Annotated in this window: 49 protein-coding genes and 1 pseudogene (2 of these 50 cut by a window edge); 20 read left to right on the top strand and 30 right to left on the bottom strand. The window is 40.6% G+C overall.

Features of this window, described 5'->3' with window-relative positions; genetic code table 11:
- The 3 genes in view from RM552_RS15165 to RM552_RS15155 are tightly spaced (each overlapping or abutting the next) and all read right to left on the bottom strand, a layout consistent with a single transcriptional unit that may run on beyond the window.
- Positions 1–297 carry the start of an N-acetylmuramoyl-L-alanine amidase gene (locus RM552_RS15165; RefSeq protein WP_311369714.1) on the bottom strand. It extends 1,029 nt beyond the left edge of the window, so 297 of the gene's 1,326 nt are visible here — the first part of the coding sequence; it begins with the start codon at positions 295–297; its stop codon lies beyond the left edge, outside the window.
- On the bottom strand, positions 297–773 hold the full coding sequence (gene tsaE, locus RM552_RS15160) for a tRNA (adenosine(37)-N6)-threonylcarbamoyltransferase complex ATPase subunit type 1 TsaE (protein WP_311369713.1): 477 nt from the start codon (positions 771–773) through the stop codon (positions 297–299). Before tsaE ends, RM552_RS15165 begins: the two co-directional genes overlap by 1 nt.
- Positions 773–2,272 (bottom strand): NAD(P)H-hydrate dehydratase, encoded by a 1,500-nt coding sequence (locus RM552_RS15155; RefSeq protein WP_311369712.1) that lies wholly within the window; start codon positions 2,270–2,272, stop codon positions 773–775. Before RM552_RS15155 ends, tsaE begins: the two co-directional genes overlap by 1 nt.
- 6 nt (positions 2,273–2,278) lie before the next feature.
- Between RM552_RS15155 and queG the strand changes: the two genes are divergently transcribed.
- The gene (gene queG / locus RM552_RS15150) at positions 2,279–3,460 is read left to right on the top strand and encodes a tRNA epoxyqueuosine(34) reductase QueG (RefSeq protein ID WP_311369711.1); all 1,182 of its coding nucleotides are present in this window, start codon (positions 2,279–2,281) and stop codon (positions 3,458–3,460) included.
- Between the two features lie 32 nt (positions 3,461–3,492).
- Here queG and hemE read toward each other — a convergent pair whose 3' ends face one another.
- Entirely contained in the window at positions 3,493–4,557 is a 1,065-nt protein-coding gene (hemE, locus tag RM552_RS15145) for a uroporphyrinogen decarboxylase (protein ID WP_311369710.1), read from the bottom strand.
- A gap of 83 nt (positions 4,558–4,640) precedes the next feature.
- On the bottom strand, positions 4,641–5,498 hold the full coding sequence (gene nudC / locus RM552_RS15140; protein WP_311369709.1) for an NAD(+) diphosphatase: 858 nt from the start codon (positions 5,496–5,498) through the stop codon (positions 4,641–4,643).
- 242 nt (positions 5,499–5,740) lie between these two features.
- Here nudC and RM552_RS15135 point away from each other — a divergent pair, with 242 nt between their 5' ends.
- The 3 genes from RM552_RS15135 to RM552_RS15125 all read left to right on the top strand — a co-directional run bounded on the left by RM552_RS15135 (position 5,741) and on the right by RM552_RS15125 (position 8,044).
- Entirely contained in the window at positions 5,741–6,193 is a 453-nt protein-coding gene (locus tag RM552_RS15135; protein ID WP_311369708.1) for a transcriptional repressor, read from the top strand.
- Between the two features lie 15 nt (positions 6,194–6,208).
- On the top strand, positions 6,209–6,673 hold the full coding sequence (locus RM552_RS15130; RefSeq protein ID WP_311369707.1) for a chemotaxis protein CheX: 465 nt from the start codon (positions 6,209–6,211) through the stop codon (positions 6,671–6,673).
- An 81-nt stretch (positions 6,674–6,754) separates the two neighbouring features.
- Entirely contained in the window at positions 6,755–8,044 is a 1,290-nt protein-coding gene (locus RM552_RS15125; RefSeq protein WP_311369706.1) for an OmpA family protein, read from the top strand.
- A gap of 187 nt (positions 8,045–8,231) precedes the next feature.
- On the opposite strand, the gene RM552_RS15120 is transcribed toward RM552_RS15125, so the two are convergent.
- The 8 genes from RM552_RS15120 to xdhA form a co-directional block, all read right to left on the bottom strand.
- Positions 8,232–9,353, bottom strand: coding sequence for a hypothetical protein (locus tag RM552_RS15120; RefSeq protein ID WP_311369705.1), 1,122 nt, complete (start codon positions 9,351–9,353; stop codon positions 8,232–8,234).
- Between the two features lie 16 nt (positions 9,354–9,369).
- Positions 9,370–10,587, bottom strand: a complete 1,218-nt coding sequence (locus tag RM552_RS15115; protein ID WP_311369704.1) for a urate hydroxylase PuuD — start codon at positions 10,585–10,587, stop codon at positions 9,370–9,372.
- Positions 10,574–11,941, bottom strand: a complete 1,368-nt coding sequence (gene guaD / locus RM552_RS15110; RefSeq protein ID WP_311369703.1) for a guanine deaminase — start codon at positions 11,939–11,941, stop codon at positions 10,574–10,576. Before guaD ends, RM552_RS15115 begins: the two co-directional genes overlap by 14 nt.
- Positions 11,941–12,264, bottom strand: coding sequence for a hydroxyisourate hydrolase (gene uraH, locus RM552_RS15105; protein ID WP_311369702.1), 324 nt, complete (start codon positions 12,262–12,264; stop codon positions 11,941–11,943). The genes guaD and uraH overlap by 1 nt, the downstream gene beginning before the upstream one ends.
- 63 nt (positions 12,265–12,327) lie before the next feature.
- Positions 12,328–12,846 (bottom strand): 2-oxo-4-hydroxy-4-carboxy-5-ureidoimidazoline decarboxylase, encoded by a 519-nt coding sequence (uraD, locus tag RM552_RS15100; protein ID WP_311369701.1) that lies wholly within the window; start codon positions 12,844–12,846, stop codon positions 12,328–12,330.
- On the bottom strand, positions 12,843–13,685 hold the full coding sequence (gene xdhC / locus RM552_RS15095; RefSeq protein WP_311369700.1) for a xanthine dehydrogenase accessory protein XdhC: 843 nt from the start codon (positions 13,683–13,685) through the stop codon (positions 12,843–12,845). Before xdhC ends, uraD begins: the two co-directional genes overlap by 4 nt.
- Entirely contained in the window at positions 13,676–16,039 is a 2,364-nt protein-coding gene (gene xdhB / locus RM552_RS15090; RefSeq protein WP_311369699.1) for a xanthine dehydrogenase molybdopterin binding subunit, read from the bottom strand. The genes xdhC and xdhB overlap by 10 nt, the downstream gene beginning before the upstream one ends.
- Positions 16,032–17,519 (bottom strand): xanthine dehydrogenase small subunit, encoded by a 1,488-nt coding sequence (gene xdhA, locus RM552_RS15085; RefSeq protein ID WP_311369698.1) that lies wholly within the window; start codon positions 17,517–17,519, stop codon positions 16,032–16,034. Before xdhA ends, xdhB begins: the two co-directional genes overlap by 8 nt.
- 236 nt (positions 17,520–17,755) lie before the next feature.
- On the opposite strand from xdhA, the gene RM552_RS15080 reads away from it, so the two are divergent.
- Entirely contained in the window at positions 17,756–18,412 is a 657-nt protein-coding gene (locus RM552_RS15080) for a TetR family transcriptional regulator C-terminal domain-containing protein (RefSeq protein WP_311369697.1), read from the top strand.
- Positions 18,409–19,317, top strand: coding sequence for an allantoinase PuuE (gene puuE, locus RM552_RS15075; RefSeq protein WP_311369696.1), 909 nt, complete (start codon positions 18,409–18,411; stop codon positions 19,315–19,317). Before RM552_RS15080 ends, puuE begins: the two co-directional genes overlap by 4 nt.
- A gap of 20 nt (positions 19,318–19,337) precedes the next feature.
- On the opposite strand, the gene RM552_RS15070 is transcribed toward puuE, so the two are convergent.
- The 6 genes from RM552_RS15070 to RM552_RS15045 all read right to left on the bottom strand — a co-directional run bounded on the left by RM552_RS15070 (position 19,338) and on the right by RM552_RS15045 (position 25,974).
- Positions 19,338–19,697 (bottom strand): AraC family ligand binding domain-containing protein, encoded by a 360-nt coding sequence (locus tag RM552_RS15070; RefSeq protein ID WP_311369695.1) that lies wholly within the window; start codon positions 19,695–19,697, stop codon positions 19,338–19,340.
- The gene (locus RM552_RS15065) at positions 19,694–20,968 is read right to left on the bottom strand and encodes an allantoate amidohydrolase (RefSeq protein WP_311369694.1); all 1,275 of its coding nucleotides are present in this window, start codon (positions 20,966–20,968) and stop codon (positions 19,694–19,696) included. The genes RM552_RS15070 and RM552_RS15065 overlap by 4 nt, the downstream gene beginning before the upstream one ends.
- A gap of 3 nt (positions 20,969–20,971) precedes the next feature.
- Positions 20,972–22,153, bottom strand: a complete 1,182-nt coding sequence (locus RM552_RS15060; protein WP_311369779.1) for a pyridoxal-phosphate-dependent aminotransferase family protein — start codon at positions 22,151–22,153, stop codon at positions 20,972–20,974.
- A gap of 96 nt (positions 22,154–22,249) precedes the next feature.
- Positions 22,250–23,068, bottom strand: a complete 819-nt coding sequence (locus RM552_RS15055) for a sulfite exporter TauE/SafE family protein (RefSeq protein WP_311369693.1) — start codon at positions 23,066–23,068, stop codon at positions 22,250–22,252.
- Positions 23,069–23,095: 27 nt separating this feature from the next.
- A complete protein-coding gene (locus RM552_RS15050; RefSeq protein ID WP_311369692.1) occupies positions 23,096–24,727 on the bottom strand; it encodes a gamma-glutamyltransferase family protein in 1,632 nt (543 codons plus the stop codon).
- The gene (locus RM552_RS15045; RefSeq protein ID WP_311369691.1) at positions 24,724–25,974 is read right to left on the bottom strand and encodes an amidase; all 1,251 of its coding nucleotides are present in this window, start codon (positions 25,972–25,974) and stop codon (positions 24,724–24,726) included. The genes RM552_RS15050 and RM552_RS15045 overlap by 4 nt, the downstream gene beginning before the upstream one ends.
- A gap of 247 nt (positions 25,975–26,221) precedes the next feature.
- Here RM552_RS15045 and RM552_RS15040 point away from each other — a divergent pair, with 247 nt between their 5' ends.
- The 3 genes from RM552_RS15040 (at position 26,222) to RM552_RS15030 (ending at position 30,516) form a co-directional block, all read left to right on the top strand.
- On the top strand, positions 26,222–27,592 hold the full coding sequence (locus RM552_RS15040) for a uracil-xanthine permease family protein (protein WP_311369690.1): 1,371 nt from the start codon (positions 26,222–26,224) through the stop codon (positions 27,590–27,592).
- 214 nt (positions 27,593–27,806) lie between these two features.
- The gene (locus RM552_RS15035) at positions 27,807–29,168 is read left to right on the top strand and encodes an 8-oxoguanine deaminase (RefSeq protein ID WP_311369689.1); all 1,362 of its coding nucleotides are present in this window, start codon (positions 27,807–27,809) and stop codon (positions 29,166–29,168) included.
- Positions 29,169–29,187: 19 nt separating this feature from the next.
- On the top strand, positions 29,188–30,516 hold the full coding sequence (locus RM552_RS15030) for an NCS2 family permease (protein ID WP_432277233.1): 1,329 nt from the start codon (positions 29,188–29,190) through the stop codon (positions 30,514–30,516).
- Positions 30,517–30,541: 25 nt separating this feature from the next.
- On the opposite strand, the gene RM552_RS15025 is transcribed toward RM552_RS15030, so the two are convergent.
- Positions 30,542–31,372 (bottom strand): MurR/RpiR family transcriptional regulator, encoded by an 831-nt coding sequence (locus tag RM552_RS15025; protein WP_311369688.1) that lies wholly within the window; start codon positions 31,370–31,372, stop codon positions 30,542–30,544.
- A 183-nt stretch (positions 31,373–31,555) separates the two neighbouring features.
- Here RM552_RS15025 and RM552_RS15020 point away from each other — a divergent pair, with 183 nt between their 5' ends.
- The 3 genes and pseudogenes from RM552_RS15020 to RM552_RS15010 form a co-directional block, all read left to right on the top strand.
- Entirely contained in the window at positions 31,556–32,578 is a 1,023-nt protein-coding gene (locus RM552_RS15020; RefSeq protein ID WP_311369687.1) for a 5'-methylthioadenosine/S-adenosylhomocysteine nucleosidase family protein, read from the top strand.
- A 301-nt stretch (positions 32,579–32,879) separates the two neighbouring features.
- Complete coding sequence (locus RM552_RS15015) at positions 32,880–35,315, top strand: TonB-dependent siderophore receptor (protein ID WP_311369686.1); 2,436 nt, start codon at positions 32,880–32,882, stop codon at positions 35,313–35,315.
- A 130-nt stretch (positions 35,316–35,445) separates the two neighbouring features.
- A pseudogene (locus tag RM552_RS15010) lies at positions 35,446–36,531 on the top strand (purine nucleoside permease); the annotation flags it as partial.
- 19 nt (positions 36,532–36,550) lie between these two features.
- Here RM552_RS15010 and RM552_RS15005 read toward each other — a convergent pair.
- Positions 36,551–37,627 carry a 3',5'-cyclic-nucleotide phosphodiesterase gene (locus RM552_RS15005; RefSeq protein ID WP_311369684.1) on the bottom strand — a complete coding sequence of 359 codons (1,077 nt, stop codon included), beginning with the start codon at positions 37,625–37,627 and terminating at the stop codon, positions 36,551–36,553.
- Positions 37,628–37,891: 264 nt separating this feature from the next.
- Between RM552_RS15005 and RM552_RS15000 the strand changes: the two genes are divergently transcribed.
- Positions 37,892–38,971, top strand: a complete 1,080-nt coding sequence (locus tag RM552_RS15000; protein WP_311369683.1) for an SAM hydroxide adenosyltransferase — start codon at positions 37,892–37,894, stop codon at positions 38,969–38,971.
- A gap of 7 nt (positions 38,972–38,978) precedes the next feature.
- On the opposite strand, the gene tsgA is transcribed toward RM552_RS15000, so the two are convergent.
- From tsgA to dnaB, 4 genes are all read right to left on the bottom strand, one after another.
- On the bottom strand, positions 38,979–40,169 hold the full coding sequence (tsgA, locus tag RM552_RS14995; RefSeq protein ID WP_311369682.1) for an MFS transporter TsgA: 1,191 nt from the start codon (positions 40,167–40,169) through the stop codon (positions 38,979–38,981).
- Positions 40,166–41,209, bottom strand: coding sequence for a purine-nucleoside phosphorylase (locus RM552_RS14990; RefSeq protein ID WP_311369681.1), 1,044 nt, complete (start codon positions 41,207–41,209; stop codon positions 40,166–40,168). Before RM552_RS14990 ends, tsgA begins: the two co-directional genes overlap by 4 nt.
- A gap of 2 nt (positions 41,210–41,211) precedes the next feature.
- Positions 41,212–42,228 (bottom strand): adenosine deaminase, encoded by a 1,017-nt coding sequence (gene add, locus RM552_RS14985; protein ID WP_311369680.1) that lies wholly within the window; start codon positions 42,226–42,228, stop codon positions 41,212–41,214.
- Positions 42,229–42,435: 207 nt separating this feature from the next.
- Entirely contained in the window at positions 42,436–43,839 is a 1,404-nt protein-coding gene (gene dnaB / locus RM552_RS14980) for a replicative DNA helicase (protein WP_432277232.1), read from the bottom strand.
- Positions 43,840–44,176: 337 nt separating this feature from the next.
- Here dnaB and RM552_RS14975 point away from each other — a divergent pair, with 337 nt between their 5' ends.
- The gene (locus RM552_RS14975; protein ID WP_311369679.1) at positions 44,177–45,193 is read left to right on the top strand and encodes a LacI family DNA-binding transcriptional regulator; all 1,017 of its coding nucleotides are present in this window, start codon (positions 44,177–44,179) and stop codon (positions 45,191–45,193) included.
- 30 nt (positions 45,194–45,223) lie between these two features.
- On the opposite strand, the gene RM552_RS14970 is transcribed toward RM552_RS14975, so the two are convergent.
- The gene (locus RM552_RS14970; RefSeq protein WP_311369678.1) at positions 45,224–46,234 is read right to left on the bottom strand and encodes a glycosyl hydrolase family 17 protein; all 1,011 of its coding nucleotides are present in this window, start codon (positions 46,232–46,234) and stop codon (positions 45,224–45,226) included.
- A gap of 271 nt (positions 46,235–46,505) precedes the next feature.
- Between RM552_RS14970 and RM552_RS14965 the strand changes: the two genes are divergently transcribed.
- The 3 genes from RM552_RS14965 (at position 46,506) to RM552_RS14955 (ending at position 50,364) form a co-directional block, all read left to right on the top strand.
- Positions 46,506–47,018, top strand: coding sequence for a DUF4920 domain-containing protein (locus tag RM552_RS14965; protein WP_311369677.1), 513 nt, complete (start codon positions 46,506–46,508; stop codon positions 47,016–47,018).
- Between the two features lie 105 nt (positions 47,019–47,123).
- The gene (locus RM552_RS14960; protein ID WP_311369676.1) at positions 47,124–48,056 is read left to right on the top strand and encodes a formate dehydrogenase accessory sulfurtransferase FdhD; all 933 of its coding nucleotides are present in this window, start codon (positions 47,124–47,126) and stop codon (positions 48,054–48,056) included.
- The gene (locus tag RM552_RS14955; RefSeq protein WP_311369675.1) at positions 48,043–50,364 is read left to right on the top strand and encodes an FdhF/YdeP family oxidoreductase; all 2,322 of its coding nucleotides are present in this window, start codon (positions 48,043–48,045) and stop codon (positions 50,362–50,364) included. Before RM552_RS14960 ends, RM552_RS14955 begins: the two co-directional genes overlap by 14 nt.
- 86 nt (positions 50,365–50,450) lie before the next feature.
- Here RM552_RS14955 and RM552_RS14950 read toward each other — a convergent pair whose 3' ends face one another.
- From RM552_RS14950 to RM552_RS14940, 3 genes are read right to left on the bottom strand one after another with little or no spacing between them, the layout of a single operon-like run.
- The gene (locus RM552_RS14950; RefSeq protein ID WP_311369674.1) at positions 50,451–51,443 is read right to left on the bottom strand and encodes a DUF4097 family beta strand repeat-containing protein; all 993 of its coding nucleotides are present in this window, start codon (positions 51,441–51,443) and stop codon (positions 50,451–50,453) included.
- Between the two features lie 12 nt (positions 51,444–51,455).
- Positions 51,456–51,974 (bottom strand): hypothetical protein, encoded by a 519-nt coding sequence (locus tag RM552_RS14945; protein WP_311369673.1) that lies wholly within the window; start codon positions 51,972–51,974, stop codon positions 51,456–51,458.
- Positions 51,967–52,527 carry an RNA polymerase sigma factor gene (locus RM552_RS14940; RefSeq protein WP_432277231.1) on the bottom strand — a complete coding sequence of 187 codons (561 nt, stop codon included), beginning with the start codon at positions 52,525–52,527 and terminating at the stop codon, positions 51,967–51,969. The genes RM552_RS14945 and RM552_RS14940 overlap by 8 nt, the downstream gene beginning before the upstream one ends.
- 167 nt (positions 52,528–52,694) lie before the next feature.
- On the opposite strand from RM552_RS14940, the gene RM552_RS14935 reads away from it, so the two are divergent.
- Both RM552_RS14935 and RM552_RS14930 read left to right on the top strand, forming a co-directional pair.
- A complete protein-coding gene (locus RM552_RS14935) occupies positions 52,695–53,369 on the top strand; it encodes an MOSC domain-containing protein (RefSeq protein WP_311369672.1) in 675 nt (224 codons plus the stop codon).
- A gap of 237 nt (positions 53,370–53,606) precedes the next feature.
- A complete protein-coding gene (locus tag RM552_RS14930; RefSeq protein ID WP_311369671.1) occupies positions 53,607–55,052 on the top strand; it encodes a S41 family peptidase in 1,446 nt (481 codons plus the stop codon).
- On the opposite strand, the gene RM552_RS14925 is transcribed toward RM552_RS14930, so the two are convergent.
- The gene (locus tag RM552_RS14925; RefSeq protein ID WP_311369670.1) at positions 55,045–56,172 is read right to left on the bottom strand and encodes a helix-turn-helix domain-containing protein; all 1,128 of its coding nucleotides are present in this window, start codon (positions 56,170–56,172) and stop codon (positions 55,045–55,047) included. The two genes, RM552_RS14930 and RM552_RS14925, sit on opposite strands and share 8 nt — an antisense overlap.
- A 571-nt stretch (positions 56,173–56,743) precedes the next feature.
- On the opposite strand from RM552_RS14925, the gene RM552_RS14920 reads away from it, so the two are divergent.
- Positions 56,744–57,671 carry the 5' portion of a glycoside hydrolase family 9 protein gene (locus RM552_RS14920; RefSeq protein ID WP_311369669.1) on the top strand. It continues 842 nt past the right edge of the window, so the window shows 928 of its 1,770 coding nt (coding positions 1–928); its start codon is at positions 56,744–56,746; the stop codon falls past the right edge of the window.

The following is a 57,671-nucleotide window of genomic DNA, read 5'->3' as shown; positions in this document are numbered from 1 at the left end:
GTCGTTGCTGGACTTTGGGGTACTGTGGCGTAAGCGTTTAATTTTATTGCCACTTATCGTTACGGTGCTAAAATCAAATTTACGCTCCACACCCTGCAAATCAAGTACCATTCTGTGTGGGTTTTGCAAACTAAAGTATGAATATTTGGGTTCAGACTTAAACTCCAAAACGATACGTGCGGTATCACTTGTATCTGAAAACCTAACTTGTTCAATACTATTGTCTGCATTGGCTGACGATACAAACACACTTAACAAAATGAATAAAAAATAGGGTATTCTTAAAAAAGTACCCATTAGTCATGCCTCTGAAAGTCATTTAGGTAAGACTTCGCAGTGTCGGTAAAAGCTTCGATAGTATATTCTCGACCTTCATCTTTGTATTTTATATCTATTACAAAATCAGCTTGTGGTAACAAATCTCCGCCTCGTTCTGGCCATTCTATTAAACTCGCACTTTTTGTATTAAAGTAGTCTCTTATGCCCATAAATTCTAACTCTTCAGGGTCTGCTAAGCGATATAGGTCAAAATGATATACATTCAATCCTAACAAATCGTATGGTTCTACTAGCGTATAGGTCGGGCTTTTAACATTTCCAACATGTCCCAAACTTTTCAATAGATAACGTGTAAAGGTTGTTTTGCCGGCACCTAAATCTCCTTTTAAAAATATACAAATGCCAGCTAAACCATTTTTTTTAAACAGCAAGCCTAAGTTAGCGGCAAGTCTGCAGGTCGCTTTTTCATCTACGCAATATTCGATAACTTTCATTATTCGTTAATTAAAACTCTCACTGCTTTGAATAAATCACTTGCCAACAAACCTCGTTGACCATATTTCTGGGCTACTATATCACCTGCTTTAGCATGAATCGAGACACCATATTGACACGCCATATCTTTACTTAAACCCTGCGACATTAAGGATCCAAGAATACCCGCCAGAACGTCTCCCATTCCAGCCGTTGCCATGCCTGGATTGCCGTGGCGACAGACCCACGAGTGATGTTGGTTGTCGACTATACTGCCTGCACCTTTTAACACACATGTCGCATCATAACGCTGTGCACTTTGGCGCGCATAATTAAAACGGTCTGATTCAATTTCTTCAACTGACACGTTCAATAAACGAGCCGCTTCGCCTGTATGAGGTGTCATGACACACTCGGGTAAACCCACATATTTATTATAGACCGACTTCAAATTGAGGGCGTCTGCATCAAAAACGATTGGCTTAGGATTTTTTTGTAAATATGCCATCACCGAATCAAAGGTTTGTTGACTCCACTCATTCTGTCCTAAACCGGGCCCAATCACTATGCAAGTTGCCCAAGCTAGTGACTCTTCTAACCCTGTAGCACTGACCATCAATTCTGGGCGCCCAGCATTGATTTGCAAAATAGAGTCTTCATGAGCAAACACTTTGACTAAGCCAGTACCGGTTCTTAATGCAGCTTCCGCACTCAGACGAATAGCACCCGACATGCCTTTATTGCCGCCAATACAAAGTAAACGCCCATAGCTACCTTTATGACTATGCACTGGTCTAGGTGCTAAGCCTTTAAAATGCTTAAAATCAAGCGCACTCGCGTCACTTCTGGCTAATTCAGCAAAAGCCTTGCCCACACCTAAATCTTCGAACACTAATTGACCACAAGACTGTTTACCAGCGCCAGTGGTTAGGCCCGTTTTTATGCCAATAAACGTGATAGTAGCAGTAGCTTGAATGCATTCACCCAGTGAATTACCCGTTGTCGCATCAAGACCGCTAGGCACATCTACGCTGATAACGGGTATAGAAGATTGATTAACTGCGTCGATGACCGCCGCAAATTCTGTACGAATAACACCATTAATACCAGTACCAAGCAAAGCGTCTATTACAATATCGATATTCTTTAATCGCTCTGTAGTAAAAGGCATAACTTTGCCACCAGCATTAATCCAATCCTCTTTAGCTCTGGCAACGTCGCCATGCACTTCTCGCTCAGGCTCAACCGCGCACACGGTAACATTTTTGCCAGCGTTAGCCGCTGTAAGTGCAGCAATATAGCCATCTCCAGCATTATGTCCTATCCCAACCAAAACTAAATAATTGTCGATATTTGGAAACATCGACACACAATTCTGAAAAACACAGCCGCCAGCACGTTGCATGAGACTATACATATCTACACCCATCTGACTTGCTGCTTTTTCCTCATGCAAACGAACTTGATCTGCACGATATAGTTTCTGTGTTAAGCTATTAGCAAGTTTCTTTTGCAGCATAGATGCATGTCCTCAAGTGAATCAAATTTTGCCAATTCTAAAGTATTAACAGACTCTGAACTGGCGTCTTTAGCTAACCATATCAAGGCTTGGGGCATGGCGCTAGGGTTTCAGCAAGTTGGTATTTGCGATATTGATGTTCGACACCATGACAGTGCCCTCCGTCACTATATTGAAATGGCGTATCAAGGGCAAATGGATTATTTGGCGCGTAACACTGATAAACGCCTAGCGCCTGATTCCTTGCACGAGAATACCTGTCGTATTGTGAGTGTTCGAATGAACTACTTACCGCCTGATGCTGGCTTTGCCAAAAGCCTTGCAAATGACAAAATAGCGTATGTCAGCCGATATGCTTTGGGTCGAGATTATCATAAGGTCATGCGACAACGTTTAAAGAAACTCGGCGAAAAAATAAAAGACTTCTGTGAGCATTTAGATTATCGACCTTTTGTTGATTCAGCCCCTGTTTTAGAGCACGCTGTAGCAGAAAAAGCAGGTATCGGCTGGACCGGTAAACACACACTAACCTTAAACGAAGAGGCTGGCTCTTGGTTTTTTCTTGGTGAGTTATTTATTAATATTCCTGTTCCCATTGATGAAAAAGTCAAAGAACAATGTGGTTCGTGTAATGCTTGTATCAGTATTTGCCCCACACAAGCGATCGTTGCGCCATACAAACTAGACGCTAGAAAATGTATTTCTTATCTCACTATTGAGCATAAGGGTGAGATACCCCTTGAATTCAGACAAGCGATTGGAAACAGAATATACGGCTGTGATGATTGCCAATTAGTATGTCCTTGGAATCGTTACGCGGATATCACTGAAGAAAAAGACTTTTTTGCCCGAGAAAAACTCAATCAACAAGATTTATTAAGTTTATTTGCTTGGACCGAAGAGGAATTTTTAACCAATACTCAAGGCTCACCTATTCGTCGTATTGGTTTTCAGAGTTGGCAACGAAACTTATCTATTGGTATGGGCAATGCTAGTTTTGACAGCACGATATTAAATGCCCTAGAAAAAGCGCTGATTGATACTAATGACCCCGTGCTAAGGAGTCATTTTGAGTGGGCAATTCAAGCACAATTGGATAAAAAAGACGCTCAAGAAAAAAGTATTAGTAGTCGGCAACATCAACGTTTAATTAGAGTCATTAAAAAAGGCTTACCACGAGACGCATAAGCCTTTTTTTGTTTTGGCTATCACTCCTAATTTTAAGCGTGATATTGGCGGCTATATTTATGCACCGCATCAACAAAATAGCCGGCATGATCAGGCGGTACATCTAAATGAATACCGTGACCAAGATTAAACACATGACCTGTTCCTTTGCCAAAGCCCGCTAGAATATCTGTTACTTCTTGCTCTATGCGCTCTTTTGGCGCATACAAAATAGAAGGATCCATATTCCCTTGCAGGGCTACTTTGTCGCCAACTCTGGCTTTTGCATTCGCAATATCAATTGTCCAGTCTAGGCCAACTGCATCACAACCTGTTGCCGCAATTGATTCAAGCCACATACCGCCATTTTTGGTAAATAAGGTGACAGGGACTTTATTGCCTTCATATTCACGCGTAAGACCCGACACAATTTTTTCCATATATTGTAAGGAAAACAACTTGTAATCACGAGGGCTTAATACTCCCCCCCATGTATCAAAAATCATCACTGATTGAGCACCAGCTGCGATTTGTGCATTTAAATACAAAATGACCGAATCGGCCAATTTATCTAGCAAAGCATGCAATACTTGCGGTTCAGCAAATGCCATTTTTTTTATTTTAGTAAACGCTTTACTTGAGCCACCTTCAACCATGTATGTAGCTAATGTCCAAGGACTCCCAGAAAAACCAATCAAAGGTACTTGGCCTTGCAGGTTTTTTCGAATAGTTCTTACCGCGTCCATTACATATTTTAAACTTAACTCAGGGTCAGGAACCGGCAACTTTTGGACATCTTGTGCAGTTTGGATCGTTTTTTCGAATTTTGGCCCTTCTCCTGTTTCAAAATACAAGCCCAATCCCATCGCATCCGGAATCGTTAAAATATCAGAAAACAAAATAGCAGCATCGAGTTTAAAACGTCGCAAAGGTTGCAATGTTACTTCACAAGCTAATTCAGGATTGGTACACAAAGCCATAAAATCTCCCGCTTCAGCACGTATCGCTTTATATTCTGGTAAATAACGTCCGGCTTGACGCATCATCCACACAGGGGTGTGATCGACAGGTTGTTTTAAAAGTGCACGCAGGTATCTATCGTTTTTTAGCTTTGTCATAGTTTTTTATCTAATATTTGTCGCTGGTTAATATTATGGTGCGCGTAGGATAAAATATTCTCAGCGCTTGCCCAAGGAAATGTTTATTTTATTCGAGAAATAGTTTCATGAATTAGCCTTCCTGCTATTGAAATTTTAGGTGGAATACTTGGTAAATCGTCAATCTCAAACCATTGTGCATCCAGTATCTCCTTGTTATCAATAACAATGTCGCCAGCGTCATATTCCGCTATGTAACCTACCATCAAAGAATGAGGGAAAGGCCAAGGTTGACTGCCAAAATATTCAAGAGATTTTAGTTTTACACCCACCTCTTCAAACACTTCTCTATGTACTGCTTGCTCTAAAGACTCTGCACTTTCCACAAACCCGGCTAATGTTGAATAAAATCCACGGGTTTGTTGTTGGGCACCTTGGGCTAATAATATTCGTTTATTGTCATGAATAGCCACAATAATACAGGGAGACACACGCGGGTAAACACGATGGTTGCATTTATCGCAATGCATGGCCATTTCCCAACTCACTTTGCGCAAGGTATTGGCGCAGCGGCCACAAAATCGGTGAGTTCTCAAAAACAAAGCATATTGCCAAGCTTGAGCGGCATATTGAAAATCGTTGGTACCCATGGCACCTGCATTGTTTTGATAATGATGTAACAATAGAGAGCGTAAGCTAACCAATTGAAAATTATCTTCTGCAAATTCTAAATGATGAATGTCGATTAAATAATGTTTGCCGTATTCGCTAGTAAAAGCTAAAGACTGTTTTTCGTCTATGTGTTGGTCTAAACAGCTTGGCAACTCATCTATGCTTGGTAACAAGTCTGGTAAGGCTGCAAACGGAATAGCTTTTTTCTGGTCTGTAGCAGTTTGTGGCTCTGACGCTGTTTTGATGAGTAAGCGACTGTCAATAAATACAAAAAAAAGCGACGTGTTCATAATGGAAGTTATAAGCCTTTAAAAAACGCGGTAATTTTAGATATAGATAATAAAAAAGTGAATGCGACTTGTTCGACGTGAAGGCGATGATATACTACTTTGCGGTGTATTGACATTCGTTATGTTCTGTTTGCACACACAGCAAAACGAACAAATAAATAATTAACAATAAAAATGCAACTATATGCAGAGCACGAAAGGGCAAAATTTGCGCAAAAATTGCATTAAGGCGATAAAGTCACATGACAAACATAACACTATCTAAAAGTAAGCAGGTTTTGTTTAATAAAGCACGTAGCTTTTGTGAGCAAAAAGGAGCGAGATTTACTCCCTTAAGAGCGCAAGTATATCAGATTCTTCTGCAAGAAGACGCTTCCATTGGCGCATACGACGTGCTCGATAAGTTGAAGGAAAGTGAAGATTCTGCCAAACCTCCCACAGTGTACCGGGCACTCGATTTTTTTTTAGACCTCGGTTTGGTGCATAAAGTTGAGTCTACCAACACATTTAAAGCATGCCATCACTTTGGTTGCAATCATCCTGTGCAATTTTTAATATGTGATAATTGTGGGGACGTTCAAGAGATAAGCTCAGACGGTGTCGAGTCAACTTTAACTGCGCAAGCAACCGAGAATTCGTTTCAAATTATTAGTCAGACCATTGAGGCGCATGGTATTTGTCATCGTTGCCAATAATTAGGAAGTAGAGTTTTGAATGTAGAATTTATTAACCCTTTTATTTTGTCATTGCAAAACGTTGTTCAAACCATGGCACAAATTGAACTGCGAGCTGAAAAGCCTGAAAAGAAAGTTGATGAAACGGCAAAAGGAGAGGTATCGGGCATTATAGGGATGATTGGGCCACAGATTAAAGGTTCTCTCGCTATTACATTTGATAAAAAATTAGCTCAAAATATGATGTTAAACATGCTTGGAGAATCAAGCGATACTATTGACGATGATATGCGAGATTTGGTGGGTGAGATGACCAATATGCTATGCGGCGGCGCAAAATCATTATTGGCTGAGCAAAATTATCAATTTAATATGGCGACACCAGTTATTGTATCTGGCGAAAGGCATATTATTCAGCATAAAGTTGATGGCCCCAAGATACTATTACAATTTACCAGTGACAAAGGTAACGCTTATTTAGAAATTTGTTTCGATTCCTAAGCATTTGCTAGTATAATAGAACTATAATAAGAAAGTTAAGATTGAATAAAAATATAATTCCGAAAAAAGGACACTCTTACAATGAAAAAATTAACACTGCTAACAGCAGCACTACTTAGTGCTTCTGTTTTTGTCACAAACGCACAGGAAGCCCCCCCTTATGAAAACTGGGTAGGTGGTTTTGTACAATATTACAGCGCTGACGCTAGCAAAATTGAGCCTATTGGCGGCTTAGACGATGGTGAAGGCTTTGGTGCAGAGCTAGGCTTCAGGTTTGATCCATCCTGGGCAGTACGATTTGAGATTGGTCGAGTACTGATTGATTCTGACCCAGACAACCGAGGCGCTCTAGCAGACGACGGTACTCAACTGGGTGCCGACGTAATGTACTTTTTAGAAAATGACGCGGCCTATTTATTTGGAGGTTTGCGAGAGCAGTCTATTTCTGAAAGCTATCGTATGGCGAGTTTAGGTATAGGTAAACACTGGGAAATTGACGAAAATTTCAGATTGATTTCTGAAGTGGCGACTTACTACGATTTTGGACAAGCTCACAACGAATTTAGCGTAAAACTTGGTCTTGCATATATTTTTGGTAAAAACGACCAACCTGCACCGCGTCCTGACACCGATGGTGATGGCGTATATGATGCTGTTGATCGCTGTCCGACTACTCCTGCAGGGACTACGGTAGATGCTACGGGCTGTAACGTAGACCTCGATGGTGATGGCGTATTAAACGCTCAAGATATGTGTCCAACCACCCCATCAGGTGTTGAAGTTGACGTAAATGGGTGTGAAATAAAAGACTCTGACAATGACGGTGTGTTAGATGAAGATGATAGCTGCCCGAATACTGCTGCTGGTGTGCAAGTAAACGCCAAAGGATGCGCAGTTGATTTAGACACCGATAACGACGGTGTGTTAGACAGTAAAGATAGCTGTTTAGGCACGCCAATGACTGACAAAGTTGACGCTAGTGGCTGCAGTATTTTCGAACAAAAAGAGGTATCCGTTGCGTTAGATATCTTGTTCGACAATAACAGTAGTGTTGTAAATAACCCTGACTCGGCGCAAATTAATGAGTTTGTAGCGTTTATGCAGCGTTACCCTAATACCTCAGCCGTTATCGAAGGACATACATCGTCTCTTGGTCAAGCTGAATACAACCAGTTCCTGTCTGAGAAACGTGCTAAATCAGTTCGTGCAGTATTAATTGATACTTATGGTATCGACGCTGACAGACTAACTGCTGTGGGTTATGGCGAAACACGTCTTAAAGATACTTCAAATACGCGCGAAGCACACCGCATCAACCGCAGAATAGAAGTAAGTGTTACCGCAACTGTGGAAACCAAAGCGACTCGCTAATTACGCAACAATAAAATGATTAAAAAGCTCAGCAAATGCTGGGCTTTTTTTACTTAACGCACCCATCTTGTGAGTTATTATTATGAAAACAAAAGCGAATTTAGATAATCATATAAATTCACGCAGGCGTTTTGTTAAATTAGTCGGGACAGGTTTAGGTGTTGGTTTAGGATTTGTTACTTTGTAATCAAAGGCTTTGCTCAGCAATAAAATGCATCTCTCTTAATGAAGGTAAAGGGATGTCAGGGTTATAAAAGAGTCTATTAAGGCGGCCAAGTAAATTAATATTGCGGTTAGCATCATGGCTTTTTGTTCGCGCTATACTTTGCGTCTCTAAAAACTCCCAAGGCTTTAAATTTAACTCTTTTATGTAGTCTGTTGTCACACCTGCTCGACGCATGGTACTCAAAATCCGCTCTGTTTTACTTTCTTCTGTCGCTACAATAAAGGGCTGAAAAGCCCTGTTTATGGGTTCATAAACGGCCTGAAGCGCAGCACTAATTGCTGACCATATTTCATCATGTGAAGCCTGATAACCTTTTGGCGCATAATAACCGATCACTTCCCATTCAATTTCTGCACCTCCCCTTGCAATTGAACTGTTAAGACTCGTTGAAAGAGATAAATCGGGTTTTGCCCCTATATTATATGCATCTAAAGACAAGGATAAGCAAATGGCGATATCACTAAATTTATTTTGCTGATGATAAATACCTTCAAAAGCACAACGTTTAACCCCCATCCATCCATGCACTATGGGCGTTTCGGATGCAAATTTTCTAACCGCTTGTGGTAAATCTTCGGCATATTTATCGATAAATAATGGTGCAGGATCAATTTTTAAATCTTGCTCGGGTATCCACACTTCATATTCTTCTCGATTATCTGCTTTCCCGCGACTTTTGATCCCATAGGATAAGTTTATTGGTCGGCAAATATCTCTTTTCTCATCAACCCGATGAAAGTACTCGGATCGAAATCGCTTAATATAGGGCGCTTCTAAACCTGCCAGTGCTGCAGTAGGATATCGAAAGCCAATATCACTATTAGTGACTATATCAAAACCCACTAATTGTTCAGTTAATACTGTTTTTAAACCGATTGCCTGACGATAATTATTTAATACTACGCTGCGCTCAGGCTCAATGCTTAAACGACTGCCATTTTCACTAATAAACTTAGGTGTTTTATTGAACTGTTGAAACTTTGGATTAAGCTGCTCAGCAAATTCATTCCGAATATTCGCTAAAGACGAAAACAAAGCGCTATGGTTTCGAATATGCTTAAACAAAGGGCGGTTGGCGTGCATGTTGATCGTCCTATTGCTATTGATTCATTTGCGCAAACCACAGCGCAATTTGCTCGCGTTCTTGCTCGGTCATATTAGTTTTATTCAACAAAGGCATATCTTTGGTAACGGCTGTGCGCTGGGCAATTTGAGGTGCGTAACGTTTGATATCGTCCCAATCATCTAAAATTACGCCCAAAGGCGCTACCTTAAAAATTTCGTCGGTGGGCATGCTCGAATGACAGGAAACACAATGGGTTTGAATTAATGCGAACGCACTCTTGTCTAAAGGGTTTAATTGACTGACTGCCGCGATTTGTTCAGAGGAATCTACACTTTCAGCACTTTTTGGCGCTTGAGGCCAAGATACCCAAAGGGTCAGAGCTGCAAACAACACGGTAGAAATGACTAGAATAGACGGCTTATTTACACCTATGTGCTTTAAGTTAAAATAGTGCCTGAGGTAAGCTGATATACCAATAAAAGCAACTAGCACTAGCCAGCTTTGAGGATGTTGATAAGTCATGGGATAATGGTTGCTGATCATGATAAACAGTAAAGGCAAGGTAAAGTAGTTATTATGAACTGACCTCAATTTGGCACCCATTCCCCAAGCTGGGTCTACTTCTTTTTTAGCGGCCACCGCAGCAACCATTTTTCGTTGTGCCGGCATGATATTAAGCAAAACATTACCTGCCATAATAGTACCAATAAGGGCTCCAACATGAATGAAGGCACCTCGCCCACTGAATAAGCTAGTAGCTAACCAGCAAGCAAACACAACAAAGAAAATTAAAAATCCAGCAAATACTTTTGGTCGTTTAGCTAAAACGCTTCTACAGGCTAGCTCGTATATTGCTTGGCCACCAAAAATAAACCCTAAGCCATATAAAATAGCAATAGTCGGACTAAGCGCCATCACGCGCGGATCAATTAAAAACGCGGATGCCCCAAAATAATAGACCAATATTAATAAGGCAAAACCGCTTATCCAGGTTGTATAAGCTTCCCACTTAAACCAGTGCAGTGTTGTTGGCATGGTTTCAGGTCCGTAACTATATTTAGCGACCTCATAAAACCCACCACCATGAATAGCCCACAAATCTCCTTTGATACCTTTTTGTTGCTTCCATTCAGGTGGAGTGCGCAGGTTGTTATCTAACCAAATAAAATAAAACGAGGCGCCAATCCAGGCAACACCCGCAATTACGTGAAACCATCTTATAAATAGCGACATCCAATCAAGCCAAGGCATTCAAATTCTCCATAGGTGTTTTTTGTTGTTTGCCAGCAATATATGTTGCTTCAACTGCACGGTCATCTCCAATCATGCTAAGGGCAAATATCATGTCAGATGCATTTTCTACAGTAGTCTGATCTGCATTATTAGAAGTGGCAGTGCTTGTGGTGTTTGCGCCCAAATGGCGTAATTTAGACAATTCGTTTGCAAGCGGTGTCAGTACCACAAAATCAGCATAAGAGCCCGGGTTTAAATTTCCGATATTATCACTTAAGTCATACGCAATGGCTGGGCCTTGAGTCATATAATATAAACCTTCATAAGGGTTTATTGGCGATTGCTGTAGCTGACTAATTTTGTAAGCATCACCATAGTTTCTTAACATATTAAAGCTAGTGCCTGCCCCAACATCACTGGCTAATGCAATACTGACTTTGTGCTCTTTTGCACTTTGAATATCAAATAATCCACTCCCCAAAAACAAATTGGAGCTAGGGCAAAATGCGCTTACTGCACCACTTTCTGAGAGTTGCGCCCATTCGTCATTATTTAAATGTAAACAATGACCAAAGACAGAACGTTTGCGCACCATATTAAAATGTTCATATACATCTAGGTAGTTAGTATGAGTGGGATAAAGCTCTTTTACCCAAGCCACCTCATGCGCATTTTCTGACAAATGCGTTTGAATAAATACATCAGGGTATTGTTGCGCTAACTCACCAAGAGAGGCAAGTTGTTCGGGACTGCTGGTAGGCGCAAATCTGGGCGTTAGTGCATATAAATTTCGGCCTTTTCCATGCCAACGTTGAATTAAGTCATCGCTCTGTCGTTGTGCACTGCTAGCGGTGTCTTGTAGATAAGTTGGACAATGTCTATCCATACACACTTTACCTGTAATAAATGCCATATTAAGTTGTGAAGCTGCTTCAAACATGGCATCAACAGACTGCGAATGTACGCTCGCAAATGTCAACGCTGTGGTGGTGCCATTATCGATAAGTTGACGCAAAAATATCTGCGCAATGTATCGACAATAATTCATATCTTTAAATTTATCTTCGGTAGGAAATGTATAGTTTTCGAGCCACTCTAATAATTGCTCACCATATTTTGCAATCATTTCGGTTTGCGGAAAATGCAAATGACTGTCGAGAAATCCCGGCACAATTAAACGCCCCCGATAATCAACAACCTCTGCAGTTGGATGCTTAGGAAAAATTACCGCATATTCATCTAACGCTAAAATTTTGCCATTTACTACTACAAGACCGCCATCTACAAAGTGCACATAATCTCTACTAGGTACATCAGTAGCCTCGGGGAAATGCAAAATACTTGCTCGATATAAAACAACTTTAGTGTTCACTAACTTCCTCGATAACTGCTATAACCATGAGGCGAAATCAGCAAAGGAATATGGTAATGACCACCTTGCTCTTCGATTTCAAAGTGAATATCAATAAATGGATAAAAACTTTGCCCATGTTTGCTGAGTAAATATGACTTGCAGAAAAACCTTAAACAGTATTCGCCGGCTGGAAAATCATCAATGTTCCATTGATTAAAACGCCCATCGCTATTAGTCTCACCAGAACATGTCGAGCCGTCGGGCAAGGTGAGTAATAACTGCATTTTTTGCGCTGGTTTGCCGCTAGTTGTATCAAGAACATGGCTTGATAAAGTATTCATATAAACTAATCCTGTACCTGTTTATTTATCAGTGTCAAACTGTCGATATCACTGTGACACCTTTTAATCTGCTTTGAGTGCTTTTTCAATTCGATTGACCGTGATTTTAATTTGTTCCTGAGCTGCATTCTGTAGTTCAGTTGCCGTATTGTTGGGTAACCTAGCAAGTAAGGCCTTAAGCATAGATTTTGCACTAAGACCACTTGCAAATATGATGAAAATAAAGCCATGTTTTTCTAAATATGCTTTATTTTTAGCATGTAGTTCAGCCAATACGGCTTCGCTCGCCGTTTGCACGCCGCTTTGTTCATGACTCGCAAGTGCACTTGTGTTTGCATATTTTGCTCTTAAGGTGCTCATATCACCAATCATGGGGTGCCCACTGAATGCTTCCATCAAATCAGTTGTTTGCATGGTTTGCCACATATCATTTGCGCACTTTTTAATATCGTCCAAGTTGTCAAAAGGGCGTTTATTAAGCATGTTATAACACCACTTTTCACTACTGCATGTTTGTAAAAACCAATCATATGCTTGCTCTGGCGAGGCCAAATTTAGCTGTTCAATACTAGTGATAGTCATTGTGTGCTCTGCGCCATTACTCGGTCATTTGATATAATTTCTTGGCCGTTAATTTTCTTATCATTTAGCAGCTGAATAATCTGCGCACTTATTGATACGGCAACTTCTATTGGTCTTTTGCCTGGTACAAGAGCTTCGCCAATTGGGCTAATAAGACTAGCAACTTGTGATTCAGAAAATCCTCTATGTTTTAATCGAGTGACAAAACGTTTAGCCTTTGTTGTCGAACCAATCATGCCCAAATAATGAACTAGATTCAGTTTTAAACAGTTTTCGACAATTGCATAGTCAAGTTGATGGTTATGGGTCAGCACGATGACCCAGCTATTAGGATCTAAAAAGGCTATTTCACCGCAAGGGTCATCGCTAACTATACGCTCTACATTTGCGTTTAAAACGCTAGTATCAACACTATCAAATTCGGCCTGGCGGCTGTCAATCCACTTTATTTGCAAGGGAAGCTGAGCCAATATTGGGACTAGAGCTTTAGCGACATGCCCTGCACCAAAAATAACCAGATGTTGAGTATGATTTACATGCACTTCAAATAGTAGTTTAACCGCCCCGCCGCAACATTGTCCTAACTTACTTGACAACGGATAGGATTCAATATGCTGAGTGTGAGTTTGTTCAAGCAAAAACGCCCTCGACTTTGCAATCGCTTCAAACTCTAAATGTCCACCGCCGATAGTGTCAAACTGAAGGTCGCCACAAACTACCATTTTGGCGCCAATCTCTCTAGGAGCCGAACCTGCTGCATTAATAACAGTGACCAGCACATAACTTTTGCCTTCATGCTCACATCTTTGCACTGCATCAAACCATTTAGTTATTTGCATTTTACTCCTCCATCAAGCTCGTTTTGCATCTCAATGACACAACGCAATACTTTTTCGGGCGTAGCTGGACACGAAAGTGGCGGGTCAATCTTTCCTTCTGACAAACTCGATATTGCATCTTTGATGGCACACCACACTGAAATTGCCAACATAAATGGAGGTTCCCCCACCGCTTTAGAATGATAAATACTGTTTTCAATGTTTGCTTGTTCAAACAAATCGACATTAAAGATCTTCGGCGTGTCGCCTATTGCCGGTATTTTATAAGTAGCCAAATTATTACTGATAAGTCTACCTTGGTCCTGCCAAAGTAGTTCTTCGGTTGTTAACCAGCCCATCCCTTGAATAAAGCCACCTTCAATTTGACCTTTGTCAATGGCCGGATTAATACTGGCTCCTACATCATGCAATATATCTACCCTATCAAGCTTATACTCGCCAGTGAGGGTATCAATACTGACTTCACTCACCGACGCCCCATAAGCAAAATAAAAGAATGGCCGGCCCTGACCAGTTTCGCGGTCATAATGGATTTTCGGCGTTTTGTAGAAACCATTAGCTGACAAGGAAATACGGTCAAAATAGGCTTGTTGTACCACTTCAAACCAACTTATTGCATGCTCACCTAATTGTAATTTGTTATTCATGAATACGACGTCTTCAGCTTGTCCATGTACTTTTTTGGCAAAAAACTCGGCTAAGCGTTTTTTAATACTAATGCAGGCATTTTGCACCGCTTTACCATTTAAATCTGTGCCGCTAGATGCCGCCGTTGGTGAAGTATTCGGAACCTTATCGGTGCGCGTTGATGTAATATCAACCTCGTCTATTGAGACACCAAACTCAGTCGCCACTATTTGACTAATTTTAGTATGTAAGCCTTGACCCATCTCAGTGCCACCATGGTTGGCTTGTATACTGCCATCGGTATACACATGCACCAAAGCACCAGCCTGATTGAGATGTTTGGCAGTAAACGAAATTCCAAATTTCACGGGTGTTAGTGCTAGCCCTTTTTTAATTACCGGACTGCCCTCGTTAAACTGCTTAATTTTTTCTCGCCTTAACCAATAATCACTAGATTCCTCAAGTTTGGCGATGATTTCAGGTAAAATGTTGTCATGCACCTGCATATGATATGGGGTCATGTCACCGGTAAAATCAGAATATAAATTTTGTTTGCGGACAGTTAAAGGATCTAAACCCACTTTCCGGGCAACGGCGTCCAATATAGCTTCTGCGACGATCATGCCTTGTGGACCGCCAAATCCTCTATATGCTGTATGAGACACTTGATTGGTTTGCATACGATGACCGCTAATTTCACAATGTGGATAATAGTAAGCGTTGTCGGCATGAAACATTGCTCTGTCGACAATGGCGTCAGACAAATCAGGCGAATGCCCGCAATTACCTTGCAAATTAATATCGGTCGCGCTAATTTTTCCCTGCGCGTTAAAACCAACCGTAAATTCATTTTCAAAAGGGTGTCGCTTGCCCGTAATGATCATATCTTGTTGTCTTGGTAAGCGCAGTTTAACAGCGCAGCGGTTGCGTGCGGCAAGCAAAGCCGCTATGCAGCTCCATTGAGCAGCTTGAGTTTCTTTTCCGCCAAACCCCCCACCCATACGTCGCATATCAACTACTACTTTATGCAATTTTATGCCGAGTACTTCGGCCACCAACTTTTGTACTTCACTTGGATGTTGGCTTGAGGAAAAAACTAACATACGGTCTTCTTCCTCAGGCATGACCATAGAAACTTGGCCTTCTAAATATAGATGTTCTTGGCCGCCCACCGTAAGGCTTCCAGTAAGTATATGCTCACTATCTTGCAGCGCCGTTTTAGTATCACCGCGTTTCATAAAATGCGGAGGACGTACATAAGCATTTTGTTTTTTTGCACTTTTTATTGTCAGTATCGATGGCGTTTGTTGTATTTCAATTTTTGCTTTTGTTGCAGCAACACGCGCTTGCTGCACAGTTTTTGCGAGCACCGCAAACACTGCTTGGCCATAGAATTTAATTTCACCGTCAGCGAGTAAAGGATCACCCTTAAATACAGGTCCTATATCGATATGCCCAGGCACATCTTTGGCCAATATAACATCACAAACACCTTCACTTTGCCAAACTGCAGACAAATCGATATTAACAAGCTTGCCACTTGCAACCTCACTCATACCAACGGCTGCATGCTGCAGGTTTGCGGGTTCGGGAATATCGTCAACATAACGGGCAGTGCCACTAACCTGCCGTACAGCACTTTCGTGTGGCGTATTTTTTACTTTAGTACTGACTATATGGTCACTGGGAAGTTGCTTGCTGTCTCTCGCTTCAATTAGTTTACGCATGTTGTTCTACTCGCGTTGCTATCTTATGCGCATGACTGTTTGTTTCAAGCCAAAATCGGTGGAGCAGGTTTTGTAAAATTTGAGTACGGTATTGGCTACTCGCTCTCACGTCAGTGATGGGGACAAATGAATTTTTGACTATTTGTTGAGCAAGAGAGAGAGCTTCTGTACTCGACCAAGCTTTGTTTACTAACTCATCATTTAAGGCTTGGCAAGCACTAGGGATAGCGGCGACACCACCAAAACCAGCGTTAAAATTCTTAATCAAGCCTTCTTCAAGCTGCAGATTTAAAGCAAGACAGACTGCTGAAATATCATCTTCATTTCGTTTAGATACTTTGTAAACACGGATTAATTGATCAGGATTAGGCAGGGGTATATGGATACTATCTAGCCATTCATTGGCCGCTAACTCAGTTTTTTTATAGTCAATGAAGAAGTCTTCGATATTAAGAAACCGAGTAGTTTGTCCATTATCTAACTTTATTTTCGCGCCTAAGGCAATTAACACAGGTGGCATATCGCCAATTGGAGAAGCATTGGCAACATTACCTCCTATAGTTGCCTGATTACGAATTGGGCGAGAAGCAAATCGTGTGATCACTTCAAATAAGTCTGGAAAGTATTGCAATAAGACGCTTTCTGTTTCTGAAAATGTGCAAGCTGCACCAATAACTAGCATATTTTGACTGGTTTCAACGCGCTTTAAAGATGACATAGCGCTTAAACTTATCATTATTTTCAAATCTTGCAGCATTTGTGTAGAACTTAGTGCGAGATCTGTACTTCCGGCTAAAAGCGGTGCATTTGGGTAAGCCGCTATTGCATCAGCCAATTCATCTCTTGACCTAGGCATCAACAAATTAGCTGTGCCAACAGCTGCCTCCGCATGCTTAATTGCTAGCAACTTTTTAACAGTATGTGGCCACTCTTGTGTAAATTTATCTGCCTTCGCGTCATCACATGCTTGCAAGGTAGCTTCAATTATTGGGCGATAGCCCGTGCAACGACATAGATTACCTGATAGTGCATCAATCACCTCGTGTCTTTTTATTGGGGCTGATTGTTCTGCACTATCACTGGATTTGTTGAGAAGACCTTGCTCGGCTTGTTTATACAAAGCAAACATAGACATGACGAAGCCTGGCGTGCAAAAACCACATTGTGAACCATTGTACTTTACCATCGCATTTTGCACTGGATGCAAGTTTTGCTCATTTTGCAAATGCTCAACAGTGAGAACTTGCTTGCCATGCAATGCTGACAAAAACGTAATGCAACTATTTATGGATGTATAATGTGCGAGTCCATTTTCATCGACATCTGCAGTAACAATAGTACAAGCCCCACAATCACCCGATGCACATCCTTCTTTAGTGCCGGTCATGGATCGCTTTTCGCGCAGAAATTGCAAGACTGTTAAGTCTGCTTTCTCATGCTGAATATTGACCACTTCATTGTTGAGTAAAAACTGGATCATGGATTACCACTTTTATCGTGTAATTGTTTACGTCAATGGTTACATGTACATTATTGTCTCAATGCGCAAAACCTTATAAACACATTACCAGAAATCAAAGCAAAAACTAGACCAATTGGTTAGTTTTTTGATATTTTGATGTATTTAAGCAAAGTTAGTGTAAACTAAAAACGTGAAAACTAAACAAACGCTTTATAAATCTATTATTTAACAGTTACCTACCAGGTTGTAAGTAAGTGAACACAAAAGAAAAAAATGCCACAAACTCAATTGGTGATAAACGCAGAAAAAGCATTCTGAAAGCTGCAGAAAAAGTATTTGCACAAAATGGGTTCAAAGGTGGCTCTATACAGATGATTGCCAAGCAAGCAAATTTACCTAAAACCAATGTTTTGTATTACTTCAAATCAAAGTTGGCACTTTATCAAGCCTTGGTCAATGAAATTTTACATACGTGGAATTCGAGCTTTGATCAAGTCACTGAAAACGATGATCCCGCGCATTCTTTGGCACAATATATCGCTGAAAAAATGGAAATGTCGAGAAAAAACCCAAACGCTTCAAAGATTTTTGGTTTAGAAATTTTAAATGGCGCACAAAGCTTTGATGCCACCTTTAAACAAAACCATAAGATTTGGTTTGATGGCCGTGTAAAGGTGATAAACGCTTGGATAGCAAATGGCAAACTCGCTCCCATTAATGCGGAATACTTATTGTTTCACATTTGGGCTAGCACACAACATTACGCAGACTTTGCAACTCAAATTAAAGACTTACGCAATAAAGCTATGAGTAAATCAGATTATCAAGAAGCAACCCAGCACGTCATCAAATTAATACTACAAGGGTGTGGACTTAAAGTGCCCACACATTTTTTGGAGAAACCACAATGACAGACTATCCGAGAGACCTACATGGGTATGGGAAAACACCGCCTCACCCTAATTGGCCAGATAAAGCAAAAATTGCTGTCCAATTTGTGATTAATTATGAGGAAGGTGGTGAAAATTGTATTTTGCATGGTGATACTCACTCTGAGGCATTTCTATCAGAAATTGTCGGGGCTCAACCCTACCCTGACAGGCACTTGAGCATGGAGTCTATTTATGAATACGGTAGTCGGGCTGGTTTTTGGCGCTTGTATCGTTTATTTACTCGCTACAACATACCCGTCACCGTTTTTGGTGTAACCATGGCGATGCAACGACACCGCGATGCCGTGCAAGCGATGATAGATGCAAATTGGGAAATTGCTAGTCATGCAATGCGTTGGATACATTTTCAGGATATGCCCATAGAACAAGAACGCCAACTCATAGACCAAGCGATTAATTTGCATCAAAGCATTGTCGGTAGTAAGCCCGCCGGTTGGTACACTGGACGCACTAGCCCAAATACCTTGTCACTAATAGCTGAGCGAGATGATATCTTGTATTGCGCCGATTCCTATGCTGACGATTTACCCTATTACGACCGACACTACAGTAAGCCTTTGCTAATGGTGCCTTATACTCTCGATACCAATGATATGCGCTTTGCGACACCACAAGGATTTAATACAGGGCAGCACTTTTTTGAATATTTAAAAGATGCTTTTGACGTGTTATACGATGAAGGTAATACTCAACCCAAAATGTTATCTATCGGCTTGCATTGTAGGCTAATTGGGCGTCCTGGACGGCTAGCTGGTTTATTGCGCTTTATCGAATATATTAATCAGCATACTCATGTTTGGGTGTGTACGCGAGAAGATATCGCGAAACACTGGTTGACTCATTTCCCACATGAAAAATCATAATTATTTCGCTAGTTTTGGTTCTATAACGCTTCGGGAAGAGTTACAAATATAGAATGGCGCACTTCGTTATTAAGCGCTTTACTGCAGTGCCCTTGGCCTTCTGTATCTTCAAGTAGCAATACATCACCTGCACCATATATGCGCTGCTCACCGTTTGAAACGGTAAATTCTGCACTGCCTCTAATAATAAAAAGTAATTGACGTGCAGGAGCTGGATGCCATTTGAAATCATAATCCGCGGGCGTTTCCCTAAAAATAACGGAACCCGCTGGATATTTTTCTGACAACATCCCAATAGGACCACCATCGGTCAAAGGAATGTCTATTTCACCAAACGCGCTAAGCCCCTCTTTTGTGTGGTAAATACGAGGTATGATCATCCATTAATCTCCATTGCTTGCTGTGTTTCTTGAAAGTGAGTAATAAAATTAAACAATACGTCTAAACTAGCTTCAACATCTTCTGCCTGTATCGCTTCTGCCGGGTGATGACTTATACCCTTGTCACAACGAGTAAATAACATCGCAATGGGACATAAATCAGCCATTGCCATAGCATCGTGTCCTGCACCCGAAATAAGTTTTAGTGGCTCTATATTACATGCTGATGTGGCATCACAAAGCCCTTGGATAAGTGACTCATCGCAGGAAACTGCCGATGCACTGTGTGTAATTTGATATTTTAGGGTAAGTTCACGTTTATTAGCAATTTGTTCGCATAAACGCAGTATATCGGCTAATGCTTCATCTCTTAATGCATCATTATTACTACGAATATCAAGACTAAAATCTGTGCTGCCGGATATCACATTAACTGCATTGGGTTTGTTAGAAATAGCGCCAACAGTTGCGACAATGTCATTAGCTTTTGCAACGCTTTCAATGCTTAGTATCATTTCACTTGCGCATATTAAAGCATCTTTGCGCATGTCCATCGGCACTGTTCCAGCGTGACCGGCCATCCCTGTTATCGTAAACTGCAATCGCTTTGCTCCGGCGATACCACTAACGATGCCTGTAGGTAAGTTTTTCTGTTCTAAAACAGGTCCTTGTTCAATATGCAGTTCAATAAAAGCTAATAAACTGGAAGGGGAAAGTTTACATTGCATTACCTCTTCAAAATCTAAACCAAAATCGACCATGGCTCTTTTTAATGAGATGCCGTCTTCGTCGCATAAATCGGCCCAATTGTTATGCCATTGACCAGTAAGTGCCCGACTCCCAAGTAAAGTCGATCCAAAACGTGTGCCCTCTTCGTCGCAAAATCCAACAATATCAAGATTAAAGGGCAATGTTATACGCTGAGTATGCAGCGCTTGGACCAAGGCTATAGGCACAACTACCCCTAACATACCATCGTATTTGCCACCGTTAATAACCGTATCGAGATGACTGCCCATTAACAGGCTTTTCGCGTTTTTATTTGGGCTGAGATAACGGCCCCAAACATTGCCTGCGCCGTCTTGCCACGTTTGCATATTGGTTTGTCGCATCCATTCTGACACTTGCTCATTGGCCTGCTTATGTTCAGGAGTTAAATAACGTCTATCGACAAAATCTGGAGATTGACTTATTTTGCCTAAGGTCTCACAGCGTTGCATCACTTGCTCTGCGTAGGCTTTAAAGTCAGTAGTAAGGTCTGTATGAGGCATATACTATTTACCGTATACAGAAAAAGCTGCGTCTACTGCTTCACCCAATTTCATTTTGTGCCCATTGCGACGCAATACGCTCTCCAGTGACTGCAAGGTACTCAATACACAATCTTGCCTAGCGTTGTAACCCATGGTGCCAATACGCCAAATTTTGCCGTGCAAAGGTCCAAAACTAGTGCCTATTTCAATATTGAAATCGTGCAGCATCTGATGGCGTATTGCCTCACCATCAACATTTTCAGGAATATATACGCCAACCACGTTATTCATTTTATTGCTTATGTCACCAAAGGGTTTTAGATTTAAGCCTTTTACGCCTGCTAACATTGCATCTCCATTTAGCTTATGCCTAGCAATACAATTGTCTATGCCTTCATCTAACAAATTAATCGCACACTCGCGAGCGCAATAAAGCATCGATGCAGCCTCAGTATGGTGATTGAGCCGCTCGTCGCCCCAATAGTCAATAATCATAGGCAAATCAAAATAATTAGATTGAATACGTGAGTTCTGTCCTGCCTGGTGATTTTCGTCACGAATACCTAATTCGATATGGCGGCGCTTATTAATAATATCTAAATATCGTTCGCCCATGGTGATGGGTGCACTTCCTGATGGCCCGCCTAAACACTTTTGCAGACCAACCGACACCGCATCTATTTTCCAGTTGTCGGTTTCAAATGCATTGCCGCCAATAGAGGCAGTGCCATCGCAGTATAAGATCACATCCAAGCGACGACACACTTCGCCAATATCTGCTAGGGGTTGCAGCATGGTAGTAGACGTATCACCTTGCACAATCGCCACCATTTTAGGATCAAACTGTTTAATAGCGGCTTCGATTTGTTCTGCTTTAAATACTTCTCCCCAAGCTACCTCTATGGTGAATACCTTAGCGCCGACGCGTTCGGCTATTTCAGTGAGTAAATGCCCAAAGCGTCCAAAAATTGGGACTAACACTCTATCTCCCGGCTCTAAGCAAGATACTATCATTGCCTCTATTCCTGCGCGCGAAGTACCATCAACCAATAAAGTCTGTTGATTTTGAGTCATAAATACTTGTCGATAAAGCGCCATAGTTTCATTCATATAACCTGTCATCACCGGGTCGTATTGACCCACCAGTTGAGTAGACATCGCCGATAAAACTCGCGGATAACAATTAATTGGGCCTGGACCCATAAGCAAGCGTGGCGGTGGCGCGAGACGGGGAGCTTGAAAAGATGCCGCTGAGCCGTTGTGGGCCTGTATGGAAGCGTTTGATGTCATGAAATGGTCCTAAATAATAAGTTGTGCAAGCATGCGAATACCGGTGATTAACAGAACAACTGCAAACACTCGTTTTAACTTTTGCGCGTCTAATTTACTTGCGATATTTGCGCCAATAGGAGCAAATAGAACAGTCAAGGGCACAATGCAAATAAAGCCAACTAAGTTGACCAAACCAAATGTGCCAAAAGGTGCATCGGGTGGTGTTACCCCAATAACTAACATTGTAATTGCTGCGGGCAAAGAAATTAATAATCCAACGGCAGCTGCGGTACCTACTGCTTTGTGCGCTGGATAGTTGCAAAATGTCAGCATGGGAACGGTTAAGGTACCACCACCTATGCCGACCATAGAACTGAACAAGCCAACACTACTGCCCATAAAAGACTGTCCCGTTGTGCCTGGTAAACTATTAAATATCGCTTTTTTACTGCCTAATAGCATGTTAATAGCTGAAAGTGTGGCAATCACGCCAAATAGCACTGTTAACCATTGTCCGTTGACTATTGTGACTAAATAACTGCCGACTAAAACACCCAATAAAATAAAGCCAGCCCACAATTTGAGTAAAGTGAAATCGACATTACCTTTTTTACGATGGGCGCGGATGGAGCTTATTGAGGTGGGCACAATGGTCGCTAAAGAGGTTGCCGTGGCAATTACCATGGCTGATTCTGGAGATACACCAAATGCTTGAAACAAAAAGTAAAGCACCGGCACAATAACAATGCCGCCACCAACACCTAACAAACCTGCAAGTAAACCTGCAAAAACCCCCGTCGCCATGAGAGCAAAAATCGTCGGCAAATTTTGTAGAATAAAATCCATGCTTTTCCCTTTATTAAATTCCGTAGTTTATGGTGTCTGTTCTAAGTTAGCAGAAAAGGCTTTGCCGTCGCTCCGAGGGTCCGTTGCAGCCGTCACCTTACCATTGGGTTCTAAAACTATAGCGCCGGCATGCCCCATTAATTCGTTACAAGGCGAAACGATTGCGACATCATGTCCTCTGCGTTTTAGATCATCACCAATTTGCTCTGCAATATCGCCTTCCAATTTGAGGTTATGCGAATCCTCACCCCATGTTCTTCCCAGAAGCCAGCGACCTTTTGTGACGGCCTTTTGCAAAACCTGTTGTTGATAAATAAAACGACTAAAAACTGCAGCCTGTGTTTGTGGTTGTCCCTCACCACCCATGGTTCCATAGGTCATGCGACGTCCATCTGATAATTCTGCAAAGGCTGGATTTAAAGTATGAAATGGTTTTAAACCTGGCACTAACTGTTGCAAACTGCCTTTTTCAAGCGAAAATGAAGTGCCTCTGTTGTTCCAAACAATACCTGTTGAAGGACTCACCACTCCACTGCCATATTCCCAATATAGACTTTGAATATAACTCACCATGCGACCTTCGCTGTCACAAGCACTCATCCAAACAGTGTCTCCTTGCTTAGCCTGGTGGGGCCATGGGAGGGCATTTTCAACATCAATATTAGCGAGCATGTCATCTATACTTTCATCGCTCAGAAGGATTAATAAATCTATCTTGAGCCTTGAAGGGTCAGTTAAGAATTGGTCGCGCTTGATAAATGCCTGTTTTGTGCATTCCACCAGCAAATGCACCATTTTGCTCTCTTTTTCAAAGTCGAGGGTGTTATCGTTTTTACCTAAGTCTGGATATTTTTGCACAAGCTTATCGTATAACGCTAAAATAATTATCGAAGCAATTCCTTGCGTAGGAGCAGGCAAATTGTAAAGGGTCCCCGTACTCAATTCATGGGAAAGCGGTGTCACAGTTTGCGCACGATAAGTCTTAAAATCATCAAGTGTGATGGGCGAGCCTGCAGCTTGCAGATCTTGCGCTAATAAATTTGCGATAGCACCCTCATAAAAATCACGCAAACCGTTTTTAGCGAGTAATTTAAGAGTTGAGGCTAATTTAGGCAGCTTGAGAATTTTTCCTTTTTTAAGCACTTTTTCTTTTATCAAAAATTGTTCAAAGTGAGGCAATACAGACAATTCATCAAAGGTTTTAACACTTGCATCATGCATGCTCTGAGTAACTTCAATGCCCCATTGAGCTTGACCAATTGCAGTATCAAACAATTTAGCGAGCGGTAAATTTGGCTGCCACTGATGGCTTATTTCAAGGGCTTTTTCCCAACCGGCCACCGCGCCGGCCATGGTCAATGCGGCTTTTGGTCCCCTGCTCGGAATAGCTGAGTATTCTTGATAATAATCTACATTAGCTTGCGCCGCCGCTACACCACATGCATCGATTGCGATAGGTTTTTTACCCGGTTCACTAATTAGCCAAAAACCATCACCACCCATGCCATTCATATGCGGATACTCCACAGCAACAGATGCCGCAGCTGCCACCATAGCCTCAATTGCGGTGCCGCCTGCTTCTAAGATGGCTCTGCCTGCGGTTGTTGCGCCAAAATGGGGGGCGGTAAAGGCGATTTGAGTTTGTTCTATTTTTTTCATTGTTGTATTTTCATTAAAGTTTTTGCAATAGCAAGCAATCGTAAATCATGGTTTTTTGGTGCAATTAACGACAAACCACATGGCGCACCATCAATATTAAAAAGCGGTAAATGTAGCTGAGGTAAACCTGCCAGTCCGGCCAAAGCAGTAAACACAAGCAAGGTATTACGATACTCATTTAAAGCTTCAACATTGGTTTCTAATAATGGAGCCCTACCAGGCGTGGTTGGTAACACAAGCACATCATTATGCTCAAGCGCGGCATTTAATTGTTTAATAACTTGTAAACGCTGTTCTTTTGCCTGCAAAAATTGATTTAAGGTGATGCTTTTACACCACATAAAGCGTGCATTGATATCAGTAGCAAAAGTGGGGCTATGTTGGTTAATCCAATCCCCGTGTTGCTGCCATATTTCATAACCTTGTAGTATCCTAAATGTTTCACTAACCTTCAACGTATCTGTATCTATTTCAAGTGTCTCAATTTGGCATATATCGCTAATTTGCTTTTCGGTTGAACTCAGCCCATTCAACCAGCTACGTATTTGTAGCGATTGCTCACTCATATCAACCAAATTTTCGATCACGCCAATGTTTATCTTTTCACGTTTGTCGAATTCATGCCTATTTTGCTCACTTGCAGTTTCTTGAAATAAGGCAGTAGCTATTAATTCAAGGTTTTTAAGTGAACTACACATCCAGCCTACGGTATCAAACGAAGGTGCTAGCGCTACCATGTTGTCGCAAGCGATACGTCCGTGCGTAGGACGCAAACCAAATAAGGCATTGTAGCTAGCAGGAACACGAATCGAACCACCGGTGTCGGTGCCTAACCCAATATCAGCCAAATTTGCAGCAACAGCAACCGCCGAACCACTTGACGAGCCGCCAGCAAAGCGTTCTGGGGTAAGCGGATTTAATAAGGCAGGGTAATGCGTATTTTGACCATTTAAGCTGTATGCCAGTTCATCGGTCAATGTTTTACCTTGATATATCGCGCCATAAGATAGAAGTGTTTTCACCGCATTATTAGTAACAGCTGGTACTTCATGTGTTTCTAACCAACAAGGATTTCCTGCCGACGTCGGAATACCTTGTACATGAAATAAATCTTTCACCGCTAAACGCAAACCCTTTATTTGTTCAGACTTTGCAAAAAGCTTAGGTAAATTCTTTTTGCCATACTCAAGCCTTAAGTTAGGCAAAGAACTTGTGTTCACAAATGCTGTTGAAGAAACATTAATCATTTTTTTCCTTAAATGGAATGCAATGAAACAATTGTTTCACTTATTTGTCAAGTGAAACAAAAGGATAATTTGTCACGTAATAACTACCGTAAGCAAAAATTAGGCCTCCACCGAATTCTTTTCCACAACACACCGCCGTCGGTCGAGTGTTCTCATTGCCATTTGATTCAACTTTTTAGCAATAGGAAGGATTCTTGCATGATGCCTTTAAAAAGAAACAAACAATAACTAGGAATAAATCGGTCATATGTCACAGCATGAAGAAAGAATATCTCAAAAGGCTAGCTCAGAAATACTGTTTGCATTAGATGATGTTCCTTCGGTAAAGCACAGTATTACTGCGGCTATGCAGCATATTTTGGCATGCTTTGTGGGGATCATTACTCCTACCCTAATTATTGGAAGTGCACTTGGCTTAGCCTCAGAGATACCTTATTTGATTAGCATGGCCTTGTTCGTGTCTGGCATTGCTACTTTTATTCAAGCAAAAACCATTGGTCCAATAGGTTGTGGTCTTATTGCAGTACAAGGCACAAGCTTTGCGTTTATTAGCGCATTGTTGATAGCGGGGTTTTCAGTAAAAAATGCAGGCGGTAGTAAAGAGGAGATTCTCGCAACCCTTTATGGAATTTGCTTAGCGGGCGCCTTCATCGAAATTATTGTCAGTCAATTTGTTGAAAAAATTAGACGGATTATTACTCCTCTAACCACCGGCATTGTCATTACAACTATCGGTATTAGTCTGATTAAAGTCGGGATGACCGATTTAGGCGGCGGCTATGGTAGCGAAAATTTTGGCCAAAGCGATAATATTTTGTTGGGTATTTTTGTTTTAGTCATCATCGTAGCAATGAATGTTTCTAATAACCCTTGGGTAAGATTATCAGGTATAATGGTAGGCATGATTTTAGGGACGTTAATTGCCTATTTTTTAGGCTCAGTTTCTTTTGAATCCCTGAATTCACAAGCCTTATTCAGCATACCTATTCCTTTCAAATATGGGATTGATTTTGATATCAACTTGTTTATTCCCATTGCGTTAATTTATTTTTTGACCGCATTAGAAACCTCTGGTGACTTAACTGCTAACAGCTTGTTTTGTGGATTGCCCATTAAAGGTCCTAGTTATCTAAAAAGAATTAAAAGCGGTATTCTTGCTGACGGTATAAATTCAGCCATCGCTGCGATATTTAACACCTTTCCTAATACCACTTTTGGACAAAACAATGCTGTGATTCAAATGACTGGAGTCGCTAGCAGGCATGTTGGTTTATATGTAGCCGGCATATTGATTTTATTAGGGCTGTTTCCTATGTTAGGTGCGCTTTTACAGGTAATTCCTAAATCTGTTTTAGGTGGAGCAACACTGGTAATGTTTGCAACTATAGCCGTAGGTGGGATAAAAATATTAGCTAGTGAACCTATTGACCGGCGTAAGTCATTGATTATTGCGACATCTCTTGGTTCAGGACTTGGTGTATTGATGGTACCCGACGTACTTCAGGGATTACCCGATTATGTTTCAAACATTTTGTCATCGTCTGTCACTACTGCAGGTTTCATCGCCATCTTAATGAGCTTGCTTTTACCCGAACACAAAAAAGAGATTAATGACTAAAATGCACTTTTATGGTGCGAATAATTCACTATTAAAGAGCGAAAACCAAAAAAACCTGCATGTAACATTAAGAATAGACCGCTTGGTCAACAAAATTATGCTTGGCATAAGTATTGCTGATATATTCATAATATGCTTCTACAGAATAACGTTAAAATATTAAATAAATAATGAAAATACATAATCTGCGTTGTGTGCAGAGACAACACATAAGATGAAGACAATCCACACTATTTGGTTAAAACACCCCGCGGGTATTTATACAGCTAACGACCTCGATGCATCTAATGGCATTGTCATTAAGAATGATAAAATTATTGAGCTAGTCGGCAAAGGTTGTGAGCCGGTTTCTACAATTGAAAATGTTATTGATTGTCGTGATATGGCAATAACACCTGGTTTAATTAATACTCACCATCACTTTTATCAGACGCTCACTCGATGTGTGCCTCAAGCTTTAAACAAACCTTTATTTCCATGGCTGAAAACACTTTATCAAGTATGGAAAAACCTAGACTCAGAAATGCTTTCGGCGGCGACGCAACTGGCTTCGCTTGAGCTGATGTTGTCAGGCACAAGCACGGTATGCGATCACCACTACGTATTTCCCAAAGGTTTAGAAAACAGCATTGACATACAAATTGAGGCATTAGCCGACCTTGGATGTCGTGCTAATCTAACTCGAGGCTCCATGAGTTTAGGCGAAAGTGATGGCGGTCTACCACCAAACAAAGTCATTCAACAAGAAGACGTCATTCTACAAGACAGTGAACGCGTTGTTTCTGCCTACCACCAACGACATGAGGGCGCTATGACACAAATAGCACTTGCCCCATGTTCGCCTTTTTCCGTTTCTACCGAGTTAATGAAAGAGACTGCTATTTTGGCTGATAAACTTGATGTTTTGATGCATACACACTTAGCCGAAACAGAAGACGAGGACGCATTTTGCATTCGCGAATTTGGTATGCGACCGCTTGATTACTTAGAAAGTTGTGGCTGGTTAAACGAGCGCACTTGGCTTGCTCATGGCATACACTTTAACGCAGACGAAATTAGTCGATTGGGCAAAGCAAACATCGGTATTGCTCATTGCCCTAGTTCTAACATGCTTTTAGCTTCCGGTATTTGCCCAACACTTGCGCTCCAAAAAGCAGGCTGTCGCGTTGGATTAGCGGTAGACGGGTCAGCTTCAAATGATTGCTCAAATATGATCCAGGAAGCACGTCAGTCCTTACTACAGCAGCGCTTAAAATATGGCGCAGCAAAAATCACTGCCGAGGGTGTATTGCACTTAGCGACAAAAGGCTCAGCGAGTGTTTTGCATAGGCCAGACATTGGTGAAATAGCTGTAGGAAAACAAGCAGATTTAGCCTTATTTAATTTAAACGATCTACGCTTTAGTGGCACCGGTGATGCAATAGCTGCGCTTATTCAATGTGGCGCACATGAGGTTGATAAACTTATGGTTGCGGGTAAGTGGATAGTTGAAGATGGACAACACAAGTATATAGATGCGCAAGCGCTTATGGATCAACACAAAAGTTTTGCTAGTAAGCTACAAACAGCAAACTAAAACTAAATAGACTGACATTATGACCTTATTATTAGACCGAATTTTTAAACTGAGCGAAAAAGGCTCAAATATCAAGAATGAATGCATAGCAGGGTTAACTACCTTTGCGGCTATGTCTTATATTTTAGTAGTTAACCCAAATATATTAGCCGCTAGTGGTATGCCTGTTGCGGGGCTTATAACGGTAACGGCGCTAGCTGCTTGTATTGGTACTTTATTAATGGCCGCAATGACAAATTACCCAATTGCAATGGCGCCAGGCATGGGCTTGAACGCGTTTTTTGCGTTTACTATATGTATCACTCGCGAAGTCCCCTGGGAAGCGGCACTTGGTATTGTATTTTGGAATGGGATTTTATTTCTAATTTTATCTTTATTAGGGGTTCGTAAGAAAATTGCTGAAGCGATACCCAATGCACTCAAAATTGGAGTACAAAGCGGCATAGGTTTGTTTATTGCGTTTATTGGTTTAAAAAATGCAGGCATTGTTATTGATAATCCCGCCACATTTGTATCCTTAGGTAACTTGTCAGAACCCGCCACCATGCTCGCTTTAATCGGAATTGTTGGTACGATTGTGCTGGTATCAAAAAACATCACTGGCGCGATTCTTATATCTGTTATTGTATTGACAATTATCGGCTTTTTTATTCCAGTAGGAGACGGTGTTCTAACGGCAACGCCTGAAGGTATTGTGGGTCTACCTGAGAGTATTAGTGACACGTTCTTTGCAATGGATATTATGTATCCTATTGAAAACTTCGCTCATACCTGGGACCTTATTTTTGCGCTACTATTTGTCAACATGTTCGATACGATCGGGACTTTGATTGGCGTTTCTCGAAAAGCTAAGCTAGTCGACAGCGAGGGCAATTTACCTAAAATTGGTCCTGCAATGACAGCTGATGCAACTGCAAGCGTAGCGGGTGCTGCGCTTGGAACATCACCAGTAACCTCTTATGTTGAATCTGCGGCTGGAGTCTCTGCAGGAGGACGAACAGGCCTGACATCGGTTGTTGTAGGCTTATGCTTTTTGTTTGCTTTGTTTTTAACACCGCTGATGAAAATCATACCTATTATGGCGACAACACCCGCTTTGATTATGGTGGGTATATTTATGATGGAGTCATTCCGCCAGCTCGATTTTGACGATATGCCTTCATTGGCTACTGCTACCATTGCCATGCTAGCGATGCCATTAACCTTTAGCATCAGTGAAGGTATCGCATTAGGCTTTATTACTTATGTTGGGATAATGGTTGGTACAGGCAAATATAAGAAAGTTTCTTTGATTACCTATATATTAGCCATGGTATTTCTAGGTCGATATTTATTTGAGCTAGGCTAACTAAGCCAAGCAATAATAATATACTCTACTTTGCGGACAGCTCGTCTAACTGCTTATAAAGACTTGATATTTTTTCAATACGGCGATGCCCTTCGCCGTTTTTGTTGATGCTTTGATAGACCTTATTGCAAAGCATAGAAATCACACTCATGGGTGCACTGTAACTATCAAACGCATTATCATTCCCTAAATGACACACCAATATATGCTCAACCTGTTGGTTAAAGATTTGTCCACTCGGATCGGTTAATAAGATTATTGATTTACCCTTGAGACTTTCGACTAATTGCCCAAAGCCTTTGGGTCTGCGCCTAAAGCCAAGTAAAATGACAAGGTCTTCTTTTTCCAAATCGACAAGTTCTTCTGATAATGTTTGACCCGGTTGAGGTAGTATTCGAACAGCCCCTCTAATTTGCTTTAGTTGCTGTCTAAAATGCAGCGCAAGGGGATAGCTATTACGAAATCCAATAATGGAAATCTTTGGTGCAGTCACAATTAGCTTAGTTATATTTATTAATTGCGATGCCTCAATACCGTCGAAGGTATTTTTTAGTAATTTTAGGTCGTTGCAGAGCTGATCATTTTCAATTTCTTCAGCTTTAGCCAAGGGCAAGCCTCCTTCCCTTAACTTGAGCAGCTCTTCTTTAGCTTGTTGGTGTGAACGGTAACCCAATTGCCTAAAAAAACGACTGACGGTTGCTTTTGAAGTCTTGCTAGCAGCCGCTATATCGGCGACTGACATAGTTAAAATAGCGAACGGATGTCGCTGAATATAATTTGCAATCTTGCGCGCCGAAGGGGATAACTCCCCATACATTTGCACAATAGACTGGTCAATGCCTAGTTTTTTTAGCACACTTAATCCTAGTTGTTTATTAATTTCTATAGTACTCGTAGGGTCATAGCTGCGCAATAACAATGTCTAATGCTTTGTAAAAGAATGTAGTTGGCATCTTTTGTGCTTTGCATGATGTATCAAGAAGCAAATTTAACCTGCAGATTGAGAAAAACTATAATTAAACATAAAGGGATTAACGCTATGAAAACTTGGTATTACACTGCATTGCTTATCTTGACCCACTCTGTTTTGTTGCAGACCGCCGCCTTTGCGCAAACATCTGATATTCAATATGGTCCGCGTACTTTTGATGTCGAGAATAAATGGACCGCAATCGTATCTGCTTATGAACCTGAAATCGAAGCTATCGATAAAGCATTTGCAAAACTGGACGACGTTAAGATCGACCAAGTCATGAATATTAAAGGCGTTAGGTATCAAATAGGCAGCTATAAAGGTGAGCCAGTTGTGATATTTACTACCGGTATTAGCGTGCCGAATGCTGCTATGACTATGCAAATGGCCTTAGATTACTTCCCTATAGATAAGGTAGTGATGATGGGAATTGCTGGCGCGATAAACCCAAGTTTTGAGCCAGGAGATATTGCTATTCCAGCAAGATGGTACTTCCATGACGAATCGGTCTATGTTAATCCCGACATTAAAAACGCGGGTAAATATTTATTACCCGATTATTACGAAAACGCGTTAAAACGCTACAAAGCTAGAGAACTTGAGGATCCTAATATGCCAAAATATAAGAACTTTGGCATGATCCACCCTGAAGAAATGGCAGTGATAAAAGAAGGATGGGAAAGCCCCAAACAAATGCCATATTTTTCAGCAACGCCACATTTATTAGACCTTAGCCAAAAAGCTTTGGATACTATTGAGCAGATCACCATGCCATCTGGAAAGCCGATTAGCGTGAGTATTGGTGGTAATGGTGTGACTGGGTCTGTATTTGCTGATAATGGTGAATATAGAATATGGCTCAGAGATGTGTTTAATGCAGAGGTAACCGAAATGGAATCTGCAGCCGTTGGTATGGTTTGTTTTATCAATGACGTGGACTGGGTGATTATTCGCTCAGTAAGCGATTTAGCAGGTGGCCAGCACGGCAAGAATGTTGAAAATGTGTATGATGCAATCGCGTCGGGTACGGGTACTAAATTAATGATGGGCTTACTCGATCAGATTGTGACGACAGAGAACACAAAGTAGCTATCTAAATTTCCGTATAAAATGCTCCTATATAGTGCAGACTTTATGCGTCTGCACACATTTTGATCGCACCTTTACTTTAGCCTACTTTTAATTTACTTCTAAATATTCAGTTTTCCTCAAATTTATTCATTCAAATCATTGTCTTATATTTTAAATCTAGTACTTGTCCGATTGGTCAAGAACTTGGCATCTTTCGTGCAAAAACGAGTAAGGAATAAGCATTTCGAATAAATGTTTCGTAACGCCGTGCAATTTGGCCTTACGTGAACTAAAAAACACATTCACTTGGGGAAGTATGATGAGCAATCAGATAAGCAAAACAGGATTACAAAAGAATCACAAACACCGTTTAAAGGCATTAGCAGTTAGTATTGCTATTGTTTTTGCGAATCAAGCATTCGCACAAGACGCTGAAGAAACCACAGAAGAGGATGTTGAGCGCATCGAAGTTACCGGTTCGCTAGGTAGTTTACCGGGGCAAGATGTTGAGTCTGTGTTCGGATTTGGTAAATCAATTTTGGAAACACCACGCTCTGTATCGACTATCAGTGATGAGCAACTCGCTCGTTTTAGCGTAAGTGATATTGATGAGTTGGTTGCTTTTGCACCAGGTACTTTTACTCAATCTTTCTTTGGTGTTGCTGGGTCATTAGACGTACGTGGTACGCCAGGAGAAACTTATTTTAGAGGTGTGAAACGCCTAGACAACCCTGGTAACTACCCAACCCCAATTGGCGCATCAAGCAGTATCGATATTGTTAGAGGTCCTGCTTCACCTATTTATGGCCCATCAAAAATTGGGGGTTACTTAAACTTTAACCCTAAATCGGCGCGTGCTAGCAGTGGACAGTATCTCGACGAAAATGTTGGCGCTTTCTCTTATACGACAGGCACATGGGATAAAAGTGTTATGACTGCCGAACTTGGTGGTCCTGGTACTATTGCCGGAAAAGAAATGGGCTTTTATCTATATGGTGAAGTAGAGAATTCCGGTAGCTATTACGAAAATTCAGGTGTTGATCAAACGGTATTACAAGCTTCATTTAACGTAGATATATCTCCCAACTTACGCATTGAGTTTGGTGGCATGTATCATGATTACGATGGCAACCAAATCGCTGGTTGGAACAGACTCAGTCAGGATCTTATTGACAATGGGACATATGTAACCGGTACTGCAAAACCATTAGATACAGATGGTGATGGTTCTATATCTCACCAAGAGTATAACGTTGAGCGAGGCGGAATTAACCCGTTTATCTTCAATAATGCCGATTTTGGATTATTCCCTGATCGAATTACGAATGCTGACTTTGACCCCATTCTGGCGTTGGATAATCCGGGTACTACAACACTACGTGGTGACCAAGTTATGGTGGCACCAGATGACGTATTATTAAATACAGTAAACACGCTATATTTTGATGTTTTTTATTACACCGATAGTGGTTGGGAAATAAAAAATCAAATGTTTTATGAAGACTACGAAAACCTGAATGAAAATGCCTATGGTTTTTCACAGTTTCACGACAGTTCTGTGTTTGAAAACAAGCTCGTGTTTTCTAACGAGTATGAAACAGACTCAATGTTAGCGCAAATACAAATATCACCGTCTATTCGCCACACTAAATTCTTACATGGCGATGATTTCACTAACGAGTATTTTGACCGTAGAGATCTAACTGGTCCCTCAACTGCACTCGATAGACGTTTGCTTGCGACCCGCATAGGTAGAGATTTTGATAACTATGACGATGGTGATTACACTAACCTCGGCCTTGCAGTACTTACTGACCTAACTTGGGAAATGGGCTTAAATATCGTGTTGGGTGTTCGTTATGACACGATTGATGTAGAAACTACAAGCCGTGGAGACTTGCTGTTAACCCCAGCCGAAATTACCACTGCCGACGCAACCTTTGACGATGTATCATGGAATACTAGTATCTCATTCAAAACTGACTTTGGGTTGATTCCTTACATCACGGCTGCTGAACAAGCTACTTTAGTTGCAGGTCAGGGCGCAGAAATAGGCGTGGGTCAGTTACCAGATGGCGCATTTGATACCTCGGATTTGTTTGAATATGGTGTTAAAGGTTCGTTCTTAGACGATAGCCTATATTTTGCTTTGTCTATTTATGAGCAAGAGCGTACTGATTTTAATGCGCAAGCAATCGTTACTAACGCCACCACTGAAAACGAAGGTATAGAGCTTGAGTTAAGATGGGTAGTAAACGAAAACTTAGTAGTTGGGGCTGGTTTTACACAAATGAAAGTGTATAACCTTACCGCTCTAGAAAATGGTAACCAGTTTGGCTTTTTTGGTGCTGAAGACTTGCCTAACGTAACGGATTCATCATTATTATATGGTGGTGCTGTTATAGGTTTAAATCTAGTTGACGACAAAGAAAGTGCTCGAAAAGCAGGGATACCAGAAAATATCTTTACCTTGAATGCGACGTATGATTTCCAAAATGGATATGCGGTTAACGCCAGTGTTATCAAGGCAGATGAAACTTTCTCTGGTTTCTCACAAACAGTCACGTTACCAGCCTACACATTGGTTAATTTAGGCGTGTTCTATGAAGCCGAAAGTTGGACAGCGAGCTTCAATGTGAAAAATGCTACTGATGAGCGTTATTTTAGAGCTAACTTCCCTGATTTATTTGGGGCACAAATTGTTTTGCCTGAATTACCGCGTCACTTCCAAGCTAAATTTTCTTATAAGTTCTAATGCAAAACTACTTATAAGCAAAGCGCTTAAAATGCTAGTCTAATTAAAAGGGTAAGCTCAGATGCTTACCCTTTTCTATTTGGAGAAGGAGAAGAAAATGAAATTTAAGCTTTCTAAAATTTTGGCCTTGATGTTTGTGTTTTGTTCATTAGTGGCATGTTCACCCAACGAACAAAATACAACTGCTAAAACACCTATCGAAATTAAAGTAGTAGTGGTCACCATGTTCGAAATTGGCGCAGATGAAGGTGATCGACCAGGCGAGTTTCAGCTATGGAAAAAAGGTCAACAATTAAATACCTGTATGCCATTTGCCGTATCCCATCATGATATTTGTATCAATCAAGAAACAGGGGTAATGGGAATTGTAACCGGCATGGGGACAGCTAAAGCTACTGCCACTATTATGGCCTTAGGATTGGATGAACGCTTTGACCTTAGCCATGCTTATTGGCTAGTAGCAGGTATTGCCGGATTTGACCCCGCTGATGCTTCGATAGGCTCAGCGGCTTGGGCCACTTGGCTCGTTGACGGTGATTTAGCCCATCAAATCGATGCACGAGAAATTCCGGAGAGCTGGAGTAGCGGTTATTTTCCATTATTTCAAACCGAGCAAATCACTGAAGGGCAAATGCTCGATTTAAGCAAATTAAATCGACATGGCCAATCGAGTAATGGCGAAGTATATCAATTAAACGCACAACTAAGTGAGTGGGCATACCAACTAACGAAAGACATTTCGCTAAATGATTATCCGGCTATGCAAACACTTAGAGCAAAATATGAAGGATATCCAAACGCCCAACGCTCACCCTTTGTTTTAAAAGGTGACCAATTAGCAGCATCGACTTTTTGGCATGGTGGTAAGTTAAATCAGTGGGCAAATAATTGGACACATTACTGGACTGGCGGCAAAGGAAACTTTGTGAGTTCGGGTATGGAAGATACAGGGAGTTATCAATCCATGATTTATTTAGACAAGGTAAATAAAGTCGATAAATCACGCTTTATGGTGTTGCGCACGGGCAGTAACTATTCCATGCCACCACCAGGACTGACGCCTATCGAAAACCTAATACTTGAAAGTGGCGACGACGGCTATGCGGGCATGCAAAGCGCTTTAGAATCAGCCTACCTGGTGGGCAGTGAAGTTGTTGACCATATCGTTACAAATTGGGCGCAACTTAAAACAAAATTGCCTTATGAAATTGTAAAATAAAAATAAGCTATGCGCGTTAGTTATTATTTGTTAACGCGTATAGATGTATCCTCTGCCCTTGTTTTGGTAATATGAAATTAACCTTCAATGTATTTGAAGACGCTAATTCTGAACGCATTTGCAATTCGATATTTGCACCTTTTTTAAGTGAAGGTTTGACGTGACTAATAATAACCGGCAAGTTTGTGAGCAGACTGGGCGTTTTAATTTCTTTAGCTAAATCAGCCAAACTTTGGTTCACATATTTAGGCGTTAAATGCCCAAATAGCTTGTCATCGGGCGTATCGTTGGTGAAAGAACTTTCAATAATAATGGCTTTTAACCGTCCCTTATTGACGCTAGGTGCAATAAATTGCCAAAGCGCTTTTATGTTATTTGATTTTTCTACAGAATCAGGACCTGTGTCTCCCAAACACACTATCAAATCTTGTTTGTACTCAATAACAAAAGCATTCGACTCAACACCACTATGACTCAGAGGTAAAGCAGCCACTTTGAAAGAAGTATTGGGTATAGACTGCCACTGCTTATTTTGTAATGTCTGGAAATCATATTTATTTAAATGAGGTTTGTTACCTTGGTCGCCAAAATTTGGCCAAGCCTGCCAATTAAAATAATGATCTCGGATAAGGCCTATGGTGTTTTCAGAGCCGTAAATCGGTTTTTTTGTGTCTTCCGGCGAAGCAATAATAAGCCCTGCAATATGATCAAGATGTGCATGAGAAATTAAATATCCTTTGATATGTTCACGCAATACATATCCGGCCTTTGAAAGAGGATAATCTTGCGGTACAGAAATATTAGAGAAATTGCGTTGAGAAACCGCACTTTCAATTCCGGTAAGCAATGAGCCAGCATCGCAAGCTACGCTATAAGATTGGTCATTTGGCCCAATCAAAAAGGCAGACAAATTATCGCTACTGACTCCACCCTCCGTTCCCAAGACTAATATATCCAGCGAATCAGTTGGCATTGCATTGTTTTTAATGATTGCATAAGCGGTAGAGCTAGCGATTAAAGACTTAAGAATAAAAATAAATACTGCGCACTGGAATATGCTTATGTTTTTTCGGAAAATGTTTGTTATGGGCATGCTGTTTGTCAGTGAGGCTTAATTAATACAAACATAGAGTGAAGACTATTTAAAGTCAAAATATTAAAGGATCTTAGCCATATTCCTTACTTTCACCTGATTTCAATAAACGCTGCGATAATTCCTTGTAGAGGCAAAACGGCATAAGCTTTTTACTATCGTTGCCAATCTGCCAACTTTTGCGCAAAACAATTGGTATTCAGAGTATGCGGATTTATTGATGTGCTATTATTTAAGTACTTCTCCTTAAAAGCACCTATTCTCATGATATCTTCATATAAACTAAGTTTTCCGCTTACTGTTTTTATTCTACTTTTTGCTTTTCAAATTGACGCTTCAACACGACATACTGGCATGATTGAGGATTCAAAATTTATCGTAGATGTACCAGAAAATGCAAACGGTGATGTGCTTTTTCTGGCTAGAGGTTATCGGCCTGAATCATTGCCACTTTCTGCTGTTTACGAAGAAGAAACAGTGTTCTTTCAGACTCTCTTACAAGAAGGTTGGACGATTGCTTCACCCAGTTTTGCTGGAAATCGATGGATTATGGCGGATGGTGTAAAAGATTTAATTGCACTACGGGGGCATGTAAACAAAAACATCATCAATATTAAGCGTGCTTTTATCTACGCCGAAACTATGGGAGGTGGAATAACAGCATTGTTAGCTGAGCAGTCTCCACAAGGATTTGATGGGGCAATTTCATTAGGAGCTCATCATTACGAAGAGCCTCAGTGGCAAGTACCAGATAACCCTAAAATAGCTAGCTATTTACCTGGAAATCCCAAATTTCCTATTTTATTGATGAGTAACGATGGCGAAGCGAGCAGTTCTCGTATGTACGTGGAGCATGCAAAAAAAGCTAAATACCCTCCCGTATTATGGACAGTTAGTCGGCCTGGACATGTTAACCTCAATAGTGCTGAACGCTTGAGTGCTTTGCGCGCTTTAGTTAAATGGGCAGAGAGCGGAAAACGCCCGCAAGCAAAGGCTGCTCTGCAAATTATGAAACCCGTTTCGCGTGCTGCATTCAAAGCATCTTATGCGGCCGGACAAGTCACTCGCACTCGCCCACTTTACGGAAATATCTATACTAACTTTGTTATGGCTGACCTAACAAAATTAGGGATTCAGTTAGGAGATAAATTTACCTTTATCCATAAAAACAATGCAGTCGGTATTACCTTTGTTAAGGCATACAGTGACGTCCCTTTAGGTGAATGGCTCGCATTTATTGACCCTGAAAGTTACGTGCAGGTATCACGTAACTATGAAAATGCCGCAGCGACCTTTCATGTAAAAAAAGGCGACGCAATAATGATTGAAAATACTAACGATTAAGGCCTATTTAATCGGTCTTTATATTGGGAGAGTATCGCTCTAACAATAGGCACAAACTGAACATCACCACGACAACGGCAAAACTTATCATAGTCATGTACATCGCCGCGGCAAGTCCAAATTGACTCACTATAACACCCGAAAGTGCTGGTGCTGAGGCGCTGCCAACACCTCCACTAAACAATAAAAAGGTCACTAACATCGCGGGTGCGTTAGCGATTTGTTCTGATCCTACGGCCATTGCAATTTTGTAAATGCAAGTAGTAAAAAAACCAAATGCAAAGCTGAGAACAAGAAAATAATCAGCACTTTTTGTGAAACTAAAAAACACTGACATTATCAAGGCAAATGTAACCGCTCCCATTAACATCCATCTGGGTCTTATTACATGGATGAGTAAGGCGGAGCTTAACAAACCAAATATAGACAATCCCCAATAATTGCTGACCACGCTGGCAGCTTTTTCAGACGCTAGCGCAAAAGTCAGCTCCAAATAATTAGGCGCCCAAGATAAAAAAGTAGTCTGTGCTATCAAATAGGCACAAACACCCATTCCCATGAGTATGACTCGTAGTGTTAAAATATGCTTAAGCTGCTCAACTACCCTCGCACTATTCTCTTGCGTAGCTTCTGTTTCGGGAAAGCGCACTAAAAACAACATTAAAAATAAGCATAGTGCAATAATACCTACCGCTGCATAACTCCATGTCCACGCCATGTTTTGCGCCAGCATAAAAATCGCGATAGTTGGGAAAATATAGCCCGCGGCGCTGAAAGAACAGTCAGTAGCAATAAATGCAGATGCCCTTTTAGCCGCATTGTAACTTTTGGAAATAATCACTGCGCCACCCGATAAGCCGCAACCACAACAGATTCCCAATATTAATAGACTCGCTTTGACCAACGCAAGACTTGGTACTGATACAAAAACGAGGGCTAGCATAACGCACAAAAATACACCGTAGCTCACCTTTAAAACAGACCCAAGGGCAAATCGTGAATACAAGCCTAAGGATATAAATGTACCGATTAATGCACCACCAGTTAAATATGAGAAGACTGCAACTGCCTGGCTGGTGGGATAACCAATACTTTTAGAAAATGCATTCAAAATTACGCCAATTTGGGTCAGCAATCCCGACATAATCATATAAGTCATGAATGCTATAGCGGTAAGTAATACTTTATTTTTATTCATGGTAAAGGCGGAACATCGTGCTGCCAAACATGCCAATTTTCTACAATATGATCGACTACTTTTGCACCGACAGCGCTAATATTTATCAAGGTTTCTTCAAAACCCCCGGCCGTTTCACCTGGTGCAGGATCGAGGTGATCGAGTGTGCGTTCATTAGGATGTCCTTGATCAAAATTGACTGCCCCACGCAAACTCATCATTCTATTTATACCAAGCGTTCTGTCTAATACTTGAGCAATCGCAGCAGCTTCCATTTCAGTAATCACATAATCGTCAGCACCATATAGCTCAGCCATATATTGTGCTTCCGACGAGAGACCGGGGCCATGGAAAAAAGTGTCACCTGTCATATGGGTACCATAGCCAACTTTGGGTTTGCGTCGCGCCGCAGTTTGGGGATAGCGCTGACGATACTGCCTCGCCGACTCAGAGTCTGTTAGTTTAACGTCATCGCTTATGTGTAATGCCCAATTCAATAGGTGGGCATTAAGCTGATAGCGACGTATAGATTCATACCCTTTACGTGGCGTAAATGTGGGTGCGTCTGGTTCTCCCTCTGAAGGATGCCAACGATGTCCCAAGTCATAATCAATTAACCAACTACCCCAACTAACATCAGCAATGGTGCCTTTTGAAGGTGGCGTTCCCGCAACGCCACTAATCAAAAAATAAGCCTTTGAAACATCAAATTGTTTGTTCAAAATGATTGCTTGCATAGAAGATGAAGACGCAACCTTTCCCATTCCTAAAACTGAGCCGCACACACCATTTTGGTTACAATAAACCGAATTAGCAGCGCCCTTCACAGTAATGGGTTTTGAATTGGCGAAATATCGTTCAAACCAAAATTGAAACTCACCTGCTTTGTCGCCACTATTGTTGCCTATTTCGAACATTGCACCAATAAAGACTTTTACGTTTATTGGTTTGCTAGTGTCTTTTGCGATATTTTTTTCGGTTGAAAAGACATTTGCTGAAAAGCCTAATGCGAATAAAAAGGCTGCAAATACCAATGTAAGTTTAAGCAATAGATTTTGCATACTTAAACCAAGTCCTCAGACTCGACAACATAAGCTGTTACTTTATCTAAATAAGCTTGTTTAAGGTCCTCATCTAACCATGCTACTTTAAATGCATTCTCAACCAGAGTGATAATTTGCGCTTGACTAAAATCACCTTCTTTCTGCAGAGCAAGCAGGTTTTCATTTAAATAGGCTCTAAAATATGCGGGGTCGTCTGAATTAATCGTCACCAATAAGTCTTTTTCGAGCATATCGTGCACTTCGTTTGACGTTAATGACTGCACCACAAACTGATTAGAAACCGGACACACCGTCAAACCCAAGTTCTTGTTTTTGATCAAGCTACATAGCATCTCACTTTCTAAAGCATTTACCCCGTGGTCAATACGGTCTACTTCAATTTGCTCTATACATTGCTCTATATGCACAAGCGTGTTTAGTTGATTGACATCGCAGTGCATGGTGAGTTTAAGTCCTTTCTCCTTTGCCTTGGCGAATACTTTTGCAAATTTTATCGGCGGGTTATTGCGTTCATCAGAATCCAAGCCAACCCCAACTATCCAGTCTTGATAAGGAAAGGCAAGCTCCAAGTGCTCCATCGCTGACTCAGCACTCATGTCCCTTAAAAAACATAAAATTAATTGGCTTTTTATACCTAGGTTTTGCTCTGCAGCAACTTGCGCATTGTGGATACCGGTAATGACGGTATCAAAACTGACACCTCTACTGGTATGTGCTTGAGGATCAAAAAACAATTCTGCATAAATAGTGTTTTGTTCACTAGCTTTTTTTAAATAAGCGTAAGTCAGTTGATAAAAATCGTCTTCATCAACCAATACATTCATAGCTGCGTAATATATTTTCAAAAATGAAGGCAAGTCATAAAAATCATAGGCTGCTATTAATTCTTCGGGGGTTTTATAGTCTAAATCAACCCCATTTTTGGCGGCCAATGAAAAGCTTAATTCAGGTTCAAGTGTACCCTCTAGGTGAACATGTAATTCTGCTTTAGGAATGTTTTGAATAAAGGTTTGCATGATGTTCGCTGTCGTTTGGTGTTAGTCATAGAAGTTATGCAATTATGATTCCTAATAAATCTACAAACAAAAACCATTAAAAACAATAACTAAGAGAATACATCTAGGCATTCAATAAGCCAGTCACACCAAAATTGAAGTTTTTTGCACTTTTGTTGTGCGAAATATTCAAATAAAACGTTATCTAGCTAATCGATAAATCTCAAATTATTCAGACTGATAAGCTGGACCTGCATAATTATCAAAACGAGAATATTGCCCTTGAAAGGTTAATCGAGTGGTACCGATTGGGCCATTACGTTGTTTACCAATAATGATTTCAGCAACACCTTTAAGCTCAGAGTTTTCGTCATACACTTCGTCGCGATAAATAAACATAATAAGGTCTGCGTCTTGCTCAATTGCCCCTGATTCACGCAAATCAGAATTGATTGGTCGTTTATCGGCACGTTGCTCTAGCCCTCGATTCAACTGTGATAGTGCTACAACTGGGCACTGCAACTCTTTAGCTAAAGCTTTCAGAGACCGAGATATTTCTGCAATCTCAAGTGTCCTGTTTTCAGTAAGAGAAGGCACTCGCATTAGCTGTAAATAATCAACCATAATCATCGATATCCCGCCTCTCTCTCTTGCCAACTTGCGAGCACGTGTTCTCACTTCCATGGGGGTTAACCCTGAAGAGTCGTCGATGTATAGGTTGTTTTTTTCGTGCAGGGATTTGACGCTTGCTTGAATTCTACCCCAGTCTTGGTCTTGTAACCTGGCTGTTCTAATTGACGTTTGATCAACACGTGACAAAGACGCAAGCATCCGCATCATGATTTGTTCTGCAGGCATTTCTAGGCTGAAAACAAGGACAGGCTTTTCTTCAAGAAGTAATGCATTTTCGACCAAATTCATGGCAAAGGTGGTTTTACCCATCGATGGACGAGCGGCCACAATAATTAGATCTGATGGTTGCAGGCCACTTGTCTTTTTATCTAAGTCATGAAATCCAGTAGAAACCCCGGTTACCTCTTTGTCTTGCCCGGCTAATTCTTCAATTCGATGGATAGTCTTTTTAATTGCATCAGAAACGCTAATCGGGCCTTCATTTGCGGCGGTACGTTTTTCAGCAATTTCGAATACTTTGCTTTCGGCTAAATCAAGTAGCTCTTTACTGTCTCGCCCCTCAGGATTAAAGCTAAGCTCAGCAATTTCGTTAGATACTCCTATTAACTCGCGAGTAATGGCTCGTTCTCTAACAATATTGGCGTAAGCCGTAATATTTGAGGAGCTGGGTGTGTTTCTGGCTAGATTGACTAAGTAAACAAAATCACCGACTTCTTCGAGTTGATTATTCAATTCAAGCTCAGCTTTTAATGTAATGGGATCTGCAGTGCTATTTTTTGATATTAATCGAGTGATCGCAGAAAATATAACGCGATGGGAGCGATTATAGAAATCTTCTTCTATGAGTATTTCTGCAACTTTATCCCACGCATCTACCGACTGAATAATACTACCCAAGACGGCCTGTTCAGCCTCCATTGAGTGCGGTGGCGTATTTAATTGGGCTATATCGAGTTGTTCATCTCGCTTATTGTTATTGCTGCTTTCGCGCTCAGCCACAGATGTCTCACTAAAATATCGTAATTGACGGCCAGATATTATGCGACAAATTTAACATTCTTACCATCTTTCTTAGTATTAAGATAAGTAAAAAGTCTACCAATTGACTCAGCTACAAAAGCACTATATGCCACAAAAATGAAATAAAAAACTAAGCTGCCAATGGCCGCATAATAAGGCTTTATATTAAGATACACCTTAAAAAATGAAACAAATTCATTTCGTTATAAATTCTGAGATTTTCATTTAAAACTACTGTAGTATCTTATGCTTACCTATGAAACTCGTTTCATTTTAAGCATGTAAATGCAACATACTATCAAATAAATTAATCATTATGGTCAAAGTAAGCATAAAGGATATTGCTAAGCTTTCAGGCGTATCAGCAGCCACCGTTTCTCGGACATTAAGTAAGCCTAGTTTAGTTAGCAAATCAACTCGAAAAAAAGTCATGAAAGCGGTTGACGAGACTGGCTACAAACCTAATCGATTTGGTGCCAGTTTACGCACACAAAAAAGTAACAATGTTGTGGTAGTAATGCCTGATATTACCAATCAGGTTAACGCTGCAATTATCAGGGCGATAGAAAATGAAGCCACCAAAGCTGGTTATTCAGTCTTGCTTGGCGATACTCAAAATAATATCGAAAGGGATTCATATTACGGCGACATGGTCACTTCAGGGCAAGCTGATGGCATCCTTGTGTTTACTCCTCGAATCCCCTTCACCATAAACAAAGACAAGCCCTTAAGAGAGCAGTTGCCGCCTATGGTTAACTCATGCGAAGAAATAGACTCTGAATATGTGCATAAAGTCGTTATCGACAACCAGCTAGGTGCGGTAAAAGCAATGCAACACCTACTTGAATTGGGACACACAAAAATTGCGGCTGTCAAAGGACCTAGTATGACGCCTAGCACCAAAGCAAGACTTGATGGATATAAACAAGCCCTGATCGAAGCCGGCATTGAAGTTGATAACCGGTTTATCATAACTGGCGATTATGGCCCTGAATCTGGTTTTCAGGCAATGGAAAAGCTTTTACGTCTAAAGGAGCGCCCTACCGCTGTTTTCTGTTTTAGTGATGATATGGCCATAGGCGCAATGAATGCACTACGCGAATACGACTATGACGTACCTGGCGACGTATCAGTCATTGGCTTTGATGACATTACTTATGCCAGTTTAATGTCGCCAAAACTAACCACAATTCGCCAACCGCTAGATCAAATGGGGACCCAGTGTATGCAAATATTACTTAAACTCATGAACGGCAATAAAGACGTAGAAAAATACGTTGAGCTTCCAACCGAACTTATTGTCCGGCAAAGTACTGGGCCTTTAGTCAGCTAATTGCTTTCCATTTAAAGGCATGTTGATTGTTTAGTTTGATGCAACTACTTTCTTAGGGCTTCTATCAGAGCGGTACAAGCCCCAATTTTTTTCCGCAATCCCATCGGGTTTATCGGCTCCACCTTTCCACTTTTCATCAAACGCTTCAAAGTAAAAAGACGCTATTTTATTTGCTTGCAGCCATGCTCTATATTCATTAACGAAACTAGCTTGAGTATCTTCAGTGGCCTCTGCAATGATTAAACGTTCGTCACCATTTGTACTAATAGAACTCGTCGTCCATCCAGATTCGCCCAATACAATTTGTTTTTCAGGATAACGTGACTGAATATCTTGGTATGTTTCGTCGGTCCATTTAACTGCATTATCGAGAGTTTGTGAATTCCACATTGCATATGCATGCAGCACAATAAAATCTAATTTTTCAGCAATTTGTGCGCTCCAGGGTTTATTCCAAAAGTTATAGTCATCTGCCAATGTGACCGGCACCGACACCGATGCTTGTACTTTTTCGACCCACTCTAAATACATTGGCATTTGTTCTACTGTGAACTTATGGTAAGACCAATCCACAAATATTTCGTTGCCTAAATTGACAGCAACAATTATATCGGGGTATTCATTGGCAAGCCTTATCACTTCGTTTATTTGATTGTTATTATATGCGTCGGTATCTTTGCCTGATAACCATGCACCCTGCATTACTTTCACGGGTAAGTTGTGCTTTTTGATAGTTTTTAATACTTGTTCACTGGCAGGATCGGCTGCATACATTCTGATCAAATTCCATTGCACTGCTTTGTTAGAAGTCAAAATAGTGAGATCTTCTAAAATATCAGCTTCACTACTGACACTCTCTAAGTCAGGACTTTCACCATCTCGATAAGAACCATAGGCGATGCCAAGTCCTATCCATTTATTATCAATAGTGGGATAAAAAATGGGCTCACTTTCCTGAATTTTATTTTCGTTTACCATGCTACATCCTTGCATAATCAATATCGCCATAATAAGTGTTAAGGTCGCAGTGCAGAATTTCATATTAAAAGGCCTTTTATCACATTTTTAATTTTATAGAAGTCGCCTATTATTCAAGTTACACTTTGGAGCATAGACGGTGTTTTCTTCTTGGCTAGTTCGTAAAAGTAAATTTATTGCTATGCATTTGTCAATAAACTTGCGATATGAAGGACTGCAAATAGGATAGGATTTCGCACCGGCACTGCATGTAGCACAAAATATGTAGTGCAAAATAAGCAATATTTCATAAGCAAAAATAATGATATTCACCGCAATAATTGAAGAGGTCTCAATGATACAGAACAATAAAGTTAATTATTCTCTACATATTTTATGTGTTTCCTTGTTACTGATGCTTAGCGCAAAGCTATTTGCACAAGATGAAGTCATTCGCTTGTCAGAGCCCGTTGAAAAAACACTTACAACAGAAACCTTTGGTGAGCCTTTTAATAATGAATTGGATAATATTGAATTTACATCGCTAATAAGCGAACCTGCAAAATATGTGGGTAAAACAATACAAACAGAAACAGAAATAAGTAAAGTATGCCAAAAGAAAGGATGTTTTTTTATTGCCCAACATGATCAGTCGATTATGCGAGTATCGTTTAAAGATTATGGTTTTTTTATACCAACAGACAGCTACAATAAACGTGTTCAGCTAAATGGCAATGTGATTGAAAAACAACGATCAGAAGAACAAGCTACACATTTTAAACAAGACCTCGGTAAAGGTACTGATGCAATCAAGTCTGGGCTTGTTTATGAATTTGTTGCAGAGAGCGTTAGAATAAAGGCTGATTAAAGCTGAAGTGTTAGCAAAAAATGCCAAAGACTATCGACGGCACGTATCAGGTTGTTGATTACAAAGGATTGGGTAGTACTGCTCATAAAAATAGACTAGACCTTTATGAATATAAAAGCGAAAACAGCTCATCATAGCCTGGCCCAAGAACAAGCCATTGCGATTGAATTAAATGGCATTGCCTTTGCGGTGATGATGATGACGCCTCAAGATTTGTCTTATTTCGCTATTGGCTTTTTATTCACAGAAGGCATTATTGATACTATTGTTGATGTACATGCTGTTGAAGAGCATTGTTTTTCAGAGCATAGCTTTTCAAATAGTAGCGTTTCAAAAAACACTGGGGCCGACCATAGCATTGAGCGTCCTAATATTCATAAAGAGGACCGTTTATACCATCAAACTGTGGGGCTACAATTAGGCCTGACCCTAAAAATAAGCCTTGCTAATCGCAGCTTCTTTCGGTTTAAAGAGCGCATCCGTTTACTTAAAGGGAGCAGTGGCTGTGGCATTTGTGGTTCAGCTGCTTTGGACGAAACTTTTAAACAAATCAAGCTTAAGCAATCACAAATGATCGCTGCACAATATGATATTTGTGCACTTATCGATATAAGAGAGAAAGTGCAACAATATCAAACAATATCGGCTGATTCAGGTGCTATGCATGGTGCCTTTTTAATTTGCCCTAAGGGCTCAATAAAGGCTAGTTGCGAAGATATAGGGCGACACAATGCGCTAGATAAATTGATTGGAAATATTCTCGCTAACAAAATTGAGTATCAAGACCATGCTGCCCTCGTCACGAGTCGCTGCGGAGCTGAACTGGTGCAAAAAATACTCAGAATAGGGATCAAAACATTGATTAGTTTTGCCTCACCAAGTGATCTAGCACTACAGCTTGCTAATACAGCCAATATCACGCTTATACATGTACCCAAAAAAGACGCTCCAATAGTATACTCGCCGCCTTTTATAAATCAAAACGACTCCTTGGAAAACACTCATACAACAATGGCCATTGAAAATGGCGAAAATTAAAAAGCCAAATAAAGCAGGTGGTATGCATTCGGTTAACTCAGCATTTAAACAAGTGCTGCAGAGTAAGCGTGTTAAATCCAACATTAAAAACTTATTAAAAGTAAACAAGGATGGCGGATTTGATTGTCCTGGTTGTGCCTGGGGTGACAGTGAAGAAGGCTTTGTCCATTTTTGTGAAAATGGCGCTAAAGCGATTGCGTGGGAATCAACTGAGCGAAAACTTACTAATGCGTTTTTTCAGCAGCATACAGTGAGTAAATTGAAAAAACAAAGTGATTATTGGCTTGAATACCAAGGCAGACTCAGCCAACCCATGCGTTACAATGCAAAAACTGACAAATATGAACCGACTTCTTGGGATGGAGCAATAACCCTAATAAAAAATCATCTCATTGCGGTAGAGTCGCCTGACCAAGTAGAGTTTTATACCTCTGGTCGTGCAAGCAATGAAGCTTCATATTTGTACCAACTATTTGGAAGAGTTTTTGGTACTAATAATTTTCCAGATTGCTCGAATATGTGTCATGAAGCAAGTGGCGTAGCATTAAAAGAAAGCATAGGCGTGGGTAAAGGTACCGTAGTACTTGATGATTTTTATAAAGCAGATGCGATTTTTGTGTTTGGTCAAAATCCAGGGACAAACCATCCCCGAATGATGAGCGCCTTGCGCAAAGCCGCAAAAGGCGGTTGCAAGATTGTTTCTATTAATAACTTAAAAGAAATTGCCCTACAAAAGTTTGCAAGCCCACAACAACCGTTAGAGTTACTAACCGGCAAAAGTACTAGTATTAGCCAATTATATCTCACACCTAAACTAGGCACTGATTTTGCTCTCATTAGAGGGATAGCTAAAACCATAATAGATAAATTTCCAAATGCGATTGATAAGTCGTTTATTGAAGCGCATACAATCGCTTTTGAAAACTATGTGAAAGCCGTCAAACAAACTGAATGGTCACAAATAGAAGAACAAACAGGCGTTAGCAAAGCACGCATAGCTGAGGCCGCTGAGATCTTTGCTCATAGCGAAAAAGTGATAAGTACTTGGGCTATGGGTATTACACAACATAAACATTCTGTTGCAACAATTAAAGAGCTCTCGAATTTGCACCTTATGATGGGGCAAATTGGTAAAGAAGGAGCTGGCTTAAGCCCGGTTAGAGGCCATAGTAATGTGCAAGGGAATAGGACGATGGGTATTAATGAAAAGCCAAGTTTGTCCTTTTTGAACAAGCTCAGCGCACAGTTTGACATACCTATGCCTCAAAAAATGGGGCACAATGTGCAATCTGCCTTAACCGCCTTATATGAGAAAAGAAGTAGCATACTTATTTGTTTAGGCGGTAATTTGGCAGCTGCGGCACCCGACACCCAATATACCGCAGAGGCAATGAGTCAGGCTAAACTAAATGTTCAAATAAGTACCAAACTTAATAGAAGTCACCTAATGGTAAGTAAAGATGCATTAATCTTGCCCTGTTTAGGCAGAACCGAAATCGATATTCAAGGTTCTGGTCCACAACAAATTACGGTAGAAGATACCTTTAGCATGGTGCATGCGTCTGCTGGAACGTCTGCACCACCCTCCGAATATTGCTTGTCAGAAACCGATATTATAGCCCGCATTGCCAATGCAGTTTTAAAAGAATGCGCAGATCAAAGCTTAAAAAAAATCGACTGGTTAGCTCTGCGAGACGACTATAGTTTGATCCGAAACTTAATTGCCAACTCAATTGACGGTTTTGTCGACTTCAACCAAAAATTGAAACAAAAACATGGATTCCATCTCGCCAATAGCGCTGCCAACCGACAATGGAATACGCAAAGTGGCAAAGCTACTTTTAGTGCTTGTGATATACCCAGTTCTTTATACTCTGAACAAACAGATAATCTGATAGCGGCATATACTGCTAAAAAAGAGCAGGTATTCACCTTGCAAAGCCTACGCTCTCATGATCAATATAATACAACTATTTACGGGATGGATGACCGTTACAGGGGCATTAAAAACCAGCGTAAAGTACTGTTTATAAATGAAAATGATGCTAAAAAAATGCATTTGCAAGAGGGCCAAAGAGTCGAAATTGAATCTATTTGGGAAGGAAACACCACCCGCAAAATAAATGATTTTAAATTGGTTTTTTACGATATACCAAGAGGCAATGTAGCGGCATATTATCCTGAAACTAATCCATTGGTACCTATCAACAGTGTAGGAGACCACTCTTACACTCCCACATCCAAATCAATACCAGTAGTAATAAGAGCATCACTGAATACAAAAATAATCGATATAATAACTAACTAAAGACAAAAAAAGACCTCAATAAATTGAGGCCTATAATACCAAAATGCTTTGGGCTGATTTTGGTAATACTAAATCTTTACTTCATCTTAATTTCGTTCTTTAAGCTCTATATGACCGCTAACTGTAGACACTTCGACATGAGCCGTAGGATTGCCAGTAGAAAACTCCAGCGAGCGGCGCGGACCATATTTAGCCTTAGTCGGTTTATCATCTGTTAACCTATTTTTGATACTTCCACCGGCATGAGCTTGTATATCAAACTTTGCACTTACATCAGACTGAAAGCCCAAATCTATTCGACCACTAACAGAACTTGCTCGCACTTTACCATTGGCTAGTAGATTCATATTTAGCTCTATGCTCCCATTAACCGTGGTTGCTTGCACATCACTTACATCCTGCGCGGTAAGGTCTATTTCACCATTTACGGTTTCTACCGATATTTGTCGAGCGTTTGATATCACTTCGATTTCACCATTCACACTGCCAACTGATAATTCATCACCTTCAATATGCTTCAAACTTATTTCACCATTAACCGAACTTACCGATAGCTCACCTACTAAACTAGTACCTCTAATATCGCCGTTAACCGATTCTATTTCTATCCTTCCCGACAAATTTTCTGCCCTTACTGAACCATTAATAACCTGAATGTCGGCCTCGCCTTCTATATCACTTACTCGCACAGAGGCATTAATTGACTGATATTCAAGTCTAGTCTTTGTAGGAACAAATATTTCCAACCGATCACCCTTATTGTCTTTGCCCCAATTCCAGCTCTTACTTTTTTTCACTTTAACTTCAATAATGACAGAATTCCCATCTCGTTCGAACCTAAACTCTTCGGTTCTCTCGCCCAATTCGCCTGTGACTCTTACTTTGTCTTCATTCCAAGCGCTTATTTTTGCGCTGCCGTTTACATGTATAATTTCAATTAAACTGTTAGGTTCAACGTCAAGCGTTTTGTCGACATCCTCTAACGCCATGGCAGTTGGGCTACCTAAGAGTGTTAAGCTTAAAGTAAACGTTAATATAAATCGCCCAAAAAAAGTATTTTTCAGTGTAGTGTATTTCATAAAGTACCTCTGTTAAATCTGTTGCCAAGCGGGTTTGTGAACCTGCTCAATAAGGGATATTTGTTGCTCATGCACTTTCTTTAACATGTTTAAAAGTGCCGCATTGTTTGGCTCTTCGGCAAGCGCTTTTTTAATAGCTAGTGCCGCTTCGTCTAGTTCTGAAATTTGCTCTTGCCAATTTTGAGTCGCACTTTGCTGCCCCTCAAAACTCGCTATCAGTTCATTTTTTTGTAATTGATGCTGAGCGCTCAACGCTTCTGCTAAATCTTGTCCCGACGTGCTAACACCAGTTTGAAAACTAAAATAACCTACCATTGCAACTAGTGCGAAACTGGCAGCAAGTCCATACATAGGTTTATTAGTGAACTTAATTACCTTACTTGAGGAAGCATTATTATCGCCCATTGTTGGCTTAGAAATTTCAAATTCGATGCCTTGCCATAGGTCTCTTGAAGGTAGCTTTTCACGTTCAAAACCTTCTAATCCGGCATCAAGCTTCTCAGTCTTTGATAATGTATTGGATTTACGCATCTATCCATTCCTCTAATAGCTTTCTTGCTCGATGAAACTGTGTTTTACTCGTACCTATCGCCATGTCTAAAATTTCGGCTATTTGTTCGTGTCGATAACCCTCTATCGCGTGCAACACAAACACTAAACGAGCTCTTTCTGGTAAGCGTTTTACCAAGGCTTCTAAATCGATAGAATTCATCGACGCTTCAGCTATTTGTTCTTGGTATGGCGAATCTTCTATATTCATCATTTTTTGCCACCATCCTTTTTGCTTTCTAATGTATGAAATCGTAATATTTGTGGCCACACTATGCAGCCAAGTAGAAAACTTACTTTCACCATTAAAATTCTTTATTTTTTGCCACAACTGAATAAATACTTCTTGTGTCGCATCTTCAGCTTGAGAACGATCGGCACAAAGGCGACTACACAATCCATATATGCGAGGCAAGTGAGCATCGTAAAGCGCTTTAAAAGCCGCTTTATCGCCTGCCGTAGCTTTAACAATAAGCGCCATTTCTGTCTCATTGTTAAGCTGTTTGTCGCTCACCAATTGCAAATGTGTGTCCATTTTAATAACTTTCGTTTTATCTCTGTATTCATCACTTCATTGTGGGTTATAAGTTGAGTCGCACGTCTTGTGTAAAAGGTTTAAAAGCTAATTATTATTTTTGTATAAATTTGCGAATCGATTTATGCTTTAACGACTACACTTTATTAATTGATTTAGGAGTGCACGTGCACATAAGCCATCTATTTGCTGGTAAACCGCAACCATTTGGCCCACGAAAGTCGCCAAGTAGCATCATCAAATCGCCTCATACATCATTACATATAGATAGCGAAGGAGCCAATGAAGATGAGCAAGGGAATAAAAAGCTCCACGGTGGGCCATTTATGGCGATTCACCAATATGCACAAGACAGTTACTCCAAATTGGCTGATGCTTTTCCAAACACTAAAGTGGCGTTCACTATTGGTAGTATAGGCGAAAATATTTCAGCACCTGAAATGAATGAAGATAATGTATATATTGGCGACAAATATGCCATTGGCTCAGTTATATTAGAAGTGGTTTCACCAAGAGCACCTTGCTCGAAAATAAACCATCGTTATGGCGTTCGCAAAATTGATTTGTTTATTGCCGAGCATGCGCTGACCGGTTGGTATTTCAGGGTGGCACAAACAGGTCAAATAAACTGCGGTGACAAAGTTGTTTTAGTGTCACGCAATGAAAGTAGAATTAGTGTAAAAGACATTTGGAAACTGCGCCAATTAAAAAAACAAACCTCAGCGCTTAATAGCTCAGGGCAATACTTGGAACAGCTTGACCGAGCGCTTCAACTTGAAGCACTTTCGCCTGAATGGCAAGGGCATTTGAACACAGTGAAAAAGAAAATGCTTAGTGCCTGAGTCGAAGTAATGCAGACTTCATTTGACGGTTTGAAAACAATAAAACCTTGTACTATGCCAAGTATTACTTAACGACTTTTGCTGTAAAAATTGTGTTATCCAAGATTGATCAGCAGTGATAATTCTTTAGTTTACTAGTCTCAAATTCAGTATTTATAAGGGTTTACAGATACTGAGTCGACGATTTAATAGCTTAACATCACACTGGTATCTCTACTTATTACTATGGATATCATTATGCATTTACGTCTTTTATTGTGTGGCTTTATATTGGTTGTTAGTAGCCAAGTTATCGCCTCTGAAAATTACACCAACGATGTTACTTTACTGAAAAACGCACTTGAAACAGCCCATCCAGGCTACAACAGATACATCTCAAATAGCGAACTAGCTAGTCGCTGGACAGAATTGGAACAGGTGGTGGCTGATAAACCTTCTGAATTAGAGTTTTATACCGCTGTGTCAAAGTTGTTAGTAAGTCTTCGCTGTGAGCATACGAAAGCCGAGTTTTCCCCTAAGCTAGAAAAGCAAAAAAGACAATCCTTTATGCCGTTTCGTTTTCGGATCTTCGACAATCGAATGTTTGTTGAATATGCCGATAGCGAAACGGATCTTAAAAAAGGTGATGAAATCATTGCTATTAATGGATACCCAATCCAGCGCATCATCAGTCAGCTCTCACCCTATGTTGAACGTGATGGCTATACAGATCACACTACAGTGTCGTTGCTCGAACAAAACTTTGATTTGCTGGGTTCTAGTTTCGAACAATTCTTCTCATCCGCAGTGCTACAGCAAGACACCTTTGCTAATGAGTTTAATATTCTTGTTAAAAAACTGGGTGCCGACCAGACAACCAATACATCAATGGCAGCGATTAGCTTTGACGACTGGATAAAACTCAGTAAGCAACCATATCGATTAAACTTCAAAGACGCCGTTAACGTTGAAATAAACGACACCACGGCAGTATTAAAAGTAGATACCTTTGTCAATTACCGACAGCCTATTGATGCATTCGAACTGTTTGAAAAAGTATTCGCAGAGTTTGATAATAAAGGTATTACTGAGCTAGTTGTTGATCTTAGAAGTAATGGTGGTGGCAGTGATGATGCGCAAATGGCTTTACTGAGACACCTGTATCAGGTTCCCTTTACACTTGTGAATGGCGCATGGCTTTCGTCAAAACCGCTCGGCCCATTGGCAGAGAAGTTATCGAGTTGGGATCGTACCGCGGTTGATATCGACAAAACAAAATTACCATTAATTGATTATGGTAGAGCGATTCCGTTACAAGCTTTAGGAATAAATGCTCAGCAACAGCAACCAGCAAAATATGCATTCAAAGGGGAGGTAGTATTACTAACTAGCAAGAAGAATGCATCAGCATCTGCAGCATTGTTGTCGCACATTCAACAACAAACGAATGTCACGCTTGTTGGTGATGCGACAGGAGGAAACCAAGGAGGAACAACAGCTACCGTTATCGCATTCTTGACCCTACCTGAATCACAAATTGTTGTCCGTGTTCCACTTATTCGTAATCGTTACACTATTGAAAATGCATTAGATGGCCTAGGCGCTTATCCGGACATCTACGCTTCAGAACAGTTAAATGACTTTTTATCTGGTCGTGATGTTGCAATGGAAACTGCGTTATCACTATTCGAGCAAGCTAAATAACTTCGCTTTGACTAGCTAACCATGCACTGGGTGACATCCCAGTGCATTGTTTAAACCAACGATTAAAACTAGCCTTGGAAGCAAAACCGCTATCGAAGGCTATTTCTAAAAGGCTTTCCTTGGTTCTCTGTTGCATGGTCTGTTTTGCATAATCCACTCGAGCTTCATTAACCAATTGATTAAAATTCTTTTTAAGATAGTTGTTAAGCGCTCGTGATACATATGTTTCATTTGTTCCAAGATCGCGAGCAATATCGTTGATGCTAAGCTTAGAGCGCCTGAACCACTGCTTCTGCTCAAGTTCTAATAATATTCGTTCTGCTAACGATGCAATATGATCGTCCTGCTGTTGAGAAACTTCATTTTCTTCTTCATCAGTTAACCACCGCACTGAAGGATAAGGTTCGCGAATGTGTGATAATGCCTGAATTCCACTCCACAGCACAATAGCGGCAAATAGAATATAAAAACCAAACTGATCAACATAAGTCATTTTCTGAACCAATTGATTGTAAGATTCAAACAAAATCCACATGACTGTTAATACCGAGAAAAATATAATTGCGCGCTTTAGCCACTGGGTATCAAACGATTCAATACTGCTTTGCACATTGACCAATCGAGCTTGGTACGATGTTATCAATTGCCAACATTTCCAAATACAATAAAGGCTTAGTAATACACCGACTGCCAATTCTAATGGTACAAAATAAATTTCATGGAATGCATCATTAAATGCCCATTTATCTTTGTAATCTGGCATAGATACAAAGGCAATAAAATAGTAAGTAGATTGCACTACACCAGGTAAAAAGAACCATTTATAAATGCTTCGAGGAGGCATTTTTAGCAGAGAAAATGTATGTGCTAGCAGCAAAGGTCCCAGCCAGAGTTCGTTATTAAATGGTGCAAATGTCAGCCATGGAAAGGCCTGATAGAACCCCGAAAAGCCGATGATTTGAGGTGCCAGATTGAGACCATAAAGAAATATAAACGCCGCAAGATAACGATTTGCGATTGTTTCTATATCTCGAATAGCGAGGGCTAAAGCTACCACCCACATCGGCAATACAAATGAGAGCATCAATGCCGTGCGCCAAGAAGTATCTATATACTCCACTTTAAATCAACCTATTGTGTAAATCCAAATAATAAATAGTATAAAAAACATTAGCGAAAATAACATACATCTATGCAAAAATTTTGCTAAACATATTTTTAGAAGAAGATGTAAAACTAAATCCACCATGGAAATACCATTGCGTGACATGTAGAGGCGGCTGTCAGATTGGGTATTTAAAACTGAAACTGAGCTTTTTAATTGATTATATTAGGAGATTTCACCGATTAATTTTTCATTGCGTTTTGACGATGATTTTTTGAATCATCAGTGCTTAATGAGTGAATATTGGAAATTTGGGAATGAGACAAAAAGGACAGGTACCCACCTATAGCAATACCTAAAAAAGCCACTATTGAATAAAAAAATAAAATCATACTGTTGCTCCCAAGTTAATATACAACTAGTTGACCATTTAAGCTTATAAGTCGCCAATTGGAATTATCAATCGATTTAATCGCTTTATCTAAGCGTGAAATTAATAATGAAAACGTTTACACTGTTAAAAAGGTGTAAATTCCGCAACTAAATGACTCTACAAGCTTTGAGAAAAATAAAGGGAGCACAACAAATGAATAAAAAAATACGAATACTCATTTCCGCGTTTATTACTAGTTGCCTTATCGGTATTAGCGCTTGCAGTTCCATCACGTCAGAACTAACACTCAACGACAAAATAGGAACAAGTAACAAAATTAAAGTTAATCAAATCGCTTATTTACCCAATTCAACAAAGCTTGCTGTAGTGCCGTTTGAGACTTCAGAAAATGCGTCCATAGAATCCCAAGAACAAGGTTTTCGTATAGAGAATGCGTCAAGTGGTGAAGTTGTATTCGAGGGGACTTTGTCTACAGCATCATTATGGGCGCCAGCAAATCAAACGGCTAAACTCGCAGACTTTAGTGAATTAACTCGCCCCGGTACCTATGTGGTCAAAGTAGATGGCGTTATGCAATCTCCTAGCTTTAATATTTCTAAAGATGGATTTTTAGCTACGCACGATGCGGCGCTAAAAGCTTATTATTTTAACCGAGCTGGCATGGCCTTGAGTAAAGAATACGCCGGTGCATGGCAGCGCCAAGCAGGTCATTTAGATACCGATGTTATTGTGCATGAATCAGCGGCCTCTGCAGCGCGCCCTGCTGGCACTGTCATTAGTTCACCAAAAGGTTGGTACGATGCTGGAGATTACAATAAATATATTGTGAATAGCGGCATCTCGACTTACACCTTGCTACTAGCATATTCACATTTTGAAGATTTTTACGAAACACGCAGTATCGACATTCCCGAATCGTCAAATGGTGTTCCTGATATTATTGACGAAATTATGTGGAACCTAGATTGGATGGAAACCATGCAAGACCCCAATGATGGTGGGGTTTACCACAAACTAACGACAAAAAACTTCATGAGTGCGGTTATGCCGCATACCTTAACTGAACCAAGGTTTGTCGTACAAAAAAGTACTGGTGCCGCATTAAACTTTGCCGCGACTT

This window comes from Glaciecola petra (assembly GCF_031846345.1).
Taxonomy (GTDB): domain Bacteria; phylum Pseudomonadota; class Gammaproteobacteria; order Enterobacterales; family Alteromonadaceae; genus Glaciecola; species Glaciecola petra.
The sequence above is the reverse complement of the archived record's forward strand: the minus strand, read 5'-3'. Positions and strand labels throughout refer to the sequence as shown.

Bases quoted from the DNA above. Each gene is read 5' to 3' on its own strand.
- hemE (WP_311369710.1), bottom strand. From the start codon at position 4,557: ATGACAAAGCTAAAAAACGATAGATACCTGCGTGCACTTTTAAAACAA.
- RM552_RS14990 (WP_311369681.1), bottom strand. From the start codon at position 41,209: ATGCAAAATCTATTGCTTAAACTTACATTGGTATTTGCAGCCTTTTTA.
- tsaE (WP_311369713.1), bottom strand. From the start codon at position 773: ATGAAAGTTATCGAATATTGCGTAGATGAAAAAGCGACCTGCAGACTT.
- RM552_RS14945 (WP_311369673.1), bottom strand. From the start codon at position 51,974: ATGCGTAAATCCAATACATTATCAAAGACTGAGAAGCTTGATGCCGGA.
- xdhB (WP_311369699.1), bottom strand. From the start codon at position 16,039: ATGCGTAAACTAATTGAAGCGAGAGACAGCAAGCAACTTCCCAGTGAC.
- RM552_RS15125 (WP_311369706.1), top strand. From the start codon at position 6,755: ATGAAAAAATTAACACTGCTAACAGCAGCACTACTTAGTGCTTCTGTT.
- puuE (WP_311369696.1), top strand. From the start codon at position 18,409: ATGACAGACTATCCGAGAGACCTACATGGGTATGGGAAAACACCGCCT.
- RM552_RS15000 (WP_311369683.1), top strand. From the start codon at position 37,892: ATGATATCTTCATATAAACTAAGTTTTCCGCTTACTGTTTTTATTCTA.
- RM552_RS15135 (WP_311369708.1), top strand. From the start codon at position 5,741: ATGACAAACATAACACTATCTAAAAGTAAGCAGGTTTTGTTTAATAAA.
- RM552_RS15050 (WP_311369692.1), bottom strand. From the start codon at position 24,727: ATGAAAAAAATAGAACAAACTCAAATCGCCTTTACCGCCCCCCATTTT.
- uraD (WP_311369701.1), bottom strand. From the start codon at position 12,846: ATGACTATCACTAGTATTGAACAGCTAAATTTGGCCTCGCCAGAGCAA.
- RM552_RS15005 (WP_311369684.1), bottom strand. From the start codon at position 37,627: ATGCCCATAACAAACATTTTCCGAAAAAACATAAGCATATTCCAGTGC.
- RM552_RS14930 (WP_311369671.1), top strand. From the start codon at position 53,607: ATGCATTTACGTCTTTTATTGTGTGGCTTTATATTGGTTGTTAGTAGC.
- RM552_RS15065 (WP_311369694.1), bottom strand. From the start codon at position 20,968: ATGCCTCATACAGACCTTACTACTGACTTTAAAGCCTACGCAGAGCAA.
- RM552_RS15115 (WP_311369704.1), bottom strand. From the start codon at position 10,587: ATGCCTTGGCTTGATTGGATGTCGCTATTTATAAGATGGTTTCACGTA.
- RM552_RS15120 (WP_311369705.1), bottom strand. From the start codon at position 9,353: ATGCACGCCAACCGCCCTTTGTTTAAGCATATTCGAAACCATAGCGCT.
- xdhC (WP_311369700.1), bottom strand. From the start codon at position 13,685: ATGCAAATAACTAAATGGTTTGATGCAGTGCAAAGATGTGAGCATGAA.
- RM552_RS15035 (WP_311369689.1), top strand. From the start codon at position 27,807: ATGAAGACAATCCACACTATTTGGTTAAAACACCCCGCGGGTATTTAT.
- RM552_RS15070 (WP_311369695.1), bottom strand. From the start codon at position 19,697: ATGATCATACCTCGTATTTACCACACAAAAGAGGGGCTTAGCGCGTTT.
- add (WP_311369680.1), bottom strand. From the start codon at position 42,228: ATGCAAACCTTTATTCAAAACATTCCTAAAGCAGAATTACATGTTCAC.
- RM552_RS14950 (WP_311369674.1), bottom strand. From the start codon at position 51,443: ATGAAATACACTACACTGAAAAATACTTTTTTTGGGCGATTTATATTA.
- uraH (WP_311369702.1), bottom strand. From the start codon at position 12,264: ATGAATACTTTATCAAGCCATGTTCTTGATACAACTAGCGGCAAACCA.
- RM552_RS15045 (WP_311369691.1), bottom strand. From the start codon at position 25,974: ATGATTAATGTTTCTTCAACAGCATTTGTGAACACAAGTTCTTTGCCT.
- RM552_RS14940 (WP_432277231.1), bottom strand. From the start codon at position 52,527: ATGGACACACATTTGCAATTGGTGAGCGACAAACAGCTTAACAATGAG.
- RM552_RS14970 (WP_311369678.1), bottom strand. From the start codon at position 46,234: ATGAAATTCTGCACTGCGACCTTAACACTTATTATGGCGATATTGATT.
- RM552_RS15030 (WP_432277233.1), top strand. From the start codon at position 29,188: ATGACCTTATTATTAGACCGAATTTTTAAACTGAGCGAAAAAGGCTCA.
- RM552_RS15155 (WP_311369712.1), bottom strand. From the start codon at position 2,272: ATGCTGCAAAAGAAACTTGCTAATAGCTTAACACAGAAACTATATCGT.
- RM552_RS14955 (WP_311369675.1), top strand. From the start codon at position 48,043: ATGGCGAAAATTAAAAAGCCAAATAAAGCAGGTGGTATGCATTCGGTT.
- RM552_RS15020 (WP_311369687.1), top strand. From the start codon at position 31,556: ATGAAAACTTGGTATTACACTGCATTGCTTATCTTGACCCACTCTGTT.
- RM552_RS14965 (WP_311369677.1), top strand. From the start codon at position 46,506: ATGATACAGAACAATAAAGTTAATTATTCTCTACATATTTTATGTGTT.
- tsgA (WP_311369682.1), bottom strand. From the start codon at position 40,169: ATGAATAAAAATAAAGTATTACTTACCGCTATAGCATTCATGACTTAT.
- RM552_RS14960 (WP_311369676.1), top strand. From the start codon at position 47,124: ATGAATATAAAAGCGAAAACAGCTCATCATAGCCTGGCCCAAGAACAA.
- nudC (WP_311369709.1), bottom strand. From the start codon at position 5,498: ATGAACACGTCGCTTTTTTTTGTATTTATTGACAGTCGCTTACTCATC.
- RM552_RS15055 (WP_311369693.1), bottom strand. From the start codon at position 23,068: ATGGATTTTATTCTACAAAATTTGCCGACGATTTTTGCTCTCATGGCG.
- queG (WP_311369711.1), top strand. From the start codon at position 2,279: ATGTCCTCAAGTGAATCAAATTTTGCCAATTCTAAAGTATTAACAGAC.
- RM552_RS15060 (WP_311369779.1), bottom strand. From the start codon at position 22,153: ATGGGTCCAGGCCCAATTAATTGTTATCCGCGAGTTTTATCGGCGATG.
- xdhA (WP_311369698.1), bottom strand. From the start codon at position 17,519: ATGATCCAGTTTTTACTCAACAATGAAGTGGTCAATATTCAGCATGAG.
- RM552_RS15040 (WP_311369690.1), top strand. From the start codon at position 26,222: ATGTCACAGCATGAAGAAAGAATATCTCAAAAGGCTAGCTCAGAAATA.
- RM552_RS14975 (WP_311369679.1), top strand. From the start codon at position 44,177: ATGGTCAAAGTAAGCATAAAGGATATTGCTAAGCTTTCAGGCGTATCA.
- RM552_RS15015 (WP_311369686.1), top strand. From the start codon at position 32,880: ATGAGCAATCAGATAAGCAAAACAGGATTACAAAAGAATCACAAACAC.